The sequence below is a fragment of the Trinickia sp. genome (assembly GCF_051954495.1).
GTDB lineage: Bacteria > Pseudomonadota > Gammaproteobacteria > Burkholderiales > Burkholderiaceae > Trinickia.
Genome location: NZ_JBQCHR010000183.1, coordinates 1 through 57671 on the forward strand (window position 1 = coordinate 1; position 57671 = coordinate 57671).

The following is a 57671-nucleotide window of genomic DNA, read 5'->3' on the forward strand; positions in this document are numbered from 1 at the left end:
AGCGAGGAGTCGACCATGCGCGGTTATCAGGCGATCCAACCGGACACGCTCCGCGATCGTATCTTGCAATTGCAGTCGGAGCATAGCGAACTCGATCGCATGATCGACAAACTGGTCTCCTCGGATATTACCGATCTCGAGCTGCGGCGTTTGAAAAAGCGCAAGCTCAAGGTCAAAGACGACATTTTATTGCTGCAATTGCAGCTCGAACCGGACAGGCACGCGTAGGCGGCGAACGGGCAAGCGTTTCGCGCCGCACGCGGTGCCCACAGTAGGGAAACGCTTGCCTTGAATTCACCGCTCGATGCCACTTCCAGCGCGCCGCATACCGCGGCGCCGAACTTGCCCGAGGCGGCCCCGGAAGGCGCCGTTCAGCGGGCGTCCTCGACACGCCCAGCGAGCGCGCCACATGCACTCGCGGCGACGCTCGCCCCGCGTAGGCGGGTCGAACTCGACACCATTTTCGCGAACGACGGCCTGCTCGCGCGCGCGATCGACGGTTACAGGCCTCGGGCTTCCCAAATCGAGATGGCGTGTGCGGTAGCCGCCGCGATGGAAGCGTCGGGGCGCGCAATGCCCGAGCCCGCGATGTTCGAAGCGGCGCGCCGTCCGGCGAGGCGCTTGCGCACCGATGCCGATGTTCAGGGCGCCGTCGAGCGCTCGGCCGGCGAGACGACGCAAGAAGCCGAGGGCGCCGCGGGCGAAAACACGCTGATCGTCGAGGCCGGCACAGGTACGGGAAAGACGTATGCCTATCTTGTCCCCGCGATGCTCTGGGGCGGGAAGGTGATCGTCTCGACGGGCACCAAGCATTTGCAGGATCAGCTGTTCCAGCGTGACATCCCGACCGTGCGCGACGCGCTAGCGGTGCCCGTGTCGGTCGCGATGCTCAAAGGTCGCGCCAACTACCTCTGCCACTACTACCTGCAGCGCACGGCCGACAACGGCCGCTTGCCGTCGCGGCAAGACACGGCGTATCTGCAGGACATCGTGCGCTTCGCCAAGATCACCCGCACGGGCGATAAAGCCGAACTAGCGAGCGTGCCCGAGACGGCCGCCGTCTGGTCCATGGTGACTTCGACGCGCGAGAACTGCCTAGGGCAGGAGTGCCCGCACTACAAGGAATGCTTCGTGATGCAGGCGCGGCGCGAGGCGCAGCAAGCCGATATCGTCGTCGTCAATCACCATCTGTTTTTTGCCGACATCATGCTGCGCGATACGGGCATGGCCGAGTTGTTGCCCACCGCCAATACGATCGTCTTCGATGAAGCGCACCAACTGCCGGAAACGGCGACGCTTTTTTTCGGCGAAACGTTATCGACGACCCAACTGCTCGAGCTTGCACGCGACTCGGTGGCCGAAGGACTCGCGCATGCGCGCGATTCGGTCGAATGGGTCAAGGTGGGGGCGACGCTCGAGCGCGCGGCGCGCGACGTGAGGCTCGCTTTCAAGGACGACAGCCTGCGCGTGTCGGCCGCTCAGCTGGGTGACGACCATGCGCTCTACGGCGCGCTCGACGCGCTCGAGGAAGCGCTCGGCGCGCTTGCGACCGCACTGGCGGGACAAGCGGAGCGCGCGGAATCGCTGGGCGCTTGTCTTCGGCGCGCGCGCGAGCTGCAGGACCAACTTGCACGGTGGACTGCGTTGCCCGATGACAGTGCGCCGACTACTTCATCGGTCGCGTCGGCGTCCGCAAGCGCAAGCGCGGGTGCGTCTAGCGCCGCCCCATCGGCACAATCGGACTCCAACGAGCGCATCCGCTGGGTCGAAGTATTTTCGCACTCCGTCCAGCTGCACGAAACGCCGTTGTCGGTCGCTCCGATCTTCGCCAAGCAACGCGCGGGTGTGCCGCGAGCCTGGATTTTCACATCGGCGACCCTGTCGGTGCGAGGCGATTTCACCCATTACGCGGCGCAAATGGGTCTCGACGCACGTCGCTCGATGACACTGCCGAGCCCGTTCGACTACGGCACGCAAGCTCTGCTTTACGTGCCGCGCAATTTACCGCAGCCGTCTTCGCCGGCGTTCACCGATGCCGTGTTCGAGGCCGCGCTACCGGCGATCGAAGCTGCGGGCGGCGGCGTGTTCGTCTTATGCACGACGTTGCGCGCCGTCGACCGCATCGCGGGCAAGCTGCGCGACGTCATCGAGGCGCGCGGGTGGGCGAGGCCGTTGCTCCAGCAGGGCGACGCAAGCCGAACCGAACTGCTCGATCGCTTTCGCGCCTACGGCAATGCGATCCTCGTCGGCAGTCAAAGCTTCTGGGAGGGCGTTGACGTCCGTGGGGATGCACTCTCGCTCGTCGTTATCGATAAGCTTCCGTTTGCGCCGCCTGACGATCCCGTGCTATCCGCGCGTCTCGACGCGCTGACGAAGAAGGGGTTGAGCCCGTTTGCCGTCCATCAACTGCCGCAAGCCGTCATCACCCTGAAGCAGGGGGCTGGCCGCTTGATTCGCGCGGAAACGGATCGTGGCGTCCTGATGATCTGCGATACACGTCTTGTCGACAAACCGTACGGGCGTCGAATCTGGCAGAGCCTGCCGCCGTTCAAGCGCACGCGCGAGATCGACGTGGTCCGTGAATTTTTCGCGGGAAAGACGACGAGCGACGCGGACGGCTTGTAGCGGGAGCCGCGCGCCGGCGGGCAGGGCGCCCCAAAAAAGAAAAACCCGGCGCTGCCGGGTTTTTCTTTGGGGCGTCATGCGTGGATCGTCGAACGCCTGACGTGGGTCGTGCTTAGAACTGCCACCACGACTTTTGCGTGCCGGGGCGCGCATGACCCGTGATGTAAGGGCTGTCGGGGAACGTCCCGGCGAGCACACGGCGCGTATCGTCGGCCAGCTTCTGCTCGTTGAGCTTTGTGTACGACAACATCATGATGTGAAGCGCATCTTCGATCGCCGGCGCGTTCTTGTACTCCTTGATGGCCAGCTGCGCACGATTGATGGCGGCGACATAGGCGCCGCGGCGATAGTAGTAATCGGCCGCATGCACTTCATACGAGGCCAGTGCGTTGACGATGTAGCGCATGCGCGCGGCGGCGTCGGGCGCGTACTTGCTGTTGGGGTACTTGTCGACGACGACCTTGAACGCATCGTACGACTCGCGCAGCGACTTCGGATCGCGCTCGCTCATGTCCTGGCCGGAGAAGCGGCCGAACAGACCCAGATCGTCGTTGAAGTGAATCATCCCCTTCAGGTAGTACGCGTAGGCGATGTCGGGATGATCCGGATGCAGCTGAATGAAGCGGTCGATGGCTTGATCGGCCGCTGCCGTTTCGCTGTCCTTCCAGTTGCAATAGGCGACGTTGATTTCGGCTTGCTGGGAGAAGTGACCGAACGGATCGCGGCCCTCGAGCGCTTCGAAATATTTCGCGCATTTGCCCCAGTCGCCGCCGGTCAAGGCGTCTTGAGCCTCCGAGTATAATTTGTTGTTCGGCCAAGCGGCCGTCTCGTCGGTTTTTTGCGGCAGGCCGTGGCAGCCCGCCACGAGCACCGCGGCCGCGGCGAGGGCAAGGCCAGCCGAAGCGGATTGAACCGCACGCTTAGCAGCGCGGCTCGCCGCGCACGAAGCCGTGCGCATCAAGGTGTTGAAGGCTCGCCGCATTTCTCCATGCATCCTAGCAATCAGTCTCACTCAGTGACCCAGTTTCAATGACCCGCACACGTTCGTCCGGCAACATGCTCGGCCCTATCGATAGAAGCGACGATTATAGCCGAAGCGCCAGCCGCGCCGACGCGCATAAAAGCGAGGCGGCGGGCGACCGCGCGTTCGCGCCTGAAAGCGCGCCGACGCAGGCCCACGGCGACGCACCGCGCGTGGTGGCCGTACCCGCCGAGCTGGCCGGCGATCGGCTCGACAAAGTACTCGCGAAAGTGTTTCCCGAGTTTTCGCGCAGCCGTCTGCAAAGCTGGACGGAAGCGGGGCGTGTGCTGCTCAACGGCGCGCCCGCCAAGGTTCGGCAGGCCGTGCCGCTTGGCGCGCGCATCGAGCTTACGCCGGATTTGTTGCCCGAACAGCTTGCGTTTACCCCCGAGCCGGTGCCGCTCGAGGTCGTGTATGAAGACGAGACGCTGCTCGTCATCGACAAGCCCGCCGGTCTCGTGGTCCACCCCGCCGCGGGCAATTGGAGCGGCACGATCCTCAATGGGCTGCTGCATCGCTATCCGGATGCCGCCGGTTTGCCGCGGGCGGGAATCGTCCATCGGCTGGACAAGGAAACGTCGGGGCTCATGGTCGTCGCGCGCACGCTCGAAGCGCAGACCGACCTCGTGCGTCAGTTGCAGGCGCGCACCGTCAAGCGCCGGTATGTCGCGCTTGTATGGGGAGCCATGCCCGATGAAGGCATCATCGACGCCCCGATCGGGCGCGACCCGCGCGAACGCACACGCATGGCAGTCGTCGCCGGCTCGACGGGCAAGAGCGCGCGCACGCGTTTCCGTCTCGTCGATCAAACCACCTGGCAGCGGCAGACCGTGAGCGCGATCCATTGCGATCTCGAAACGGGGCGCACGCATCAAATCCGCGTTCACTGCGCGCACGCGGGGCATCCGTTGCTTGGCGACCCTGTTTATGGCAGCGCGCGCGGACGCCGTTCGAGCGTGCCGTTGCCCGGCGGCTTCGCGCGGCAAGCGCTGCATGCGTGGCAGCTCGGGCTCGTGCATCCGAGCACCGGCAGATCGATCCGTTGGCGCGCCGATCTGCCGGCCGACATGGAGGAACTCGTGCACGCGCTCGGCTTCGGGCAGGAAGCGGCCGCCTTTGAAGGCGAGGAATTCGATGAAGATATTTCGTATGATGATTTCGATGGCAATGAATCCGGCTACGACGACGAGACCGGCGACGATGCAGATCTCGAGTGAGGCAAAGGTCCAATGAGCGAACCCGCCTTGACGCAAGCCGATTGTCTAAACCCAGATTGGCGCGTTTCGCCGCGCGTCGGTGCGCTCGTCACGACGCGCGCGGGCGGCGTCAGCCTGCCGCCGTACGGTCGCTGGGCGCAAGGGCGCGAGGCGGCCGGCGGGCTGAATCTCGGGTTTCACACGGGTGACGATCCGGCCGACGTCGCCGAGAATCGCTCGCGTCTGCTGGCGGCAGCTGGCGTGCGGGCCGCGTGGCTCGAGCAGGTCCACGGCGATGCGGTTGTCCGCGCCGACGAAGTGCAGGAAGACGGGCCGCCCGTGCGCGCCGACGCCAGCGTGACGAGCACGCCGGGCGTCGCCTGCCTCGTCATGGTGGCCGATTGTCTCCCGGTCTTGCTTTGCGATGACGAGGGCCGCGCGGTGGGTGCGGCGCATGCAGGTTGGCGCGGCCTCGTTTCGGGCATTGTCGAAAAGACCGCGCTGCGCGTCGCAGCCCTCGCCGGGCGGCCGACCGAGACGTTGCACGCCTACCTGGGGCCGGCGATCGGCCCTAAGGCGTTCGAGGTCGGAGAGGACGTGCGCGCCGCATTCTTGGCCGCTGCCGAGCCGGACGAACGCATCGCGACGGCTCGCGCTTTCGTTGCACGCGAGCGTGCGCCGGGCAAGCATTGGGCGGATCTCTACGCGCTCGCGCGCGTGCGTCTGGCCCGGCATGGCGTCACGCGTGTGACAGGCGGCGATTTCTGCACCGCCACGGATCGGGAGCGGTTCTTTTCGTACCGGCGCGATGGGGTGACGGGGCGCATGGCGGCGCTGATCTGGTTGAATCGCTGACGCCCAAGATCGGCCGCGCCCCGCGGCGCACAAGATCGAGTGGCTTTTTTTGAGGTCGCCCCCGCGCGCGGCGCGTTGTGCGGCCTAGCGCACATGCCGACGGGACGTGGCTTGCGCGTTTTCGATCGACATCGGGAAAACGATAATAAAAAACCTATCGCGCTGCGGCAAAATCGGTCCAAAGCATTGACACACCTCCTGGCGGGGGCAAGAATGACCGCTCGCAAGGGTGAGCGCAGCGAGTGTCGCAAGGGTTCGCCCGAGCGCGCTCGATGCCCGCCTCTCAATCAGTCTTCCTAGACTCACGGCCAAAGCGGGTATGACTGCATCAAAACGTCGATCGACTTCTTCCCAATCCGAAACTTCCTCGAACCGCGAGCAGCAAGCCGAAGGCGGCAACGCGGATATGCAGCGCATGTTCGAGGCTTGGACCGGCGCCTGGCGTGCTCTCGCCGATCCGAGCAAGTGGCCGTCGGCGGCCCAGGCCGGTCCGTTCGGCGGCATGGCCGCGCAGGCGATGAACGGCCAGGCGGGCGCCGCGCCGTTTCCTTTTCCGTTCACGATGCCGCCCGGGGGCATGCCGGGCATGACGATGCCTCCGATGCCCGCGATGCCGCCGATTCCTTCGATGGCCGACGCCCAGCAAGCATTCGCGGGCATGAGGCTGCCGATCGCCTCCATTCCCCCCGAGCGTCTGCGGGAACTGCAGGCCGACTACTCGCGCGATTGCCTCTCACTCATGCAGCAGCAGGCGAGCGGGGGCGAGAAGGGCGTGCCGGAGCTGCCCGATAGGCGCTTTAGCGCCGACGCCTGGAAAGCGACGCCGGCGTTCGCCTTCATGGCGGCGTGGTATCTGCTCAATGCGCGGTATCTGCAGGCATTGGCGGACGCGCTCGACACCGATGCGAAAACGCGCGAACGGATTCGCTTCACGGTTGCCCAATGGACGGCCGCCGCTTCGCCCAGCAACTTTCTGGCGCTCAATCCCGAGGCGCAGAAGGCGCTGCTCGAGAGCCACGGCGAGAGCCTGCGCCAGGGCGTGATGAACTTCTTGGCCGATATGCGTCGAGGCAAGATCTCGCAGAGCGACGAGTCGCGTTTCGTCGTCGGGAAAAACATCGGCGCGACGGAAGGCGCGGTCATCTTCGAAAACGAGCTCATGCAGCTCATCCAATACAAGCCGCGCACGCCGAGCGTGTTCGAGCGGCCGCTGTTGATGGTTCCGCCTTGCATCAACAAGTTCTACATCCTCGATCTGCAGCCCGAGAGTTCGCTCGTCGCGCACGCGCTGGAGTGCGGCCACCAAGTCTTCATGATTTCCTGGCGCAACGTGGACGCCTCGCTCGCGAGCAAGTCTTGGGACGACTACGTGAACGAAGGCGTGCTCACGGCGATCGACGTCGTCAAGAGCGTGAGCGGGCGCGAGCAAATCAATACGTTCGGTTTTTGCATCGGCGGCACCATGATCGCGACGGCGCTCGCCGTGCTTGCCGCGCGCGGCGAGCACCCGGCGGCCTCGATGACGCTGCTTACCGCGATGCTCGATTTCTGCGATACGGGCGTGCTCGACGTGTTCGTCGACGAAGCGCATGTGCGCATGCGCGAACAAACGATCGGCGGCGCATCCGGCACGGCGCCGGGGCTCATGCGCGGCGTCGAGTTCGCGAACGCCTTCTCGTTTTTGCGGCCCAACGACCTCGTATGGAACTATGTGGTCGACAACTATCTCAAAGGCCGCACGCCAGCGCCGTTCGATTTGCTCTATTGGAACAGCGATTCGACGAACTTGCCCGGCCCGATGTACGTCTGGTATTTGCGCAACACCTATCTGGAAAACCGGCTGCGCGAGCCGGGTGCGCTCACGGTCTGCGGCGAGTCGCTCGACTTGTCGCGTATCGACGTGCCGACGTTCATCTACGGCTCGCGCGACGACCACATCGTGCCGTGGCGCACGGCGTACGCGTCGGCGCCTTTGCTGACTGGGCCAAAGCGTTTCGTGCTCGGCGCATCGGGGCATATCGCGGGCGTGATCAACCCGCCGGCGAAGGGCAAGCGCAGTTATTGGTCGCATGAGGGCAATGAGAAGGCGTTGCCGGAGAATCCGGACGATTGGTTCGAAGGCGCGCGGGAGAAGCCGGGCAGCTGGTGGCCGGAATGGATGGCCTGGCTCGACCAGTACGGGGGCAAGAAGGTAAAGATTCGCGAGACGCTCGGATCGGCCGAGTATCCGGTCATCGAGCCCGCGCCGGGGCGTTATGTGCAAGAGCGCGATTGACCGGTCGATCGATCGACGGAGACGCTCTAAGGTTTTTAACTACGATGCGCGGCCGAAGCGGCCGCCTCGTCCGCAAGGAGTCACAAATGACTGACGTAGTGATCGTATCGGCTGCTCGCACCGCGGTCGGCAAGTTCGGCGGCACGCTCGCGAAGGTAGCCGCGCCGGATCTGGGCGCGGCCGTCGTGCGCGCGGTGCTGGAGCGCGCGGGCGTCAAGCCCGAACAAGTGAGCGAAGTCATCATGGGGCAAGTGCTGACGGCCGGCTCGGGCCAAAACCCCGCGCGTCAGGCGTTGATCAAGGCGGGGCTGCCGAGCGCCGTGCCGGGCATGACGATCAATAAAGTCTGCGGATCGGGCCTGAAAGCCGTCATGCTCGCGGCGAACGCGGTGATTTCGGGCGATGCCGATATCGTCGTGGCCGGTGGCCAAGAAAACATGAGCGCGGCGCCGCACGTGCTGCCGGGCTCGCGCGACGGCTTTCGCATGGGCGACACCAAACTGGTCGACACGATGATCGTCGACGGCCTTTGGGACGTCTACAACCAGTACCACATGGGCGTCACCGCGGAAAACGTGGCCAAGGAGTACGGCATCACGCGCGAGGAGCAGGACCAGTTTGCCGCGCTGTCGCAGAACAAGGCCGAAGCCGCGCAAAAGTCGGGGCGCTTCAACGACGAGATCGTCCCGATCGACATCCCGCAGCGCAAGGGCGAACCGGTGCGTTTCGTCACCGACGAGTTCGTGCGCCACGGCGTGACAGCCGAATCGCTCGCCGGCCTGAAGCCGGCCTTCTCGAAGGAAGGCACGGTCACGGCGGCCAATGCGTCGGGCCTGAACGACGGCGCCGCAGCCGTGCTCGTGATGTCGGCCAAGAAGGCCGAAGCGCTCGGTTTGACGCCGCTTGCGCGCATCAAGGCGTACGCGAACGCCGGCGTCGATCCGAAGGTGATGGGCATGGGCCCCGTGCCGGCATCGCGCCGCTGCCTGGAGCGCGCCGGCTGGTCGGTGGGCGATCTCGACCTCATGGAAATCAATGAGGCATTCGCTGCGCAGGCCCTCGCCGTTCACAAGCAAATGGGCTGGGACACGTCGAAGATCAACGTGAATGGCGGCGCGATCGCGATCGGCCATCCGATCGGCGCGTCGGGTTGCCGGATCCTCGTGACGCTGCTGCATGAAATGCAAAAGCGCGACGCGAAGCGCGGCCTGGCATCCCTTTGCATCGGCGGCGGGATGGGTGTGGCATTGGCGGTCGAGCGCGTCTAAGCGGCGCGCAAGAGCCGCCGGCGAGGGCATTGCAAGGCGGTAAAGACGAGGGACGCCGGTAGGCGTCCCCGAAATACACAGGAATGGAGCGTGATTCATGAGTCAGCGTATTGCGTACGTAACGGGCGGGATGGGCGGCATCGGCACCGGCATCTGTCAGCGCCTGCACAAGCAAGGCTTCAAAGTGGTCGCGGGCTGCGGGCCGAACTCGCCTCGCCGCGTCACGTGGCTCGAGCAGCAAAAGGCGCTCGGCTATGATTTCGTCGCGTCGGAGGGCAACGTCGGCGATTGGGAATCGACGAAAGCCGCGTTCGACAAAGTGAAGGCGGAAGTCGGCGAAGTCGACGTGCTCGTCAACAACGCCGGCATCACGCGCGACGTCGTGTTCCGCAAGATGACGCACGAGGATTGGACGGCCGTCATCGACACGAACCTGACGAGCTTGTTCAACGTCACGAAGCAAGTCATCGACGGCATGGTGGAACGCGGCTTCGGGCGCGTCATCAATATCTCGTCCGTGAATGGTCAGAAGGGGCAGTTCGGCCAGACGAACTACTCGACGGCCAAAGCCGGCATCCACGGCTTCACGATGGCGCTGGCGCAGGAAGTCGCGACCAAGGGTGTGACCGTCAACACGGTGTCGCCGGGTTATATCGGCACGGACATGGTGAAGTCGATCCGCTCGGACGTGCTCGAGAAGATCATCGCGACGATTCCGGTGCGTCGTCTCGGCACCCCCGATGAAATTGCATCGATCGTTGCATGGCTCGCTTCCGATGAGTCGGGTTTCGCCACGGGCGCCGATTTTTCGCTGAACGGCGGTTTGCACATGGGCTGATGCGTTTTGCGTCGGCTGCGGCGCGCGTTGTCGCCGGCGCAAAACGCGTTAAAGTGTATGGGTTTCGGGGGTCCGGTCCGCCGCGGAAGACGCGGCGGGCTCGAGGGCGCCGTCATTGCGCTGCGTTGCATTCATAAAAGGCATTACATGTCGACTACAAAGAAAACAGCCGAGCGGTTCATCAAAAAGTACCCGAACCGCCGGCTCTATGACACGGAGACGAGCACGTACATCACGCTGAGCGACGTGAAGCAGCTCGTGCTCGACCAGGAGGAGTTCAAGGTCATCGACGCGAAGACCAACGAGGATTTGACGCGCAGCATTTTGCTGCAGATCATTCTCGAAGAGGAAAGCGGTGGCGTGCCGATGTTCTCGTCGTCGATGCTGTCGCAGATCATCCGTTTCTACGGACATGCGATGCAGGGAATGATGGGGACGTACCTCGAAAAGAACATCCAGGCTTTCATCGAGATTCAAAACAAGCTCGCCGAGCAGTCGAAGAATCTCTATGAGGGCAATGCGCTGAATCCGGAAGTCTGGTCGCAGTTCATGAACATGCAGGCGCCGATGATGCAGGGCATGATGACGAGCTACATCGAACAGTCGAAGAACATGTTCGTGCAAATGCAAGAGCAGATGCAGAACCAGGCTAAGACGATGTTCAGTTCGTTCACGTTCAATAAGCCGGGCGCCGGCACGGAACCCGAAAAGAAGTGACGACAGCAGGCAGGCGAAGGCGCGCGGACCGGCGCGCGACGCTTGCCCGCATACCATGCGCGGGTCAGGCCATCGGCAGGGAGCTTCCCCGCTGACTCCCTCCGTCCGCTAGCGTATTCACGCTTCGCCTATTGGTCCGCCATGCGCGGATTCGCCACGATGGCGAGCGCGCTTCGCCGGCGGAAATGGACGCCATGCGATATGCCGCGCGCGTCTTCCTCGATTCCTAGCGTGCGCTAAGCGGGGCGCGCATCACGCGGCCGGCAGGTCAGGGCATGGGCGCGGTACAATACGCGGTTCCCTCGGGCGGCCAAGGCGTCACGCCTGGCACGTAAGATTCGCTTGCCCGTAGTCGTTGTTATTTGCTGGATCACCTCATGTCGCACACCCCCACCTCCGCCGCGTCGACGCCTGTCGCGCCCACGCAAATCGCACCCAAGGTCGGCTTCGTGTCGCTTGGCTGCCCCAAGGCGCTCGTCGATTCCGAGCAGATCATCACGCAGCTGCGCGCCGAGGGCTACGAGATTTCGGGCACTTATGACGGCGCCGACCTCGTGGTCGTCAATACCTGCGGCTTCATCGACGAGGCCGTACAGGAAAGTCTCGACGCCATCGGCGAAGCGCTCACGGAAAACGGAAAGGTGATCGTCACGGGTTGCCTGGGCGCGAAGAAGAGCGCCAGCGGCTCGGGGCTCATCGAAGAGGTGCATCCGAAGGTGCTCGCCGTCACGGGCCCGCACGCGGTAGGCGAGGTCATGCAGGCCGTGCACAGTCATTTGCCGAAGCCGCACGATCCGTTCGTCGATCTCGTGCCGGCAGCGGGGATCAAGCTCACCCCGCGGCACTACGCGTACCTCAAGATTTCGGAAGGCTGCAATCACCGCTGCACGTTCTGCATCATTCCGTCGATGCGCGGCGATCTCGTGTCGCGCCCCGTCGCCGAGGTCATGCTCGAAGCCGAGAATCTGTTCAAGTCGGGCGTGAAGGAACTGCTGGTGATCTCGCAGGACACGAGCGCCTATGGCGTCGACGTGAAATATCGCACGGGCTTTTGGAACGGCCGGCCGCTCAAGACGCGCATGACGGAACTCGTCGGCGCGCTCGGCGAGTTGGCCGCCCAATACGGCGCGTGGGTGCGGCTGCACTACGTGTATCCGTACCCTCACGTCGACGAAATCATTCCGATGATGGCCGAAGGCCCGCTCAAGGGGCATGTGCTGCCTTATCTCGATGTGCCGTTCCAGCATGCCGACCCGGAAGTGCTCAAGCGCATGAAGCGTCCGGCCAACGCCGAGCGCACGCTTGAACGCGTCGCGGCGTGGCGCCGTATGTGCCCCGACCTGACGATTCGCAGCACGTTCATCGCCGGTTTTCCGGGCGAGACCGAAGCCCAATTCGAAACGCTGCTCGAATTCATCCGCGCGGCGGAACTCGATCGCGTCGGCTGCTTCGCCTACTCTCCGGTGGAAGGGGCGAGCGCGAACGAACTCGACGGGGCGCTGCCCGACGAAGTGCGCGAAGCGCGCAGGGCTCGTTTCATGGAAGTGGCGGAAGAAGTCTCCGCACGGCGGATGAAACGTAAGGTCGGCAAGACCCTCAAAGTATTGATTGACGAGGTCAACGCCGATGGCGGCATCGGTCGTACCGCGTCCGATGCGCCTGAGATCGACGGCGTCGTCTACATCGCGCCCGCGACGAAAGCGTCCAAGCGCTATAAGGCCGGCGATTTCGTCTCTGTCCGGATTACGGGTGCGGACGGACACGATCTGTGGGGCGAAGTCTGAAGCGGATTCAGCGCGCCGCCCCTAGGTCGACACGCGAACGATTCGATTCGATATCGTTGTAGGCAGCCATGTCAAACCACCTCGAGCTAAAGGAATACCACGGGTGCGATTGCGTAGAATCATCCAGCACATGATGGAAGGTGCCGCGGGCATGGAAAAGTGGAGGGCTTTGTCGGCGGTCGTCGTGTTGGCTGTGTTCGCGGCACACCCGGCTCGGGCTCAGCAAGCGACGCAACCGGCCGATGCCATCGCGCGCCAAGCCGACGACGCCGCGCTCAAGGTTGCGCAGCAGCGTGCCGCCGCGGCGAGTTGGGTCGGACAGCATGCGTCCGATGCCGCTGCGTCCGTGGCGACGCAAGCCTCGGATGCCGCCGATAGCATGGCGCAGCAATCGGCTGCCGCGGCCGATGCGGCCGTCCCGCGCACACCGGCGCCACTCGTCCCGAATCCCGAATTCGCTCATTTCCCGAGCTATCGCGGCACGCTTGGCACGCGCCGCATCATCTTGCGTCTTGGCAACAAGACCGACGATCCGACGGGCGTACACGGCGAATATCAGTTCGCCGACACCGGCGAAGTCGTGCTCGTAGCCGGCGACCGCGAAGGCGACGTGCTCGAAATCGAAGAGTCGAACGACGGCACGACGATCACGGGCAACTGGGTCGGGCGCTTTGGCGCCGACGGCTCGCTGGCCGGCGATCGCATGAACGTCGACGATTCCGATCCGCAGCCTTTCAATCTCCATCCCTTGGCAACGCTTTCATCGACACCGTGACCATGACCGATTCCGCATCCGCGCGCGCGCGCCAGACACGTATCGTCCATCCCGAAGTCGAGCTTGCACCCGGCTTCGAATCGTTTTCGACGCCCGTCGCCCGTGCGTCTACCGTCGTATTTCCCGATCTGGCCACGGTGCGCGGCGCCGATTGGCGCAACGACGCGCAATGGCGCTACGGTCTGCACGCGACGCCGACCTCCGCCGCGCTCATGCAGCGCCTGGCGCAGATCGAGGGCGGCAAGCACGCGTTGCTGCAACCGTCCGGGCTGGCGGCCATTTCGAACGTTTACTTCGGCATCGTCAAAGCCGGCGACGACGTCTTGATTCCCGACAACGTCTATTCGCCGAACCGCGAGCACGGCAATTGGCTCGCGCACGATTTCGGCCTCTCTGTGCGCTACTACGATCCCATGATCGGCGCCGGCATCGCCGATCTAATTCGCCCGAATACGCGGCTGATTTGGATCGAAGCGCCGGGCTCGGTGACGATGGAAGTTCCGGACGTACCGGCGATCGCCGCGGCGGCGCGCGCACGCAAGGTCGTCACCGCAATCGACAACACCTATTCGGCAGGCCTCGCGTTTCGGCCGCTCGAACATGGCGTCGACATCTCCGTGCAAGCCCTGACCAAGTACCAATCGGGCGGCAGCGACATCCTGATGGGGGCGACGATTACCGCCGACGATGAGCTGCATTGCGAACTCAAGCGCGCGCGCATGCGTATGGGGATCGGCGTTTCGGTCGACGATTGCTCGCTCGTCCTGCGCAGCCTGCCAAGCATGAAAGCGCGTTTCGATGCGCACGATCGCAGCGCGCTCGCGCTGGCGCATTGGCTCAAGGCGCGCCCGGAGATCGCGGCCGTGCTGCATCCGGCGCTGCCGGACTGCCCGGGGCACGCGCAATTCGTGCGCGACTTCTCGGGCGCGGGCGGGCTGTTTTCGGTGATTTTCGACGAGCGCTACAGCGCCACGCAAATCGATGCGTTCGTCGAGGCGCTCGACTTGTTCGCGATCGGCTGGAGCTGGGGCGGCGCCCATAGCTTGGCGATGCCGTACGACGTGGCGTCCATGCGCTCCGCGTCGCAGTGGCCGCACCGCGGCACCCTCGTGAGGTTCTACGTGGGGCTGGAGGACGAAGCGGACTTGCGCGCCGACGTCGAGCAAGCCATGGAGGCGACGCTGCGCTGAGCGCTGGACGGCGAGGATGTCCGAGGGGACGCACTCGCCTCAGCTATCCAGGCACAGCCGGCGTCGGCGCCGGCTGTGCCCTCAGAACAGTCGCAGCAGGCCGTCGAGGCCGACGTGATTGAACGCCACGTTCGCCGCCGCTCGAACGACGGGCTTGGCGCGAAACGCAACCGACAGGCCAACCTCGGCCATCATCTCCAGGTCATTGGAACCGTCGCCGAGCGCAATGGCTCGCGATGTGGGAATGCCCAGCTTCTCGCACGTTTCGCGTACGGTCCGCGCCTTGACGCTCGCATTCACGATCTCACCGGTCACTTTGCCCGTCAGCTTGCCGTCGACGATTTCGAGCGTATTGGCACGCGTGAAATCGAGCCCAAGCTGTGCTTTGAGCCGCTCCGTGAAGAACGTGAAGCCTCCCGAAACGAGCAGCGTGCGCAAGCCGGCCGCCTTGGCCGCCGCGAGCATCGTTTCGGCGCCGGGGGACAGTCGCAGCCGCTCGTTGAAGACATGCTCCAACGCACTGGCATCGAGACCCTTGAGCAGCGCGACGCGGGCAGTCAAGCTTTCGTTGAAATTCTTCAGTTCCCCGCGCATCGACGCCTCGGTGATGGCCGACACCTCGGCCTTCAGTCCGCAGAAATCGGCGATCTCGTCGATGCATTCGATCGTGATCAAGGTCGAGTCCATGTCCATCGCGACAAGCCCGAAGTCGCGCAACGCTTGGCCCGGCGGCATGTAGGCATAGTCGAGCGCGTGCGTTGCGCAATACGCTTCGATGTCCGGGCGTTGCGCCGGATCGGCGTCGGCAATCCGTAGAACGCGTTCATCGACGCAATGCGTTTGACCGCCGCGGGCGAGGGCGACGAGCGGTTTGACATGGGCAGCCGCGATTGGCTCGGAGCTTTGTACGACGAGATTCATGGGCGTTGCGCTAAGGAATGCCGCCGGCGCGGCGGTCGGAAAATCCGGCTATTGTAGCCGCTCGATGTGGGCGCGCTGCCGCCGTCGGCGCAGCGGCACGATGCTTGCCGATGAACCGGCGGGGGCCGAAGTCATGCCATCGCGGCGTATGCCGGGGCACAACCCGATAACGAGGCCATGCGCAAGCGGGGCAACCCCCGACCGGCAAACGCAGCCTTTCGCGCGAGTTCGGATTAGACTGACATGGCGTCGTTGACCATTCGGCCGCGCGCCGCCAAGCGCAGCACTAAGCGAAGCACCACGCGAAGCGGAGCGCTCGCCCAGCCAGGAGGTGAGCATGAGGGTTCGTCTGAAACCTGTAGCCGTTTTGGTTTGCGTCGCCGCATTCGCGGCCGGCGGTTTCGCCGTGCCGGCGCAAGCGGCGCCGCCGATCACCGTGACATCGAAGACGCCCGCCGACGGGCCGATCAAGTACACCGTCAAAGTCGTCTCGAAGACGTACGGCAACGCTCAGGAAGCGCGCATGATCCGCTCGGGCCAGACCGACGACTACACGTGGAAGTCCGCGCCGCCCGGGGGCGCCGTGACCGCCGCGGAGCGCTGTCCGAATTATGGATCGCTCTCGCTCGACGCCAACGGCGCCGTGCAGCGGCAAATGCGTATTCGCGTGGCCCCGACGGTAGCCGAAGACGGTACGGCCAACGTGCAGCTCAGCGTCCAAGCAAGCGCGCCGCATGGCAAGACGAGCGTCAAGGTGGGCGGCAAGACGCTTCAGTGCCCGGGCGTCGCGACCCTGAGTCAAATCGTGCGTTTCACGATGCCGACGAACGGCAGCGCGAAAACCGTCACGCTCAGCGATGGATCGCAAGTGACGGTGTCCGCTCAGCGATAGAGCGAGCGGCCGAGCGTTCGGGCCATCGAGCGCCGAGCGGGACGGGCCAAGACCGCTAGCGGCGAGCGGCTCGATCGACGAGCCGCGCTGCGACGAAGACATGGTCCGCGCTGAATAAGCGGCGGTAGGTCAGCAGCACGGCGCCGACCGTGCCGAGGGCCGATGCCGCGGCGATGAGGAACATGATGACGATTTGATAGCGCACGGCCTGCAGCGGCGATTGGCCCGCGAGCACTTGGCCGGTCATCATGCCCGGCAGACTGACGACGCCGACGACGGCCATTTGATTGAGCGTCGGGATCATGCCGGCGCGCGCCGCTTCACGCGCGGGACCGCGAGCCGCTTCCCAGCGCGTCGCGCCGAGCGCGAGCGCCATCTCGACGCGGTCGCGCCGTGCCGTCAGCGCCTCGGTCATGCGTTCGATCGCCAGCGAGACGCCCGTTAGCGTATTGCCCAGAACCATGCCCAGGATCGGGATCGCATACTGCGGCTCGTACCACGGGTGCACACGCATGACGGCGAAGAGCCCTACCGCCGCAACGAGCCATGCGCTCGCCCAGATCGACACGAGACTGTCCAAGCGCTGCCCCGCATAGGTATGAGCGCCGCGCGCCGCGCCGGCGAACCCAGCGATGATCGTCATCAGCATCATCAGCGACAGGACGAGATACCAACGGTCGACCGAGAAGACCCAGCCCAGCACATAGCCGACGGCGAGCAGCTGTACCACGGTGCGCACGGCCGCCAGCGCGAGCTGCCGTCCCAACCCTAGCGAAAGCGCGACGGAGATCGCGCCGTTGACGACAATCAGTGAAGTCGCGACCGCGACGTCGCCGAGCCCGAGATCGCGCAAAGCCGCGTTCATGCGTCGACCTCCCCCGAGGCGGCGAGGGCCCCCGCGCGCATGACCAGTCGGCGCTGTGCGACGCGCTCGGCCTGCTCCGGGTCGTGAGACACCCAGATGCACGCGCGAGCCGTGCGATCGGTTTCATACCAGGCGCAAACGAGCTTCTCGATCGCACGCGCGGAATCGGGATCGAGCGAGGCCGTGGGTTCGTCCAGCAGCAAGGCTTCGGGTTCGAGTTGCAGCACGCGCACGAGCGCTGTCACCTGCGCTTCGCCGCCCGAGAGATCGCTTGCTCGCTTATCGAGAAAATCGTCGCCGCGGCCGGTCGCCCGGATAAGGGAAAGCGCGCGGTCGCGATCGAAGTGTGCATGTCGGTAGACGCCGAGCGTGTAGGGGTAGCGCAAGTTGTCCTCGACGGTGCCGTCGACGAGCGAGGGTCTTTGTCGGACGTAGGCGACAGAGCGCCGATAGCGCGGGATGGTGCTACGTTCGACGCCGCGTCCATGCCAGAACAGTTGTCCGCCGTCGAGCGGATCGAGCAGCGCCAGCGCGCGCAGAAAAACGCTCTTGCCGGAACCTGACGGGCCTGTGACGACGACGCGCTCGCCCGCGGCGAGCGAGAAATCGGTCGGTCGCAGCAGTTGCGCGGCTGTGCGCGCATCGCGGCGGACGATGGCGCGCGCTTCGATCAAGGCAGAGGCGGTCATGGGGCGAGAGTAGGGTGGGGTGTCGACTAGGCGGTATTCGATAGGCAAGATAGGCGTCGCGTGACAGACGAAGCCCGTCAGCAAGATCCGAGCGCACCGAACACGGGCTTCGCCATGATAGGCGATCATCGCACGGTGCGCGGCATGGCAATTGCTCGCTCCGCCAGCAGATAAGCCAAAAAATGGACCGCGATGGAACCCGCCGCTCGGCTTGGCGCCGCGCGGCGCCCAAACCTTTCGACGAAACGACATCCAAACCGAATCGCATGGCGCATCCTTCCAACGTTGCTCGTACCGTCGGCAAAACGCTCGCCTGGATCGTCGTGGTCGTCCTAGTGCTCTGCGCGGCGATCGCGGTGTTCGTCGCGACCTTCGATTGGAACCGCGCGAGGCCTTGGGTAGACGACAAGGTTTCGCAGGCCATCGGCCGGCCGTTCGCCATCAACGGCGATTTGCGTGTGGGCTGGCAGCATAGCGCGGGCCAACACGGCTGGCGCGCGTGGGTTCCCTGGCCGCGGTTTTCCGCATACGACGTGACGATCGGCAACCCGGCGTGGGCGGCGTCGCAGACGTTCGCCAAGCTCGACCGGATCAGCTTCGACGTGGAAGTCCTGCCGCTGTTGGATCGCGTCATTTCGATTCCCTCGATCGATCTCGTCGATCCCAGCGTGGACCTCGAGCGGCTCAAGGACGGCCGCGAGAACTGGACGTTCGATCTACCGAAATCGACAGCGCCGTCGCGCTGGACGCTGCGTCTTGCCGATCTCGGTTTCGCGAAAGGACACGTCGCGCTGTCGGACGAACTCAAGCAGATCTCGCTGCAGGTCGAGCTCGATACGCTCGGCAAGCCTTTGCCGATCGGCGAAGTCATGAAGCAGCAGGAGTCGGCTTCGCACGGCGCCGCCCAAAAAGCGATCGGCAGCCGCGGCGCGCGCCAGCTGGCCTCGCAAGTCGAAGCGGCATCGTCCTCATCGTCGGCGTCCGCTGCGTCGAGCACCGCGCCGACGAGCGGCGCATCGCTGATCTACTCGCTGGCGTGGAAGGCCAAGGGCGCCTACCGCAAGACCGACGTGTCGGGCGAGGGCAAGCTCGGCAGCGTGCTGGCGCTGCGCGATGCGAGCCGGCCGTTTCCTCTCCAGGCCGACATGAAGATCGGCGATACGCGGCTTGCGCTCGTCGGTACGCTGACCGACCCTGTCCATCTCTCGGCGCTCGACTTGCGGCTCTGGCTACAGGGGGAAAGCCTGTCGCATCTTTACTCGATCCTCGGCGTGACGCTGCCGCAAACGCCGCCCTACGCGACCGACGGGCGCCTCACCGGCCATTTTCAAACCGGGGCGAGCGCGTTTACCTACAGCGGCTTTACCGGTCGAGTAGGCGGCAGCGACATCGCAGGGACGATCACCTACCAGGCTCGTCAGCCGAGGCCTTTGCTGACGGGCCACGTCTCGTCGAATCTGCTTCAATTTTCCGATCTCGCGCCGATCATCGGCGCAGATTCGAACGCCAACAAGGCGCGCCGAGGCGAGGCGGTCAAACAGCCGGCGGACCGTGCGCTGCCCGTCGAGCCGTTCCACACCGACCGCTGGAAAGCGATCGATGCCGATGTGACGTTCACCGGCAAACGCATCGTCAAGAGCCCTTCGCTGCCCATCACCGACATCGATACTCATGTCGTGATGAAAGACGGCGTGCTTTCGTTCCATCCGCTGCGTTTCGGGGTGGCTGGCGGGACGCTCGCATCGGACTTCGATCTCGACGGTTCCAAGGAGCCGCTGCGCGCGCGGATGCAGTTGTCGGCGCGGCATCTGAAACTCAAGCAATTGTTTTCCACGCAAAAGCCGATGCAATCGGCGCTGGGCGAGGTGAACGGCGACGCGCAGCTTTCGGCGACGGGCAATTCGCCCGCGGCGCTCGCCTCGACGCTCGACGGAGAGGCCAAGGCGCTCGTCACCCAAGGCAAGGTCAGCCTTTTGATCATGGAGGCGGCCGGATTGAACGTGGCCAACGTCGTCTACGAAAAGCTATTCGGTACCCGCGACATCGACATCAATTGCATGGCGGCCGACTTCGCCGCGACCAACGGCGTGCTCGATACGCGGACGTTCGCGCTCGATACGACCGACGCCGTCATCGGCATGGAGGGCAAGATCGATTTGCGCGACGAGTCGATGGACTTGACGATCCACCCTCATACGAAAGGCTTTCGTATTTTCACGCTTCGCTCGCCGCTGTATGTCAAGGGCACGTTCAAACATCCCGACGTGGGCGTGAGCAAGACCGCCATCGCCTTGCGAGCCGGCGCGGCGGTGGGGCTCGGGCTCATCAATCCGTTCGCGGCGCTCATTCCGCTCATCGCTCCAAGCCGCTCGCAGCCGACGCCATGCGCCTCGCTGATCGAGCAAATGCGTCAGGCGCCGCACGCGCCGCCGCCGGGCGCACACCCGGCACACTGACCGGCGCCGCGGTCGCGGCGGCGTGGTGCATGCATTGTACCGGCGACGCGCCGATAGCCCCGCGCTGTGGGGTCGGCGAAAGCTTGGTAAAATGTCGAGTTTTTCGCCGATCACCATTCGAAGGGACGCGCCGTGCTGTCTACCGCCAATATCACCATGCAATTCGGGCCGAAGCCCTTGTTCGAGAACATCTCGGTCAAGTTCGGCGAAGGTAACCGTTACGGTCTCATCGGCGCGAACGGCTGCGGCAAGTCGACGTTCATGAAGATTCTAGGCGGCGACTTGGAACAAAGCTCCGGCACGGTCATGCTCGAGCCCAACGTTCGCCTGGGCAAGCTGCGTCAGGATCAATTCGCCTACGAAGACATGCGCGTGCTCGACGTCGTCATGATGGGCCACACCGAGATGTGGGCCGCGATGACCGAGCGCGATGCGATTTACGCGAACCCGGAAGCCACCGACGACGACTACATGCACGCCGCCGAGCTCGAAGCGACGTTCGCGGAGTACGGCGGCTACACGGCCGAGGCGCGCGCGGGTGAGCTGCTGCTCGGCATCGGCATCGCCATCGAGGATCACAACGGCCCTATGAGCAACGTCGCGCCGGGCTGGAAGCTGCGCGTACTGCTCGCGCAGGCGCTGTTTTCGAACCCGGACGTGCTCTTGCTCGACGAGCCGACGAACAACCTCGACATCAATTCGATCCGCTGGCTGGAAGATGTGCTGAACGAGTACAACTCGACGATGATCATCATCTCCCACGATCGGCACTTTCTGAACCAGGTCTGCACGCATATGGCGGACATGGACTTCGGCACGCTGAAGATCTATCCGGGCAACTACGACGACTACATGCTCGCGTCGACGCAGGCGCGCGAGCGGCAGGCCGCGGCCAATGCGAAGGCGAAGGAGCGCGTTGCCGACTTGCAGGACTTCGTGCGGCGCTTCTCGGCGAACAAGTCGAAAGCCCGTCAGGCAACGAGCCGTTTGAAGCAAATCGACAAGATCAAGATCGAGGAATTCAAGCCCTCGTCGCGCCAGAATCCGTTCATCCGCTTCGAGTACGAGAAGAAGCTGCACAACATCGCCGTGGTGGCCGAGCGGATCACGAAGCGCTACGAGCGCACGATCTTCGAGAACTTCGATTTGAGCGTGCAGCCGGGCGAGCGCATTGCGATCATCGGTGAGAACGGGGCGGGCAAGACCACGCTGTTGCGCGCGCTATACGGCAATTTGGCGCTCGACGGCGGCTCGATCAAATGGGCCGAGAACGCGAATGTCGGCTACATGCCGCAGGACACGTACGAAGAATTCCCGAACGACGTGACGCTGACCGACTGGATCGACGCATACCGCAAGGAAGGCGATGACGATCAAATGGTGCGCGGTACGCTGGGCCGGCTGCTGTTCAACGCCGACGACATCAAGAAGTCCGTCAAGGTTCTCTCGGGCGGCGAAAAGGGGCGCATGATCTGGGGCAAGCTCATGCTCGGGCGGCACAACGTTCTGCTGATGGACGAGCCGACCAACCACATGGACATGGAGTCGATCGAGTCGCTCCAGATCGCCCTCGAGAAGTACGACGGCACGCTGATTTTCGTCTCGCACGATCGCGAATTCGTGAGCGGCTTGGCCAATCGCATCATCGAGGTGCGCACGGACGGCACGCTGTACGACTTCGGCGGGAATTACGAGGAATTCCTCACGAGCCAGGGCGTGCAGTAACAGCTTCCGCGCGCAGCCCGCGCGATTGGCGAGTGCCGGCTGAGTAAAATAGGCGAGTCGAAACCGAAAGCCGAGCACTCGCATGAAAATCTACGATCACCTTTACATCGGCGGCAAGTGGCTCAAACCGTCGGGCGCCGCCATGATCGACGTCGTCGATTCCGGAACGGAAGAGGTCATGGGCCGGATTCCGGAAGGCTCCGCAGCCGATGCCGAAGCCGCCGTCGAGGCCGCCAGGCTCGCGTTCGAAAACTGGGCCGCGACGCCGCCCGGCGAGCGCGCCGACTATCTGCAAAAGATCGCCGCGAACCTAAAGGCGCGCACGGATGAAATCGCTGCATCGATTTGCGGCGAAGTGGGCATGCCGCTCAAACTCGCACGCGCGATTCAGGTAGGCGGTCCCGTGTACAACTGGAACGCCTATGCCAAGCTCGCACGCGAATTCGAATTCGAGGCGCATGTCGGCAATTCGCGCGTCGTTCGCGAGCCCGTCGGCGTCGTCGCCGCGATCACGCCGTGGAACTACCCGCTCAATCAAATCACGCTGAAGGTGGCCGCCGCGCTCGCGGCCGGCTGCACCGTGGTGCTCAAGCCTTCCGAAGTCGCGCCGCTCAATGCGTTCATGCTTGCCGAGGCCATACATGAAGCCGGGCTGCCGGCCGGTGTATTCAATCTCGTGAGCGGCTACGGGCCCGTCGTGGGCGAGATCATCGCCAGCCATCCGTTCGTCGATATGGTCTCGTTCACGGGTTCGACACGCGCCGGCAAGCGCGTGGCCGAACTCGCGGCGGCGAGTGTCAAGCGCGTGGCGTTGGAACTCGGCGGCAAATCGGCGTCGGTCGTACTCGATGACGCCGACTTTCCCGTTGCCGTGAAAAGCACCGTTTCGGCGTGCTACCTGAATTCGGGGCAGACGTGCTCGGCGCACACGCGGCTCATCGTCCCCGAGTCGCGATACGAAGAGGTGCGCGAGCTTGCCAAGGCGGCCGCCGAAGCTTTCACGGTCGGCGATCCCCGCAACGAAACCACGCGCCTCGGGCCGCTCGCTTCAGCCGTGCAGCTCGAGCGCGTGCGCGAGTACATCGTCCGCGGCGCGGCGGAAGGCGCGGAACTCGTGACGGGCGGGGCGGATATGCCCGATGGGTTGTCTAAGGGCTTTTTCGTCAAACCGACGGTCTTCGGCCGGGTGCATCCGAAGGCCACGATCGCGCAAGAGGAAATCTTCGGGCCGGTATTGTCGATACTGACCTACAAGGATGAGGACGAGGCGATTCGCATCGCCAACGATTCGCTCTACGGTCTAGGCGGCGCCGTCTGGGCCGGCAGCGACGAGCGTGCAGTGAGCGTCGCACGACGAATCCGGACGGGACAAATCGATATCAACGGCGGCACGTGGAACATGGAAGCGCCGTTCGGCGGCTTCAAGCAGTCGGGATACGGGCGCGAAAACGGCGTCTATGGCCTCGAAGAATATCTCGAATATAAGTCGATGCAATTCAAGGTCGCCAAGCCCGCCTAGCCTGACTGACAGCCGGCTCGTTCGCTGTGCGCGCAAAGCGCACAGCAGGTTGTTTCGCCGAATGGGCGCCTCCAGTGCAGGAGGGCGCTCGTCGATCGGCGAAGTAGCGCGACCGGAGGTCGCACCCAAGTGCTTGCCCCGCCTTGACTGGGGTCAATTTCTCCGTCGATTAACCCACAAAGAATGTAGGGGTTTAGACGACCGGGGATCCCCATGCACACTATCGCTTCCACATTCATTAAGGCGTCGACCGTCGCGGCCTGCCTGCTCGCGGCGCCCGCCGCCTTCGCCGAGGACGTCGCCGCATCAGCGGCCGCGCCGGCCCTCGCTGCCCCGGACGCCGGCAGCGGCGCATTGCATGCGGGGGATTGGCTCGTGCGCCTTCGTGCAATCAGCATCGAGCCAGCGGCACGAACGACCGAGACGCTGTCGGCCCTGAACGTAGGCGTGAACAACTCCTTGGTGCCGGAACTCGATTTCACCTACATGATTCGAGATTATCTGGGTGTGGAACTGATCCTAGCGACTTCGCGCCATCAAGCGACATCGAGCCTCGGTAATCTCGGCGGCGTGGGCGTGTTGCCGCCGACTCTGCTGCTGCAGTACCACTTCAACCACCAGGGCCGGATCAGACCGTATATCGGCGCGGGCGTGAACTACACGCTGTTCTACAACAACGGCCTTCACGCGGGCGGGCAGCCGATTTCGATCGACAATCACAGCTTCGGCCCGGCGGTGCAGGCCGGTGTCGACGTGCAGATCACCAAGCGGCTTTACGTGAACGCGGATATCAAGAAAATCTGGATGAAGACGGGGGCGTCGCTGGGCGGCGCGTCCCTCGGCACGTTGCATATCGACCCGCTGGTCGTAGGCGTCGGGATCGGCATGAAGTTTTGAGCATTAGATCGTCTTGTACCGAACGCCGGCATCGTCCGGCGTTTGTCTTTTCGCGAGCCTCAGAGCTTGTCGTTCTGAAAGCGCATGGCCGTGCCTTCCTGCTCGATGCGCTCCCATACGGCGCGTTTCTCCACGTCGCTCATGAATACCCAATTCGAGACTTCGGTGGCTGTACGGCCACACCCCTTGCAGACTTCGTCGAATAGCGTCGAGCAGACGCCGATGCAGGGGCTGTCGGGGAGGGCGTGGAGATTGGAAGCCATCGAAAAACGTCTCAATTTGCAGGTGCGTCCCGTATGGTAGCCGAGTCGTGACGCGCACTCTACAACGCCCTACGCGCGGCGGGGGCGTCTTGCTTGGCGAGCGCCCGCGCGGCTGCAGGGTATCCGAAAGGCTGACACGGGTTTTATTCCGGTAGACACGGCGCTATAACCCGATAAAATTGCGCCCGATTTGCCGTTGGGTGTGAGCGCGAGACCAAAAGGGCGAGGCGAGGTTGTGCCGTTTGCGCGACATCCGGTCTGATAGGCTCGCATTTTTGTGTCACACGCCAATTTTGGTGGTAGCTTTCGGGTTTTTTAGAGGAGCCGCGCGCGTCGCGCCGCGGCATGGGCGGGGTCGAGGCCGGGCAAACCGGTCCGCATCGGAGAACGGGATGAAGAAACAGGTGATGGGCGGGTTGGCCGCACTCTTTTTGTGCGCGGCGCCGTGGGCTGCGTCGGCCAAGGATACGCAACTGAACGTTTACAACTGGTCCGACTACATCGCCAAGGACACGATCCCGAATTTCGAAAAGCAGACCGGCGTCAAGGTCAGGTACGACAACTACGACAGCGACGACACGCTGCAAGCGAAGCTCCTGACCGGCAATTCGGGCTACGACATCGTCGTGCCGACGAGCAACTATGCCGGCAAGCAAATCGCCGCGGGTATCTTCGCACCGCTCGACAAGTCGAAGCTCCCGAACCTGAAATACCTCGATCCGCAGCTGATGGCGCTCGTCGCCGGCGCCGATCCGGGCAACAAGTACGTGGTGCCTTGGGCTTGGGGCACGACGGGCCTCGGCTACAACGTCACGAAGGTCCAGCAGATCCTCGGCAAGAACGTTGCGCTCAACGATTGGGACATCCTGTTCAAGCCCGAGAATATCTCGAAGCTGAAGGCCTGCGGCGTGTCGGTGCTCGACGCGCCGGACCAGGTGTTCGCCGCCGCGCTTCACTACATCGGCAAGGATCCGATGAGCACGAACCCGGCCGATTACCAGGCCGCGCTCGCGATGATGAAGAAAATTCGCCCGTATATCACGCAGTTCAACTCGTCGGGCTACATCAACGACATGGTGGGCGGCGACATTTGCTTCGCCTACGGCTGGTCGGGCGACGTCGTGATTGCCAAGCATCGCGCCATCGAAGCGAAGAAACCCTACAAGATCGATTACCTCATCCCGAAGGGCGGTGCGCCGGTTTGGTTCGACGTGATGGCAATTCCGAAGGATGCTGCGCACAAGGAAGCCGCGCAAGAGTGGATCAACTACATCGAGACGCCGCAAGTGCACGCTGCGATCACGAACGCGGTCTACTACCCGAGCGCGAACGCCGAGGCCAAGAAGTACGTCGATCCGAAAATCGCTCAGGATCCGGCCGTCTATCCGCCGGCCGACGTGGTCAAGACGCTGTTCTTGCTGAAGCCGCTGCCGCCTGAAATTCAGCGCCTGCAGACGCGGCTTTGGACCGAGTTCAAGTCGGGCCGATAAGCTCATCGCCTAGTACGGCATGCAGTCATGAAGCCCCCGGAGCCATTGCCGGGGGCTTTGTACGTCAAACGAGTGGAGTCAAGCAGCAGATCATGAGCGACCAGTCGAGCTCGCAGCCGTTAGCCGGCGCGCGCCCCGCAGCTTCAACGTCGGCCGACGATACATCGGCCGAGAACTTTGTGCAGATCGTCGACGTCGTCAAGAAGTTCGGAGAAACGGTCGCGGTCAAGAACGTCAATCTGTCGGTGTCAAAGGGGGAACTGTTCGCGCTGCTCGGCAGCTCCGGCTGCGGCAAGTCGACGTTGCTCAGAATGCTCGCCGGGCTCGAATCGGTCACCTCGGGCAAGATCTTGATCGATGGCGAAGATCTTGCGCAGATGCCGCCGTACCGGCGCCCCGTCAACATGATGTTCCAGTCGTATGCGCTGTTCCCGCATATGACGGTCGAGTCGAACGTTGCTTTTGGGCTCAAGCAAGAGGGCGTGCAAAAGGCCGAACTCAAGGCGCGCGTGCAGGACGCGCTCGATCTCGTGCAGATGGGCCGCTTCGCCAAGCGCAAGCCGCATCAGCTCTCGGGTGGCCAGCAGCAGCGCGTCGCCCTGGCGCGGTCGCTCGTAAAGCGGCCGAAGCTGCTGCTGCTCGACGAACCGATGTCGGCGCTCGACAAGCAGATCCGGCAACGCACTCAGATCGAACTCGTCAACATCCTCGATCGTGTCGGCGTCACGTGCATCATGGTCACGCACGATCAGGAAGAGGCGATGACGATGGCGGACCGGCTGGCTGTCATGAGCGAAGGTCAGATCGTTCAGCTCGGCACGCCGCACGAGGTGTATGAATACCCGAACTCGCGTTTTTCGGCGGAGTTCATCGGGTCGACCAACTTGTTCGACGGCCATGTCGTGGAAGACGAGCCCGATCACGTGTTTGTCGAAACGACCGAGTTGCCGTGCCGGCTTTACGTCAATCACGGCATCACGGGGCCGCTCGGCATGCCGGTCACGATCTCCGTTCGACCCGAGCGGATCGCCCTGACGCGCAAGCCCCCCGAAGGCGCGTTCAACTGGGGACGCGGTACCGTATCGAATATCGCGTATATGGGGGGCTATTCGCTTTATCACGTGGAACTCGATTCGGGAAAGACGGTGGTCGCGAACGTATCGAGCCTTGCGCTGACGGAAATCGATTCGCCGACGTGGGGCGATGAAATCTACGTGCGCTGGAGCGCATCGGCCGGCGTGGTGTTGACGGCATGAAGGCGAACCTGCTCTCGTTCGCGACGTGGCCCGCGCGGCGTATGCGGCTGACGGGCGGCACGGCCGTCGTGGCCGGTCCGTTCATCTGGCTGCTGTTGTTCTTCTTCGTACCGTTCCTGCTCGTCGTCAAGATCAGCTTCGCCGAACTGCAGCTGGGGATTCCGCCCTACACGGAACTCGTCGCCGTCAAGGACGGCGTCGTTCAGATCTCGCTGAACGTCGCGCACTACGCGTTTCTCTTTACCGACAGCCTGTACTTCGCGACCTACGTCAATTCGGTGGTGGTCGCGGCCGTGACGACGCTGTTCTGCCTGCTGCTCGGTTATCCGATGGCGTACTACATCGCCCGTTCGAGTCCGAGCTCGCGCAATATCTTGATGATGGCGGTGATGCTGCCGTTCTGGACGTCGTTCCTTATTCGCGTTTATGCCTGGATCGGCATTCTTAAGAACAACGGCCTGCTGAACAACTTCCTCATGACGATCGGGCTCATTCATGCGCCCATCGAGCTGTATCGCACGAATACGGCCGTCTATATCGGGATGGTCTATTCGTATCTGCCGTTCCTCGTCATGCCGCTGTATGCGCATCTCGTAAAAATGGATTTGACGCTGCTCGAAGCGGCCTACGACCTCGGTGCGAAGCCTTGGAAGGCGTTCGTGCAGATCACGTTGCCGCTGTCGAAGAACGGCATCATCGCCGGCTGCCTGCTCGTGTTCATCCCGGCGGTGGGGGAGTACGTGATTCCCGAATTGCTGGGCGGCGCGAATACCCTGATGATCGGGCGCGTCATGTGGAACGAGTTCTTCAACAACGCCGACTGGCCGATGGCCTCCGCGGTCACGTGCGCGATGGTGTTGCTGCTGCTCGTGCCGATGGCGATGTTCCAGCACTTCCAGGCCAAACAACTCGAAGCGCGGCGATGATCAAACCGAACCGTACTCTGCAAGTGACCGCGCTCGGCGTCGGCTTCGCGTTTCTGTATATCCCGATCCTGAGCCTCATCGTCTTTTCCTTCAACGAGTCGCAGCTCGTAACCGTTTGGACGCGGTTTTCGACACGCTGGTACGCCGCGCTCGCGCAGGACGACGAACTCATCGCCGCGTTTTGGCTATCCCTGCGTATCGCGCTGCTGACCGCGTTCGCGTCGGTGTTCATCGGCACGTGGGCGGGCTTCGTGCTGGCGCGCATGGGGCGGTTTCGCGGTTTCACGCTCTTCACGGGCATGATCAACGCGCCGCTCGTGATTCCTGAAGTCATTCAGGGCATCTCGCTGCTGCTGCTGTTCATCGAGATGGGCAAGTGGCTCGGCTGGCCCGAAGGCCGCGGGCTCGTCACGATTTGGATCGGTCACGTCATGCTTTGCATGTCGTATGTCGCCATCATCGTGCAGTCGCGCGTGCGCGAATTGAATCCGTCGCTCGAAGAAGCCGCGCTCGATCTTGGTGCGACGCCGTTCAAGGTGTTTTTTTCCATCACGCTGCCTCTGATTTCGCAGGCGTTGATGGCGGGGTGGCTGCTGTCGTTCACGCTGTCGATCGACGATCTCGTGTTGTCGGCGTTCTTGTCCGGGCCGGGTTCGACGACGCTGCCGCTCGTCGTGTTCTCGCGCGTGCGTCTTGGGCTCAATCCCGAGATGAACGCGCTGGCGACGCTCTTTATCGGCATCGTGACGGTTGGCGTGATCGGCATCAACTACTTCCTGCTGCGGGCGGAGAAGAGGCGGCTGGCCGAAGCGGTGTGACGGCGTTGGCATGCCGCACTTTGTTCCTACCCAGGCGTCTGCCCCATGGCTTGAAACAACAGCGCCGTATCCGCGAGCCGCTGGCTCGTCGCACGGACGGCGGACAGCGTGGCGTTCCAGTACTGGATTTCGCTCGTGCGCACGTTCGAAGCGGGAACCGCGCCAAGACGCCCACGAGCGGCCGTTTCGTCGAACGCCTGCTTTGCCGATTGCGTTTGGCTCTCCGTAGCGTTCGCCGCTTGCGCGTCGTGTTCCAGCGCCGCCAAAACATCCGCCACATTTTGAAACGCCGACAGCACGGTCGCCTTGTATTGGTCGACCGACGCCTGATAGAAGTCGATCGCCGCCCGACGCTGCGCGAACAGTGCGCCGCCGTGAAACAGCGGCTGCGACAGCGACCCGCCGATACTCCACAGCGCGCCGGCCGCCGACAGCGCCGTCGGCCAACTGAAGCCGCCTTGTCCCATCGATGCCGTGAGAGAAAGGCTAGGGAACAACTGCGCCGTAGCCACGCCAACTTCTGCAGCCGACGCCCGCAACGCCGCTTCGGCCGCTGCGATGTCGGGCCGCGAGTGCAAGAGCGAAGACGGCACGGCGACCGGCACGTGTTCGGGCAGCGTCAGGCTGGCAAGCGTCGGAATGTCGAGCGCGGCGTCGGGCGTGCGGCCGATGAGGACCGCCAAGGCATGCCGAGCGGCCTGGCGCTGCTGAAGCAGGGGCGGCAAGCTCGCTTCGAGTTGCGACGCCGTCTGCTCGGACGCCAGCACTTGAACATGCGGCGCGGAGCCGAGCGCATAGCGCCGCGCATCCTCACGGGCGTTTTGTCGGGCCAGGGCGACCAACCGTTCTGTGGCGTCGACTTGGTCATCGAGCGCCGCCGCGTTGATCGCCGTCATGACGATGTTAGCCGCCAACGCCCGGCGCGCCGCGTCGAGTTCGAAAGCCTGAACATCCACGCGAGCATTGAGCGCGGCATTCGCGTAGCGTACGGCGCCGAACAAGTCGAACGTATAGTGCGCCTGAATCTGCCCGACGAAGACGTTGTAGCGCACGGTCGGGGGCCCTGCCTCGGGAATGCCGAGCGCGCGCTCGCGCGTCGCTTGTGCGCCCGCGTCGATCGTCGGAAGCAAGCTCGAGCCGATTTGCGCGCGCAGTTGCTCGTGGGCGCCCGCTAGCGATTTCTCGGTCGCCGCCAGCGTCGGGCTGTTTTTCAGGCCTTCTTCAACGAGCGCGTCGAGTTGCGGCGAGCGATAGAGCCGCCACCATTGCGGCGCCGGTTGCGCGCCGACATCGAAGCGCTGCGACACCCCGCCTGCCTCGGCAGTCTGATCGGGGAGCGCGTTCTGCCCGTAATGGGCGGGCGAAGGCATGGCCGGCGGCTCGCCGTTCGGCCCGAGCGAGCAGGCCGCCAGCGCGAATGCCGCGGCCGCGGCGAACGCCAATGACCGGCGTTCATGAACAATGCGTGAGACGCTCATGGTCAATTTCCCGTGTGAGCTTGGGCATCCGGTGGCGGATCGCGTTCGTCGAGCCGCACTCTGAACGATGTCGCATAGAGGGCCGGCAAATAAAACAGCGTGAGAATCGTGGCGCTTGTGATGCCGCCCATCAATGCCGTCGCCATCGGCCCGAAGAAGTTCGATCGCAGCAGCGGAATCAGGGCGAGCACCGCCGCGGCCGCGGTCAGCGTGATCGGCCTGAATCGGCGCACGGTTGCGCCTACGATCGCGTCGAAACGTTTGTGTCCCGCCGCGATGTCTTGTTCGATCTGATCGACGAGAATGACCGAGTTGCGCATGATGATGCCGAACATCGCGATCACGCCGAGCATCGCGACGAAGCCGAACGGTTTGCCGAAGACGAGCAGCGTCAGGACGACACCGATCAGCCCGAGCGGTGCGGTCAGCACCACCATCAGCACGCGTGCAAAACTTTGCAGCTGGATCATCAGCAGTGTGAACACGACGATCGCCATCAACGGCATTTGCGCGTTGATCGACGTTTGGCCCTTCGCGCTTTCCTCGACCGATCCGCCGATTTGGATGCGATAGCCGAGCGGCAGCTTGGCGCGAACCGGCGCCAGGGCGCGGTCGAGGTCGTGGGTGACGTCGATGCCTTGCGCGTTGCCGCGCACGTCGGCTTGAACGGTAATCGTCGGTTGGCGATCGCGTTCCCAGATCACCCCGTACTCGAGCGCGTTGCGCACGTGTCCGAGCGAGCCGAGCGGCACCGGGCCGTTCGGCGTCGGCATCGCCAGGCCCAGCAAACGGGCCGGGTCGACACGCTCGCGTTTGGGCGCGCGCAGCTCGACGCTGATGAGTTTGTCGCGCTCGCGAAACTGGGTGACCGTATAGCCCGAGAGCGTCATCGCCAGGAAGTTCGATACGTCCTGCGAGGTAACGCCTACCTGGCGGGCTTTGTTCTGATCAACTTCGAACGCCATCGAACGCTCGGCGGGCTCGTCCCAGTCGAATTGCACGCCACGGGTTCGCGCATCGGCGCGCATCGTCCCCGCCACCTTCTCGGAAATAGCGCGGACGGTGGCGATGTCGTCCCCGCTCACGCGGAACTGCACGGGATACCCGACAGGCGGACCGTTCTCCAGGCGAGACAGGCGGGTGCGCACCCCGGAAAAATCATTTTCGAGCTTGGTGTCGAGCCAGCGCGCAAGTTTGTCTCGGTCTTCAACTGATTTGGCCGTCACGACGAATTGCGCAAAATTCGGCTGCTGCAGTTGCTGATCGAGCGGCAAGTAGAAGCGCGGCGCGCCCGTCCCGACGAAATCGACGAAATGATCGATCTCGGGACGGCCGTCGAGCGTTTTCTCCAGGCGTTGAGCCTGCCTGAGCGTCGCATCGAACGAAGCGCCTTCGGGAAGCCGCATGTCCACGAGCAGTTCGGGACGATCCGAGCTCGGGAAAAATTGCTGCGGCACGAGCGAGAACGCGCCGAGCGAAACGACGAACAGCGCGACCGTGATGCCGAGCACGATGAAGCGGCGCTTCACGCACCACGTGATCCAGCCCGAGAGCCGTCGATAAAATCGCGTGTCGTAAATGTCGTGCTCGTGGTCGTGCGCTTCTCCGTGCGCGCGCTTGCGCTCGGGCAGCAGGTGATAGCCGAGCAGCGGAATCAACACGACCGCCGCGAACCACGATGCGATGAGCGCGATGGCCGACACTTCGAAAATCGAGCGCGTGTACTCGCCCGTGCTCGACTTGGCGAGCGCGATCGGCAAAAAACCCGACACCGTCACGAGCGTGCCCGTGAGCATCGGAAACGCCGTGCTCGTATAGGCGAACGCCGCGGCGCGCGTGCGTTTCCACCCTTGCTCGAGTTTCACGGCCATCATCTCGACGGCGATGATCGCGTCGTCGACGAGCAGCCCGAGCGCGAGCACGAGCGTGCCGAGCGAGACCTTATGCAAGCCGATGTCGAACAGGTACATGACGAGCGCGGTCACCGCCAGCACGATCGGGATCGAGATGACGACGACCATGCCGGTGCACAGCCCCAGCGAGACGAGGCTCACGACGAGCACGATCGCCACGGCCTCGCCGACGGCTTCGAGAAAATCGTCGACCGAATGCGCCACGGCCTTCGGCATGCTCGACACTTGCTCGAGCGTCAGGCCCGCCGGCAAGTGTGCGCGCAGCTGTTCGCTGGCGGCGTCGAGCGCTTTGCCGAGGCGAATGACGTCGCCGCCAGGCTGCATCGTTACGCCGATGCCAAGCACCGCATGTCCATGGTTACGCATTTGCGTGACGAGGGGATCGTCGTAGCCGCGCTTGATCGTCGCGATGTCCCCGAGCCGGACGCTGCGATGGCCGATGGCGATCAGCGTATCCGAGAGCGCGCGCACGTCGGCGAACTGTCCGCTCGGGCGCACGAATACCCGGTCGTCGGCCGTCGTGACCGTGCCCGTCGAGGCAACGTCGTTTTGCGAGGCAATCGCTTGCGCCAGCTGCTGCGGCGAGATGCCGAGCCGCGTGAGTTGCGCGTTCGAGATTTCGATGTAGATGTGCTGATCCGGATCGCCGAAGTAGTCGACTTTGGCGACGCCCGGCACGCGCAGCAACACTGTGCGCAGCTCGTCGGCATAGTCGTGAAGCTGCGCAGGTGAGAAGCCGTCGCCTTCGAGCGTGTAAACGTTCGTATAGACGTCGCCGAACTCGTCGTTGAAGAACGGGCCGACGACGCCGGGCGGCAGCGTCGCTTGAATATCGCCCACCTTCTTGCGAACTTGATACCAGGTTGGCTGGACATCCTTGACGGGCGCCGAATCCTTCATCGAGAAGAAGATCATCGATTCGCCCGGCCGCGAGTAGCTGCGCTGAAAATCGATGAACGGCGTCTCCTGCAGCTTGCGCTCGATGCGGTCGGTCACCTGCTCCTGCACTTGGCGAGCCGTCGCGCCGGGCCACAGCGTACGGATCACCATGACTCGGAAAGTAAAGGGCGGATCTTCCGATTGGGCGAGGCGCGTATAGGCCAAGATGCCCGCGAGCGTCGCCAAAGCGATCAGGAAGACGACGAGGGCCTGGTGTCTCAATGCCCAGGCCGAAAGATTGAAGCGGCCCTCTTCGTGCGCGCTCGTCGGCGCGTCGGCAGGCGCGGGGGGAAGGGCGGCTAAATCGCCGCGATCGGCGCCGCTCATGATGCGAAGTCCTCGGGATGGAGCGGCGGCACGACGCGGACATGTTCGCCCGCGCTGACGGTGTGCACCCCTTGATAGACGACGCGGTCGCCTTCCTGCAGCCCCTGCGTCACGGAGATCGTGCGCTCGTCGTAGCGCCCGACGCTCACACGTCGAAGCTCCAGCGTGTCCGAGCCCGCGCGCACGACCCAAACCGCGGGCGAAGCCCCATCGTGGAACAACGCGGTGACGGGCAACGTGAAGGGGTGTGCGCCGCTCTGGTTTTGCGTCGAGGCAAAGGCCACTTGCGCCGTCATACCCAGCCGAACTTGAGGATCGGGCGAGGCAAGCGTCAGCTTCACGCGATACGTACGGCTTTGCGGATCGGCGGCGGGCGACACTTCTCGCACGCGCGCGTCGAACCGCTTGCCGGGCAGGGCCGGCAGTGTGACTTGCGCTTTGCTGCCGACTGCCAGCGAGGCCAATGCGCTTTCGGGTGCATCGCTGACGACGTCGACATCGCCGCTCCACGCCAGTCCATACACGGGTTGGCCCGCGGTGACGTTTTGCCCGGTATCGGCTTGCTCGGCCGTGATGACGCCCGCGTGGTCGGCAACGAGGGCGGCGTAGGCGAGCTGATTGCGGGCGAGCGACAGCTGAGCCTGCGCGGCATCGCGTTGGGCGGCGGCGGAGGCGTAAGCATCTTGCGTTTGCTCGAGCTGGGCGGGGGCGATCAGGTTCTCCTTCGCTTGGGCGCTGTCGCGCTCGAGCTGCTGCTTCGCAAAGGTGAATCGATGCTGCGCCGCATCGAGCTGAGCCTGCGCGTTTGCCAGGCTCTTTTGCAAATCGGTCGGGTCGAGTCGAGCGACGACTTGACCGGCTTTCACGGTGTCGCCGAGCCGAACGTCGCGTTCGATGATCTTTCCGCCCACCCGGAACGAAAGCGGGGTGCTGTAGCGCGCCTCCACGTCGCCCGGCAGGCTCACCTCGGGCGGGATGCCGTCGGGATGGATTGCGACGGCCACGACAGGCCGTGGCGTTGCCGCGACGGGGGCGCGCTCATGGCAGGCGGTGAGCAGAAACGCCCCGCAGAGCGCCGCAACGGCGCCGCAGCGGCGCGCCGCGGCGTGGGCAAGAGAAGAGGCGTAGCCATCGAACTGCGCGCGCGCCGTGTTCGGTGCGCCAGGACCCGGACGAATCACAATGACTCCAACCAGAAGAAAGGCAGCTAAACAGAGCAAGCACGAAGCGCTTGCGGTGCGAGGGCTGCGAGCGTCGAAGACGGACGCGGCGCGCCTCATTTGAAGTTACAGGGGCGAATTCTAATACAGGTCTGTATTTGAATGCAAAGTCGGATGAAATTGAACGACAGTGCTAAACTTCAGGCTATGAAACGCAAACGCTTGACCCGCGAAGAGAGCAAGGAGCAGACGCGCCTGCGCCTGCTCGATGCCGCGCAGACGATTTTCATGAAGAAGGGCTACGTATCCGCGAGCGTCGAGGACATCGCGGAGGCGGCCGGCTACACGCGCGGGGCGTTCTATTCGAACTTCCGCGGCAAGTCCGAAATTTTGATGGAGCTGTTGCTGCGCGACCACGAGCGCATGCAGGCCGATTTGGCGTCGATCATCGATGACGACGCCTCGCGCGAGGAAATGGAGGCGCGCGCGCTGACGCTCTACAGCCGGTTCTTTCGGGAGGACGACTGCTTTCTCTTATGGGCGGAAGCAAAACTGCTCGCTGCGCGCGATGCAAAGTTCCGGTCACGATTCAACGCGTTCTCGCATGAAAAGCGAGAATTCCTGACTGGGTACATCCGCATGTTTTCCGAGCACGTGGGGACGCCTTTGCCACTGCCCGCGGAAGTCCTGGCGCTTGGCCTCATCGGTCTATGCGAGGGCGTGCATGCGTTTCGCGTGTGCGATCCGCAACACGTGACCGACGATCTCACCGAGGCGGTGCTCGCGGGTTTTTTTGCCAAAGTCATGTTCGGGAGCGCAGGCGGGCCCGGGACCGCCTAGTCGGGCAGGCGGGCCGGCGGGCCGCGGTGTGCGGATCGCTGGGCAGGACGATCGCTGCGAGCCGGCGCGGCGCGTTGGGTGCGCTAGAGCCCTAAGCCGGGACCATAGTTGCTGCTGATGTGCCGCGTCACCGAGTCGATGTCGGCATAGTCCTGCTCGGGCAGGCCGTCGAGGATGGCAAGCAGCTCATTGCTCGCACCGGCATCGCGCGCGGCGTCGACGATATGGTCTTTGTTGGCCGGATAGCGCACCGCGTGCAGCACGTCCGCGATCTGCAAATCGATCGATTCCATGGGCACCGAAGACACGTTCGGCGCCGCCTGCCCGTTCGCCTTAGCGGTACGGGCAGCGTCGGCGCCCGGTTCCTGCTTTTCGCGCGCGCTCATGTGCGAGACCTCCGTTCATGCGCCGCGAAGTGATTAGCCAATTCGTGCGGCTTGGGCAAGGTGATCCGCGTCCAATGGCCGCGCGCCGACGAAGTGTCGGTTTTAACCTCAGGCGCCGGCGGCGCGACGGGGGCCGCGTTTGCGCGGGCGGCCGCCAACGCGGCGCGGGCGGTGATGCTGTCGAGGGCGGCGGTATGAATGGGCGCCGCGAAGCACGAAGCCGAAAGCAATGCCATGGTGGTCAGTGTCGAGGCTTTCATCGCTCGACCTCCTTCTCGATAGGGCCTATCGCCGATCATCTCGGGTCAGTCGGTCCGATCCAACGTTTTATGCTGATTCTCGGTGAAGCAGGGCGCGTGCCCGGGCCGCTTCGACGAAGCGTACCCGGCGTCAACGCAGCACCTCGAAACGCGTCCAAGGCCACGAGGGCCGGTCGCGCATATAACCGTTGAGCCAATTCCATTGCGGGTGGCGCTTCATGAACGCTTGCGCGTCGAAGGGCTTGCCGCAAGGGTGGCCCCAACGCGCCCAAAACGCCAGGTCGCGCGCCATTTCGCTATCGACGACCTTCCCGTCGTTCGCCCCCCAGGGATTGAATGGGCCGTGATCGGATGCGCCGAAGCGTGCGTCGTCGAGTTCCAGATGTCCGCAGATCGTGCGCGAGCACGGATTGTCGTCGCGATCCAAGTAGACGTCGTAATGATCCGCGATCATTTGCTTGGCAAGCTCGATATCGATCTTGCCGTGGTGCAGTTCGGCAAGCTGCATGAACCGAAGCCGACGCGCCCCGTTCTTGCGCACGTCGGTATAGTCCTCGCCCTCGCCGACGCATTCCTGGTTGCGGATCTTCAGGTCGGTCGCGGTGTTATAGCCGCTGTAAAAGCCGTCCTTCGTGCTTTCAAAGCCGGAATAGTGCAGGCCGAGCTCGTAGCGCGCGATTTCGCCGGTTTTCGTGTCGCCGAGCAGCCAGCTGTTCGCGTAGCCGCCGTTGTTCGACATGGCAAACATCTCGCACCAGTCGCCGATGCTGTTCGCGTACTGCGTGGCGCGGCGGGACCGATAGAACTCGGGCGCGCCCGCGCTGTTGTAGCCGGCGAAGTTCGAAATCGTCGTCTCGGTGATCATCAATCCGGCGGACGTCAGCCAAAAATCGGTCAGGCTCGAAATGCAGCCCGGCAGGCCCTGCATCAAGATCCGGTGGCCGGAATCGGGCACGATGTCGAAGACGACGTTGAACGCATCGCCCGCGGCATAACGATCCCAGGAGTTGTGCGCCATGACGATGCGTCCGTCGCGTGTGGCGCTGCCCGTGGCGACGAATGCGCTGCAATGATGCCCGCGCCGGCCGCGCCATGGCTTGACGCCTACTTGCGGGTCGCGCGCGGCGACTTGCGCCGGCCACCAGCTCTGAAGCAGGTCCATGTAGCCGTTCCAGGCCAGCACGTCGTCGAACGGGAGTTTCGCACCGTCGGCGATGCCTTGAATTTCGTCGGCGAACTCCCGGTCGAGCTTCGATTCGAACTGCGAGCGGGCCGCCTTCGTGAACGTTTCGAAATCCTCGCCCGTATCCCAGCGCGCCAGGTACTTCGCGGTGCGGATAGCGTTCTGGATTTCCGCGGCGAGCAATTGCCCGTGCTGTTCGCCACGATCGTAGGGTTCGCCTTCGATATGCACGAATATCCAGCCAGCGTGGTCACGACGCACGGCATCGAGGGACGGTTCGCTCATCTTCGCTCCGGATCGATTCATCGATCGAAAGGGCTGCGCTCGGCGCGCCTCGGGGCGGCGCGCGGCGGGCTCGGCGGCCTGCTTTTCATTGTAGAAAATATGCGGCGCTTTGCCATTGGCGCGAGCACGGGCCGTGCGGCCCCCCGCCAAGCATCAAATAGAGGGATTCATCCGACGGTAGGCGTCGAGCAAGGAAGTTTTATAGACGGCGCCGACGAGCGTCGGCTCCGCGGCGCTTGCCACGCCGGGTAGGCGCTCACCCTGGAACGCCAGGAAGCGCTGCAGCGCAACGCCGATCGGCATATCGGGGGTCAGCACGGCGAATTCGGGCTGGAGATAGTCGGCCGCCGTGCGCTCGGAGGTATCGCGCTTTTCGAGCAAATCGGACGTGATGTCCTTTAGCGCGACGACGCCGCGAAAATGACCGGCATCGTCGGTGACGTACAGGTACTTCACCGGGTATTCGAGGAAGACGCGCGTCATGTCGTGCACGCTGGCGCCCAACCGCACGACCGTATCGGCCGGCTTGACGAGCTCGCGCACTTGCGCCGAGCGAAGCCGTGTGCGTTCTTGTTCGTCGGCGTGCCGCCGCAGCGTGATTTCGTACATCGACGTCTTGTTGATGGCGCGCGCGACAAAATAGGCGACGACGCACGAGAGCATCAGCGGCAGCACCACCTGATAGCTGAGCGTCATCTCGAAGATCATGAGGATCGCCATCAGCGGCGCCTGCGTCGCGCCGGCCAGGAACGCACCCATGCCCACCATCGCATAGGCGAATGCGGCCGACGTGCCGTGCGGCCACCAGCCGTGAACGAGCAGGCCGAACAGCGACCCCAACGTCGCGCCGACGAACAAAGTGGGCGTGAACACGCCGCCGACGGCGCCCGAGCCGACGGTAGCCGCCGTTGCGACGATCTTGCACGTCAGGACCACCACCAGCGCCGTCCAAGTCCACGGCGAGTGCAGGATCGAGTTCACGACGCTGTAGCCGTTGCCCCAGACTTCGGGCGTCCAGACCGAGATGACGCCGACGACGAGGCCGCCGAGCGCCAGCCGCGCGGGCAAGGGCAGGGGGAGATGCTTGAAGCGCGAGCGCGACGCCTCGATCAGGTGCAGGAACTGGGGTGCGACGGCGCCGCATAGGAAACCCAGCGCAACGAACAGCAGCACTTCGGGGCCGGCGACCGCGGGAAACTCCGGCATTTCATACGGCGGCTTATACCCGGAGAACTCGCGCATCACGATGTTGGCCACCACCGACGAGACGACGACGGGCCCGAAGTTTTCCATCGCGATCGAGCCGAGCACGATCTCGGTGACGAAGAACGCGCCGGCGATCGGCGCGCTATAGGCCGAGGTGATCCCGGCCGCGGCGCCGCAGGCGACGAGCAGGCGCAAACGCGGCGGATCGAAGTGCACCCAGCGGCCCACGACGGAACCGGCCAGCGCCGCGAGTTGAACCATCGGGCCTTCGCGGCCGATCGAGCCGCCGCAACCGATCGTGAACAGCGACGAGACGCTGCGCCAGAGGCTCGGCCAGAAGGGCACGACACCGTCGCCGATCGAAATCGCCTCCATGTAATCGGAGTTGGCGTGCTTGTCCGCGCTGCGGCGCGCGATGATGAGGAAAGCGCCGGCGATGATTCCGCCGGCGGCCGGCAGCCAGATTCGAATCGTCCACGGCAGGGCGCGCGCCATCGCGACGAAACTGCCCGTGTGGCGCGTGAACGTCCATTGAAATGCATCGATGGCATGCCGGAAGGCCACTGTCGCGAATGCGCCGAGCACGCCGACGATGACGGCCCAGACGAGCATCGTATGGGCCTCGGACAGGCGAAACAGCGATTGTGCGCGCGTGCGCAGGCGTAGCAGAAATGAAAGCACGGAGAAAGCGGCGGCCCACGGCTCTGGGGATTGCGACGAGCGCAAGCATAGCATCGGCTCAGGCTCGTCGGACCTATCGGTCGCACCGATATCGGCGCGCTCCGTGTGGGGTTGGGGAGTGTCGGCGCGCTTCAATGGGCGGGAGCGATGTCGAGTTCCGGGTAGTGCCGGAAAATGCCGGTTTCGTTGAACGGCAGGCGGCGCTCCGAAGCCAGATACGCGGCGATATTCGGTCGCGCCGCTACCGCCTTGCGCAGGGCCGCCAGGCGCGGGTAGCGCGAGGCGAAACGCGCGGTGGCGCGCGGGAAGGCGTAATGGAGCCCTTCGATGAGCTGAAACATCGAGAGATCGACGTAGGTCAGCGCGCGGCCTACGAGATGCCCGTCGCCATCCGGATTCTGCGCGAGCACCCGCTCGAAATAGCGCATGAACTTGGGCAGGCGGTGGGCGAGGAAGTCGCTCGCACGCGCTTTGGCCTCGCGCTTTTGCTCCTCGTAATACTGCCCGGTCGCAATCGGGTGGTGCGTGTCGTGCACCTCGGTCACCATGTCGGCGATCGTCAACTGCAACCCGTGCACGACGTAGCGCAGATCGCCTTCCGGCGCGAGGTGGAGCTTGGGTCCGAGGTAAAGCAGGATGTTGGCCGTCTGCGAGACGATGAGGTCGCCGTCCTTCAGGAACGGCGGTGCGAACGGGATGAGCGGCTCGGTCTTGCTGTTCAAGATGGCCATCATGGCCGATTCGCCCAGTTCATCGTCTTCGCTGCCGCGCACCACGTCGACGTAAGCGGCTCGAGCTTCCTCGAGCGCGAGGCGGACGAATTCCCCGCGGCCTTGCAATCCGTCCCAGTAGTAGAGTTCGTAAGGCATAAGGTGTCCTCTAGAAAAGCGGCTGCGCGCCGCACGTTCCGGAAACGCGCAGCACGCCGCTTGCCTACCGTATGCGCTTAACCGAGCAGACGCTCGACGCCCCATGTAATGCCGAGACCGCCGACGATGAGCCAGACGTAGAGGATCAAGCCCGTCGCCAGGGCACGGGGGCCCGCCTTGCGCACTTGAGCGATGCGCGTTTCGACACCGAGCGCGGTCATGGCCATCGTCAGCGCAAACGTGTCGAGTGCGTTGACCGATTGCGTCGCGGCCGGCGGCAGCACATGCAGCGAGTTCACGAGCACACAAGCGAGGAAGCCCAACGCGAACCAGGGCACGGCAAGCTTGCGCGGTGCGTGATCGTGCGTATGCCGACCCGCTGCGGGCGATGCCGCGACATCGTCTCGAGACCGGCGAGCGAGCCACACGCCGAGCACGAGCAGGACCGGCACCAGCAGCATCACACGGGTCATCTTGACGATCGTCGCGACGTGCGTCGCCTCCGCGCCGACGTTGCTGGCCGCGCCCACCACTTGCGCTACCTCGTGAATGGTACCCCCGAAGAACAGGCCGACGCCGAGCGTGTCGAGATGAAGCCAGCCGGCGCGATACATGAGCGGATAGAGGAACATCGACAGCGTGCCGAACAGCACCACGCTGCCCACGGCGACCGCGCTTTTTTCCGGCTTCGATTGCAGCGTCGATTCGAACGCGAGCACCGCGGCCGCGCCGCAGATCGCACTGCCGGCGGCGGTGAGGATAGCCGTGTCCCGGTCGAGCTTCATCAGCTTTACGCCGAGCCAGGTTCCCAAGACCAACGTGCTGACGACGACGAGGATGGAGACGGTCAACCCGGGTAGCCCGACTTGCGCGATCTCTTGCAAGCTCACGCGCAGGCCGAAGAAGGCGACGGCGATGCGCAGCAGTTTGCGCGCTGAAAAATTCACGCCGGCAGCCCAGTGCGCGGGCATACCGGCCCGCAACGTGTTGCCGTACAGGGCGCCGGCGACGATACCGACGATGAGGGGGCTGATTCCGAGACCGGCGATCGCCGGCATGGCGGCGAGCCGCGTGACCGCCGCCGCGAACAAACCGACGAACAGAATTCCGTTGAGCTGACCGTGCGATGCGGCGCCCGATGGCGCGGATAGCGTATGAGTCGTGGACATCTTGGGTGCCTTTGAGGCAGGTTTCGATGGGCTAATCCTAAATGGCTTATAAGCTTATGAAAAATCGTCATTTGTGACGTAATATATTGGCTCAGCCGATATTTTTTTGAAATGACAGCCGATCAACTGATAACGTTCGCCGCCGTCGCCGAGCACTTGAACATCAGTCGCGCGGCGGTTGCCATGCATCTGTCGCAGCCGGCCGTCTCGGGGCAGTTGCGGCAACTGCAAGACGAATTCGGCGAACCGCTTTATCGGCGCGAAGGCCGCGGCGTGCGGCTGACGCCGAGCGGCGCCCAGCTTGCCGAGTACGCGTTGCGCCTGCGCGAGACGTTTCGGCAGGCCCACGCGTATCGGGATGCGTTGCGCGGCGTCGCGCAGGGCACGCTGCGAATCGGCGCGAGTACGACGATCGCGAGCTACCTGCTGCCTTACCTGATCGCCGAGTTTCAGCGCCGTTTTCCGGCGGTCGAAGTGCAGACGGCAGGCGGCAATACCGGCGACATCGTGGCATCGCTCGGTTCCCTCGATGTCGCGATGATCGAAGGGCCGGTGGGCGCCGATCTTCCCGACGGCACGGGGGTTCGCGTCTGGCGCGAAGACGAGATCGTCGCGATCGTCCCGCGCGATCACGAACTGGCCGAGCCGGCGCGGCGGCGCGCGGGTGGTCCGACCTTGGCCGAAGTCGGCGCGTATCCGCTCGTCATGCGGGAAGAAGGGTCGGGTGTGCGTCAGTTCGTCGAACAGTCCTTCGAGGCCGCCGGCGTGGCGCCTCGGGTCGCGCTGGCCGTTGCCGGCGTGGAAGGGGTGAAGGAGGCCGTGCGGGCCGGCATGGGCGTCGGCTTCATATCGGCGATGGCGATGCGGCACGAGGACGGCGCGCTGGTGCAGCTATCGCTCGCACCCGAGCCCTTGTTGCGGCATTTTTCGATTCTCGTGCCGCACGAAGGAGCGCCGTCGCGCGTAGCGGCCGGTTTCCTTCAACTGTGCGAGACCGAGGGCGACGGAGTCATGTGACCGACATCGCGCATGCCGCATCACGCCGTCCCGCCGGCCGCCGAGTAGGGATTACCAGGATGGCGCGGCTCCCGGCGCAGCGCGCATGATCGCAGTCATCGAGCGCTCGCTCGTTTTTTTGTAATTGAAATGGAACCGGTTCCATTTGAATGGAAAGGATCTGAAACGATGCGGCCCTCAACCGAAACCGAAACCGAAACCGAAATCGCGATCGTGGCTAGCGCGTTCGGCGTGGACGCCGTGCGTCGGAGTGGCCATGCTGCGTGGCTTCGCATCGTCGCGGAGTCGGGCGCGGCCGCGTTCGAAGTTCGGCGAGAACTTTTCTCGCACGAGGCCGACGCATCGCTGGAAGCGCTGCGCGCGCTCGGCGCCGCCTTGGCTGCGCACGGCCTATGGGCCGTCTATTCGACGCCGACCGAGCTCTATCTCAACGATGGCGCGTTGAACAGCGCGGGAATCGCCGCCGCTTTCACGGAAGCCGATGCGCTCGGCGCGCGTTGGGTGAAGGTGCAACTGGGCCTGTTCTCGGGACGAGCCGATGCGGCGATGATCGAACGCTTGAGCGCCGGGCGGCGCGCGCGGCTCTTGGTCGAGAACGGCCAGCGCGTGCAGGACGGCACGATCGGCCCGTTTCTGTCGCTATTCTCCGCGCTCGCGCGCGAGGGTGCGCCGACGGCGCTCGGCATGACGTTCGACATCGGCAATTGGCAATGGCCGGGCGAGGCGCCGATCGTGGCGGCCCAATCGCTCGCGCGGCATGTCGAGTACGTGCATTGCAAGTCGTCGGAAGGAGAGGGCGCGCGACGGTTTGCGGTTGCGCCTTCACCGGCCGATCCGCTCGTGAAGGCCGTGTTGGACATCCTGCCGCGCCACGCCCCGCGCGGCATTGAGTTTCCGCTTGACGCGGCCGCGCCGTCCGACGATGCGCATCGCGCCGTCAAGTGGCTGGCGACGGCGTGAAACTTGGTCTATACGATTGTTATGAAGAAAACGGCGCTGCGCGTCGTTGAATGCGAAGAAGGAGTTTTCGATGTCTACCCCGCTCGACGTGTTGACGTACGGTGAAGCGATGGCGCTATTCGTCGCCGACGAAACCGGGCCGCTCGAGGCAGTCGGCCATTTCACGAAACGTATCGCGGGCGCCGATCTGAACGTCGCGATCGGCCTTGCGCGGCTCGGGTTCCACGTGGGCTACGTGAGCCGCGTCGGCGCCGATAGCTTCGGGCGCTACGTGCTCGACACGCTCGCGCGCGAGGGCATCGACGCGAGCCGCGTCGCCGTGGACACGCGCTACCCGACCGGCTTTCAGCTCAAAGGAAAGCAGACCGACGGGAGCGATCCGATGGTCGAATACTTTCGCAAGGGGTCCGCGGCGAGCCACCTCTCGCTCGACGACTACGATGCGCAGTATGTGGGCGCCGCACGCCATCTTCATCTGACCGGCGTGGCGCCGGCCATTTCGGCCACCTCGCGCGACCTGGCTTTCCGCTTGGCCGAATCGATGCGGGCGGCCGGCAAGACGATTTCGTTCGATCCGAATCTGCGCCCGACGCTGTGGCCGTCGCGCGAGGCGATGGTCGCGTCGCTCAACGCGTTGGCCGCGCTGTCGGACTGGGTGTTGCCCGGGCTCGGTGAAGGGCTCGTGCTCACCGGCTTCGAAACGCCGGAGGACATCGCTCAGTTCTATCTCGATTCGGGTGCGCGCGGCGTCATCGTCAAGCTCGGTGCGCAGGGCGCCTATTTTCGAGCGGCCGATCAGTCGGGCTATGTCGATGCGCAACCGGTCGCGAGCGTGGTCGATACGGTAGGCGCGGGCGACGGATTCGCCGTCGGCGTCGTCAGCGGCTTGCTCGAAGGACTTGACTTGCCGACGGCCGTGGCCCGCGGCAATCGGATCGGCGCCCTCGCGATCCAAGTGATCGGCGATTCGGAAGGGTTGCCGACGCGAGCCGAACTCGACCGGCTCGAACACTCCGCCACACCCGTTTAACGCCTCGCACGTCCCATTCAAACCTGGCATAGGAGGAGACACCATGCCCACGACAATCGCGCCTCGCCGCTGGTGGATGATCATGCCGATCGTCTTCATCACGTACAGCCTTGCGTATCTCGACCGCGCCAATTTCGGCTTCGCGTCGGCCGCCGGCATCAACAAAGACCTCGGCATCAGTCCGGGGTTGTCGTCGCTGATCGGCGCGCTGTTCTTTCTCGGCTATTTCTTCTTCCAGATTCCGGGCGCCGTCTATGCGGAACGTCGTAGCGTGCGCCGGCTCGTGTTTGTGAGCCTGATTCTATGGGGCGGCTGCGCGGCGCTGACCGGCATCGTCAGCAATGTCTCCTCGCTGATCGCCATCCGTTTCCTGCTCGGCGTGGTCGAAGCCGCCGTCATGCCGGCCATGCTGATCTTCATCAGCAATTGGTTCACGAAGAGCGAACGCTCGCGCGCCAACACGTTCCTCATTCTCGGCAATCCCGTGACGGTGCTATGGATGTCGGTCGTTTCAGGCTATCTCGTGCATTCGTTCGGATGGCGCGAGATGTTTATTGCGGAAGGCGTGCCGGCGATCGTTTGGGCGTTTTGCTGGTGGTTCGCCGCGCGCGACAAACCGACCGAGGTCGAGTGGCTCGACGCCGACGAAAAGCGTTCGCTGGCCGCCACCCTGGCCGCCGAGCAAGCTGCCCTGAAACCCGTGCGCAACTATGCGGAAGCGTTCCGCTCGCCGGCTGTCGTCAAGTTGTGCGCGCAGTACTTCTGCTGGAGCATCGGTGTCTACGGATTCGTCTTGTGGCTTCCGTCGATTCTGAAGAACGGCTCCTCGCTCGGCATGGTCGCAACCGGCTGGCTCTCCGCGCTGCCGTACCTGATGGCGACGATCGTCATGCTGGCGGCGTCCTGGGCATCGGACAAGCTCGATGCGCGCAAGGCGTTCGTCTGGCCGTTCCTGCTCGTGGGCGCGGTGGCATTCGCGTTGTCTTATGCGGTCGGATCGACGCACTTCTGGTGGTCGTACGCGCTGCTGGTCGTGGCTGGCGCCGCGATGTACGCGCCGTACGGGCCGTTCTTTGCCATCGTGCCCGAACTGCTGCCGAAGAACGTCGCCGGCGGTGCGATGGCGCTGATCAACAGCATGGGCGCGCTCGGGTCGTTCGTGGGCTCGTACTTCGTCGGCTACCTGAACGGAACGACGGGCTCGCCTGCCGCGTCGTATGCGTTCATGAGCGCCGCGCTGGTCGCCGCGGTCGTGCTGACGCTGTCCGTCAAGGCGCAGCCTGCCGGCGCGGCGTTGCCCCGCGGCGCGCAAGCTCACGCACATGGGAAATGAATGTCCATGCTTCCTAAGATCGTCGTCTATAAGGCCGTGCCCCCGGATGTGCTCGACTATTTGCGCGAGCACGCGCGGATAGTCGTAGTCGAACCGGCGCCCGGCCAATCGCAGGCCTCGCTGTCGGGGGCGCTCGGCGAGGCGCTGGTCGATGCGGAAGGCGCCATCGGCGCCAGCATCAAGGTGACGCCGGCGATGGTCGCTCGCGCGCGGCGGCTCAAGGCGATTTCGACGATCTCGGTGGGCACCGACAACTTCGATTTGGACGACCTGACGCGCCGCGGGATCGTGCTGGCCCATACGCCCGACGTCCTGACGGAGTCGACCGCCGATACCGTGTTTGCGCTCGTCTTGTCCACGGCGCGCCGCGTGGTCGATCTCGCGCAATGGGTCAAGGACGGGCAGTGGCACGGCAGCATCGGCCCTGCCCAGTACGGCGTCGACGTGCACGGCAAGACGATCGGCATCGTCGGGCTGGGGCGCATTGGGGGCGCCTTGGCCAAACGCGCCGCGCTCGGTTTCGATATGCGCGTGCTCTATGCGAACCGTCATCCGAACGAAGCGGCCGAACGCGCCTACGGCGCGCGTCGCGTCGAATTGGGCGAATTGCTCGCGCAGTCGGACTTCGTTTGCCTGCAAACGCCGCTTACGCCGCAGACCCGGCATCTGATCGGGGCGGCCGAACTACGCGCCATGAAACGCAGCGCGATCCTCATCAACGCGTCGCGCGGCGCCATCGTCGACGAAGCCGCCCTCATCGCGGCGCTCGCCGACGGCACGATCGCGGGCGCGGGGCTCGACGTGTTCGAGCACGAGCCGCTCGCGGCCGATTCGTCGCTGCTCGCGATGCGCAATGTCGTCGCACTGCCTCACGTGGGCTCGGCCACGCATGAAACGCGCCATGCGATGGCGCGCTGCGCCGCCGAGAATTTGATCGCCGCGCTGGCGGGAACCCTCTCGCGCAACATCGCTAACCCGGAGGTGCTCGCCCGTTGAGTCGGCGCATCCACGTCTACTAGAATTCGTCGAAGATGCATCCTGCGCACTTGCACGAGTGGTGCGCCAAGTCGCCGTGCGCTATGATGCCGCCACTGCAAGAATCGCAAAGCGCGCCTCGGCGCGCTTTTGTCTATGCGCAACGGTGGCGGGGCGGCTGACCGCTTGCCTTCGACAAGGAGACTTTCGTTGGATCGAGCTTCACACGAGACGCGCGCGCCCCGCGCCGCCGGGCAATGAGCGTGGGGCCCATGGGCATGACGCGCCGCGCGACGATCAGCGACGTCGCGCGCGAGGCCGGAACCGGCAAGACTAGCGTTTCACGCTATTTGAATGGCGAAACGAACGTTCTCTCGTCGGATTTGCGCTCGCGCATCGAAGCGGCGATCAAACGGCTAGACTACCGGCCGAACCAAATGGCGCGCGGCTTGAAGCGCGGGCGTAATCGGCTCGTGGGCTTGCTCGTCGCCGACATCACGAACCCTTATACCGTCGGCGTCCTGCGCGGCGTCGAGGCGGCGTGCCACGAACTTGGGCTGATGCCGCTCGTCTGCAATGCGGCCAACGAAGTCGAAATGGAGCGGCGCTACCTGCAGCTGATGACGACCTATCGCGTGGAAGGCGTGATCGTCAATGCGCTCGGCGTACAGGAAGAGACGCTGCGCCCGGTGGGCGAGGGCGGTACCCCGGCGGTGCTCGTCGATCGGTCGATCGACGGGCTGTCGACGGATATGGTCGGGCTCGACAACGCGCACGCGGTCACCCTCGGCATGCGTCATTTGCTCGAGCAGGGGTTCGACGATATTCGCTTCGTCGTGCAGCCCTATGAGCACGTCAGTTCGCGCCGGTTGCGCGAGGCGGCCTTTCGGGCGGCGCTGGACGAAGCGAGGGCCACGCGCTCCGCGGATTCGCCGCCGCTGCAAGGCCAAACGATCGTGCTCGACTTGGGCGACGAGGACGCGGCAGCCGGCGTGCACGAAACGCTCGACCGCCACTTGGACGAAGCGTCGAACGCCGCAGGCAGGCGGGTGGCGTATTTCGCGGCCAACGGCCCCGTTGCGCTTTCATTGGCGCTGCATTTGCATGCTCGCTATGGCTCGCGTTGGCAGGAGCGTGTGGCCTTGATGTCGATCGACGATTCGGAATGGGCCGAACTCATCGGCGTGACGACGGTGCGCCAGCCGACCTATGCGATCGGCTATCGTGCGGTGGAGTTCTTGCACGAACGCATCGAAGGCGGCGTGGACCCCGCTCGAGAAGCGATTCTGCCCGGCGAGCTCGTCATACGCCGCTCGACCGTCTGGCGCGGCGAAGACTGACGATGCTCGGCTAGCGCGCCCCGCGGCGGAGCATCGAACCCGCCGTGCCGCGCAACCCGTACGACTTGAGCATTGACCCCACGATGGAAATTTACCGATTCGAATGCCAGAGCGCCGATATCGAGGCGCTTGCCCAGGTCGTCAGCGACCTTTTCCCCGAACAGACTGTTTTCTCGGAGCGGGTGGGGGACGACGGTACACCGACGCTCGCCGTGCAGTGGGTGGCGATGCGGTTCGGCTCGACCGCACGGCGCATGACCTTGACGGTTCGCTTCGCCGCCCCGGCTTTTGCGCGGTATCGCGCGTTGCCGCCGCGTGCGCGGGCACGGAGCTACGCTGTCCTGCGCGCCTATGTGGAAGCGGCGCTAGGCTCGCTGGAGGAGCAGTATGCCGCGGGCGAAGCGGTGCCGCGCGAAGTGGAGATCGATCTGAGCGACGAATTCGCTTAGTCCTCGCGGCCCGGCTCGGCTGACCGATAAACCTGGGCGAAGCGATCGGCGCGCACGACGCCGTAATCGCCCGGGGCGTACTGCAGAACCCAATCGCCGGCGGTACCGGTGAGGACATCGCCCGCCGCCCGGCGCGCGAGCGAAAACGGCCCATCCATGCGCTTGGCTAGGACGACTGCCGGCCGGTTTCGATAGCGGCCCGGATAGCCATGGGCGAGGCCCGGATCGGCGGGAACGTATTTGTCGTCGAACCGCACGCGCTCGACGACCCAGCGCGCGCCGCCGGTGCCGGTGATCAAGGCATCGCCGGGCTCGTAGCGGTTGGGACCCTCGAGACTCATCAGCGCGCCGTTCGCGTGCGCGAATTCGACGGCGACCACCTCGTCCTTCACGTACTGCCCCGCGGCTGGATCGCCGCGCAGGTCGATGTCTTTCAATTCGATCATGGGAAACAAGCCAAACGTCGAGAAGGCGTGAGCGTAGCGGTAAATCACGCGACGCGCACGCCTTTCGTTCGGCCTAGGACAAGACGCCGCGAGGCGGGCTACGTCGGCCGGTCAGGGCTTGGCGGGCGCGCCCGATTTCGGTCCGCCTTGGCGGCCGCGTGCGTGCTCGCGTCGGTTTTCGCGAAACGTCGTATCGGCCAGCTTCTTCTGCTCGGGCGACATGCTGTTGTAAAGCGGCTCGAACGCATCGACGAGTTGCTTCATGTCGTCCGCATGCGCCTGGGCGAGTTCAGCGTACTGCTTCATGTTGTCGAGGGCCGATTGCGTCTGCTCGGCCTGCGTGCGTTGGCGGTAGAGCCGGCCCATGTTTTGGCCGTTTGCACGCATGACGTCCGCAAACGCTTTCCATTGCGTCTCTTGCGCGGGCGTGATTTTCAATTGCGTGTGCAGATAGGTGATCCGCTCTTCGACGCGTGCTTCATGCTTGGCGGCGCGAGCGTCCGCCGGGGCGCTGGCCGCAGCGGGCGCCACTGCGCTCGACGGCGCGCCGGGCGCGGAAGCTTGTGCGAATGCGCCGCTCGTGGCGAGCGCACCGCCGGTTGCGAGCGCGCACGCGAGAATAACGATTGTCCGTTTCATGGAAGCTCCTCCAGTCGTGTGGACGATACCAAAGCCGGCAACAGTGCGCCGGCTCGTTGGACCCGCATGCTTGCCGCATGTTCGTCGGTCCGGCGCTAGTTTTACCACCATGCGGACCGTTTGAACGGTATGTGAGACATACGCTTACATCTGAAACGGATCTGAAGGGTGGCGCTGCCGCCCGGACGCCGCCACGACTCGCCGTCGCATTTTTGCCGTTTGCATTACAGTGAGCGGTCGCATGCGTGATGCTTAACTGAACTCAAGGAGCGATGATGCGTATTTTGGTCGTGGGCGCCGGCGCGGTCGGCGGGTATTTCGGTGGGCGGATGGCGTTGGCCGGACAGGACGTGACGTTTCTCGTGCGCGAAGCGCGAGCCAATGAATTGGCTGAGAACGGCCTAGTCATCAAGAGCCCCAAGGGCGAAGCGAGACTATCGAACGTAAAGACCGTACTCAGCGCTCGAATCGACGGCCCGTACGACCTCGTTCTGCTCAGTTGCAAGGCTTACGACCTTGAGGCCGCGATGGACTCGTTCGCGCCGGCTGTCGGGCCCGCGACGACGATCCTGCCGATGCTCAACGGCATGAGGCATCTCGATGTGCTGGGCGAGCGCTTCGGGAAAGAAAACATCCTTGGCGGCGTCTGCCTGATCGCCGCCACGCTCGACGCGTCGAAGGCGATCGTTCAAATGACCGATATGCATGCGATCGTCTTCGGCGAACTGGACGGCGCGGCGCGCCCGCGTGGGGATGCCATTGCGGCGGCGCTGCGCACCGGCGGTTTCGACGTGGACGTGACCGACGCCATCGTGCAGCAGATGTGGGAAAAGTGGGTGTTTCTCGCCACCTTGGCGGGCAGTACGTGCCTGTTTCGCGCAAGCGTCGGCGCCATCTTGGGCGCCCCCGGCGGCGAGGCGGCGATGCGGGCGTTGTTCGACGAGTGCGCGGCCGTAGCCGCTTCGCACGGTCATGCCATGCGCGCGCCGTTCGAGCAGCGTTCGCGAACGATGCTCTTTGCCCCAGGCTCCGCGCTGACGGCTTCGATGCTGCGCGACATCGAGAACGGCTTGCGCACGGAAGGCGACCACGTGCTGGGCGATCTGCTTGCCAGGCGCAAGCAGGATCGCGCCGCGGGCGCGACGCCTTCCATGCTCGAACTCGCCTATACCCACGTGAAAGCCTACGAAGCTCGGCATGCGCGATAATCCAAGGCTTCTTGCCACCGCATTCGCCGCGAACCGATGAGACCTCCGCGCCTGGATCAGCTCGACGAGCTCGACCGCAACCTCCTTACGCTACTGCAGGCGAATGCGCGAGAAAGCGTCGCCAACTTGGCGCGCCAACTAGGCGTGGCGCGCACGACGGTGCTTGCGCGGATCGAACGGCTCGAGCGGACTCAGGTCATCGCCGGCTACGGCGTGCGGCTCGGGCAAGATGTCCTCGATGCGAGCCTCAATGCTTATGTCGGCATCATCCTCGCGCCCAAGTTCGGCCCGAGCACGCTCAAGCGGCTGGAAAAGATGCCCGAAGTGCAGTGGCTGTGCGCCGTGAGCGGCGAATACGACTATGTGGCGTGGCTGCGCGCCGCGTCGCCCGATCGACTCAATGAATTGCTCGATCAGATCGGCGCGCTCGAGGGCGTCGAGCGTACGACGACGTCGATCATCCTTGCACGCAAGATCGACCGGGGCTCTTTCGGCGGCTGATTTGCGGGTGACCTGAGTTCGCTTGGACCATTTTGCGGCCGAGCCGCGCTGCATTTCGGCGGATCTCGACAAAATGAATGATAGATTCGTCATTTCGTCGAAAACTTACGTCGAAACGCAGCACTTTGCGTCTATTTTCCGTTTTCGCGCGTCTCTACACTGTTTCGAACCCGGCGCGGCGCCACTCGGCCCCGTCACGAGAACTCGAAACACAAAACAAAGGAGAAGCGCATGAAAGTAGCCATCGTCGGTGCAGGGCTGATCGGCCACACCATCGCCCATATGCTGCGTGAGACCGGCGACTACGAAGTCGTGGCGTTCGATCGCGATACCCATGCGCTCGAAAAGCTGGCCCGAGAGGGCATTGCCACCGAACGCGTCGACTCGGCCGATTCGAACGCGATTCGCGCGGCCGTTCAAGGTTTCGACGCGCTGGTCAATGCGTTGCCGTACTACCTGGCGGTCAATGTGGCGGCTGCCGCGAAAGCCGCGGGCGTGCATTACTTCGATTTGACGGAAGACGTGCGCGCGACGCATGCGATCCGCTCGCTTGCCGAGGGGGCATCGCAAGCCTTCATGCCGCAATGCGGCTTGGCTCCGGGCTTCATCGGAATTGCCGCTCACGAGTTGGCCAATCGCTTCTCCGAAATCCGCGAAGTGAAAATGCGCGTGGGCGCACTGCCGGAGTTTCCGACGAATGCGCTCAAGTACAACCTGACTTGGAGCGTCGACGGGCTCATCAACGAATACTGCCAGCCGTGCGAAGCCATTCGCGATACCCGCACGCAATGGGTTCAACCGCTCGAAGGGCTCGAGCACTTCTCGCTGGACGGCACCGAGTACGAAGCATTCAACACGTCGGGTGGGCTCGGTACGCTCTGCGAAACGTTGTCGGGCCGCGTGGAATCGCTCGACTACAAGTCGGTGCGCTACCCGGGCCACCGCGACCTCGTCAAATTCCTGCTCGAAGACTTGCGCCTGTCCAGCGATCGCGACACGCTCAAGACGATCATGCGCCGCGCCGTGCCGTCCACGTCGCAAGACGTCGTTCTGATTTTCGTGACGGTGACGGGCATGCGCGACGGGCAACTCGTCCAAGACGTCTTTACGCGCAAGATCTTCGCGAAGACGGTTTGCGGCATGCCGATGAGCGCTATCCAGATCACGACGGCGGGCGCGATGTGCGCGGTGCTCGATCTGTTCCGCGAAGGCAAGCTGCCGCAAAACGGGTTCGTGCGGCAGGAACAGGTGTCGCTGCGGGATTTCCTCGCTAACCGCTTCGGGCGACTGTACGAAGGCGCGACGCTCGACGCGATGGCGACCGTCTGACCGCCCACCGGCGCAATGCCGGGTCAAGGGCAGCCTGAGAGAAGCGGCGTCGCATGGCGCGCCGTTGAAAAGCGGCACGGAGCAGGGCCTCGAGAAAGCCGCGCAAGAAGAGGGCAGCCACGCATGCGGACGAAGCATGCGTGGCGAACCTCCCGCCTGCGTCATTCCCTTGATTTTTCCGCCGTATCCTTCTGCAAAATGCTGTTCAGCAACCCATCGAACTCGGCGGTCGTCGGGGCGGTGTTGTCGAACATGATGAGCCCCTCGCGCGCCGCGCCGCTGGGCACGAAGCGGCGTTGCCGATACTCGTCCCAGTGTGCGAGTTTGTAGGCGTCGTTGGGGTTGTGACGCGCAATGATGCGCGCATGCGCCGTTTCCTCCGACGTGTAAACCCAGACGATGCGGATCGTCACGTTGCCGCCGATGCCGAGCCATTGGTGATCGAACAGCTTTCGCTCGCGCACCTCGCGTGAAAGCGGACCCACGACGATCACGCTCACCCCGAGCTCTAGATTTTCGCGCGCCGTATCGATGAGCCCCTGATATTCGGGCTCGCGCAGATGTTGCAGGTAGAGCGGACTGTCACGGTCGTTCGGGTCGCCCGTGAGCGCGCCCATCGCCGCCGCGCTATAGCGACCATACAGCGTGTCCTTGTCGAGCACGCAAAAGGCTTCACCGGTTTCCCGCATGAGCGGACCGACGAGGCGCTTGGCAATCGTGGTTTTACCCGTGCCGGCATGGCCGCAGAAGAAAACGAGGTGAGTCACGAACCGATTCCTTGATGTTGAGACGGTAGCGAGGGCGCTTGTAAGGGCATCTTAGCAGCGATGCCGTGGGAGACGGGGAAACGCCGGATGCTCGAGTAGGCATGCGTCATGCTCAGGCGCTGGCAACGCGCCGCCGATTCGCGCTTGCGGTGCGCTTGACCCTTGACCCTTGACTTTTCGGGGAGCCTGATCGATGCGCATCGCACAAGTCGCTCCGCTATACGAATCCGTGCCCCCATATGGATACGGCGCGACGGAGCGGATCGTTCATTATTTGACCGAAGCGCTCGTCGGGCTGGGGCATCAGGTGACCCTATTCGCGACGGCCGATTCGACGACGTCCGCCGAACTCGTGCCGATTTGCGAGCGCGGTTTGTGGCGCGATGAGGCAGTGTGGGATACGTTGACTCACCACGTTCGCGAAGTCGAGGCCGTCATACAGCGCGCGCGCGATTTCGACATCGTGCATTTCCACATCGATCCGCTGTATTTTCCGACGGCCCGCCGCTTGCCGTGCGCGCATGTCACCACCATGCATGGCCGGATTCTGCCGCACGACCATGGCCCGCTCTTTCGGGAATTTTCGGAGGCGCCGCTCGTTTCGATCTCCGATAGCCAACGTGAACCGCTTGCTTGGGCCAATTGGAAGGCCACCGTCCATCACGGGCTGCCCACGGATATCTTTCAACTCTGCGAAAATTGTGAGGACTACTTATTATTCATCGGCAGAATGATGCCGGAAAAGCGTCCCGATCTCGCGATCGACATCGCGCGCCGCGCGGGGTTGAAATTGAAGATGGCCGCAAAGATTCATCTGGGCGAAAAGCAGTACTTCAGCGAAAACATTGCACCGCTCGTCGAAGCCAATCGCGATTTCGTCGAATATCTGGGAGAAGTCGGAGGTGCGGCGCGCATCGATTTGCTGTCGCGCGCGCGCGCGTTGGTCTTTCCGATTCAATGGCCGGAACCGTTCGGAATGGTCATGATCGAGGCCATGGCCTGCGGTACGCCCACGATTGCATTTCGAAACGGCGCGGTGAGCGAAGTCATCGAAGACGGGGTAAGCGGCTACATCGTCGATGGCGTGGACGCAGCCGTCCATGCTGTCGCGCGCCTTGGCGACATCGACCGGCGTCGATGCAGAGCCGCGTTTGAGCGGCGTTTCACGAGCGAGCGGATGGCTCGCGGCTATGTGGCCGTGTACGACGCCCTCCTGCGTAAGCAGTGACGAGGCCTCTCTCTATAGACGCTAGGACGGTGCAAGCACTAAGCGGTGGACGGGCGGACCCGGAAGCAGAGCAGTCGCTTTGCCGAGAACCCAGGCGCGGTGTTCGTCCAAAAACGACGAACTCATGGGATGCCCGCTTTGCCCGCCGGGCATATTGAAAATCCCTCTTTCCTCGTGGCCCGGGGATATGACCATTCGCTCCGATTGCCCGAACGTCGGGGTGGCGACGCGCGGCATGTTGCCGTCGCCCGGCAGTCGATCCGGCGGCGCCGCCAGCCAATGCGAAAGAAAAGGAAAACCGGCAACGAAAGGGTGCGCGATGCGGGCCGTGTTTCTTTGGCCCCAGGCGGCGTCCTTCAGTGCGATCGAGCGCCGCGTCAAGTCGGCAATCGTGTCGTCGACCGCGGCCAGTTGCACATCTCGCCAGTTCTTCCGATTGCCGGGCAGCCAAGCGGGAGGCTGCTGATCGACGAGCCGCGCGAGCACGACGGGCCAACGCGAACTCGCCTGGGCGACGCTCGCGGAGGGGTCGAGCTTTTGCATGTCCTGATCCGCTTGGCTAAACAGCTCGCCATATAGGCTGAATAGAAAGTCCCGAGTCAAACGATACGACACCGAATCCACGCAAGCACATCCGTTCCAGCCGTCCCGCAGCAGCCGCCGGAATTCGCCGCGCTGCGGACGCCCGGCCACGGCTTGGTCGTCCAATACGCGCAGCGCGCGATCCCGCCAGGTGGACATGAACAACGCACGATCGTCGAGGCTCGGGGCATAGGCACTTTTTTCATCGAACATCGGCCGCCCCGCAAGGTCGTCCCGAATCTGACGGGCCCGCGCGCCCAAGTCCGCGCCGCCATCGCCGATGAGGTCATTGCCCGACCCCGCCAATTGCCGTGCGTTAGCCGACCACAGCTGGCCCGATGCCGAATCGAGTAGGGTCGGGTGCGCATCGGCCGCAAGCAGCGAATGTGAGGGTTGGACCATAGCGTCGGAACGTTGAGGAAACGTGTCGTCCCAGCTGGGGTGTCGATTCGGCATGGCGCCCGCGATTGTCCATCCGATATGCCCAGCGGCGTCTCCCGCGATGAGATTTTGCGCCGGAATCCCAGTGGATCGTGCGATCGTCAGGGCTTGCTCGACATTGGCAGCCGTCTCCATGTGAAGGAGATCGAGATTCACGGCGCCCTCGTCCCTTGCGACCCAACGGACGGCGTAGCGCCTGGCCCCGACGTCCCACACGGGCCCGAAGTCCGTATCCCCCACGCGGACCGTTTCGGCGGCGCCACCGTTGACTTGTAGCCGCTCATTGTGAAAGCGAATCGGCAGCCAGCCGTGGGACGTTCGATATTGGCCGGGGTGATTGGCGTCAGAGCGCAGTTCCACGAGATCGAGATAGTCGCCGTAGCTATTCGTTAGGCCCCAGGCCACCGAGCCGTTACTACCGGCGACGACGGCGGGCGTGCCTGGCAGGGTGACGCCGACGATACGCCGCATACCAGCAGAGGGAGACGGATACTCGAGCGCCACGCGATACCAGATATTCGGCAGACGCAGGTTCAAATGCATGTCGTTCGAGACGATCGCGCTGCCGTCGGAGGTGCGTGTTCCGGCAAGCGCCCATGCGTTGCTGCCTACAGCGGTTCCGAACGGCAACTGCGCGAGCGTTTGCGACGATGCCTTGCCGAGCCAATCGGGCGCCGAGGCGCGCAGCGGCTCGTCATCGCAGGCGACCGACCGCGCATCGAGTGGCGCGTCCCATTCGCTGCATTCTGGGAGCAGCGCCTTTAGTGCCGATGAATCCGTATGCTCGCGCAGCCATCCTCGAGCAAATTCGCGGTGCAGCACATTCCCTTGAAGCTCGAAATACATCGACCAGATCACGAGCAAGCTGTCTTGCGCGCGCCAGGCGACAGGCCGCGCGCGCAGCACGAGATACTCGAACGGACGCACGCGTAGCGCCGCGAGGCCCGCGTTGACGCCGGCCGTGTAGCGATCGAGGAGCGCTCTATCGGCCAAAGATAGATGTGCAAGGGCGTTGTCAGCGAGTGCTTGGAATCCGAAGATGCGGCGCTGACGGTCGACGGGAAGGGCCACCGACCCGACCAGCGCCGCGAGCGTGCCCGCCGCGGAACGCCGGAGCAAGTCCATTTGGAAGAAGCGTTCCTGCGCATGGACGAAGCCGGTTGCGTAGGCGACGTCTTCGCGCGTCGCGCCGGAAAGCGTCGCCACGCCGTGTGCATCCCGCGCAATTTCGACGCTTGCTCGCAACCCTGTACCGCGCTGCGCACCGTCGAGGGCCGGCATGCTGAGCGCGAGCGCCGAGAGTCCAGCGATCAACGCAAGGACGCTAAGCGTGAGAACCGAGATGGCGCATAGGGCCAAGAGGCGGAGACGGCGGCGGCGTCGAGGGCGTGCTTTCATCCGGTGAGCTCCGGTGCGGTCCAGCCGGCTCGAGCTGCTTCGGTGTGGGCGTGCCGACGAATGACATCTGC

The 57671-nt window shown here is 64.1% G+C and carries 49 protein-coding genes and 1 pseudogene; 32 read left to right on the forward strand and 18 right to left on the reverse strand.

What is annotated here, in order from left to right; genetic code table 11:
• Positions 1–15: 15 nt before the first annotated feature.
• Both ACTHNR_RS25915 and ACTHNR_RS25920 read left to right on the forward strand, forming a co-directional pair.
• Positions 16–228, forward strand: a complete 213-nt coding sequence (locus tag ACTHNR_RS25915) for a DUF465 domain-containing protein (protein WP_440551664.1) — start codon at positions 16–18, stop codon at positions 226–228.
• Positions 229–288: 60 nt separating this feature from the next.
• Positions 289–2625 (forward strand): ATP-dependent DNA helicase, encoded by a 2337-nt coding sequence (locus ACTHNR_RS25920; RefSeq protein ID WP_440551563.1) that lies wholly within the window; start codon positions 289–291, stop codon positions 2623–2625.
• Positions 2626–2737: 112 nt separating this feature from the next.
• Here ACTHNR_RS25920 and ACTHNR_RS25925 read toward each other — a convergent pair whose 3' ends face one another.
• Positions 2738–3583: an outer membrane protein assembly factor BamD gene (locus tag ACTHNR_RS25925; protein ID WP_440551666.1), complete on the reverse strand. Its 846-nt coding sequence runs from the start codon at positions 3581–3583 to the stop codon at positions 2738–2740.
• Between the two features lie 71 nt (positions 3584–3654).
• Between ACTHNR_RS25925 and ACTHNR_RS25930 the strand changes: the two genes are divergently transcribed.
• The 9 genes and pseudogenes from ACTHNR_RS25930 (at position 3655) to ACTHNR_RS25970 (ending at position 14544) form a co-directional block, all read left to right on the forward strand.
• The gene (locus tag ACTHNR_RS25930) at positions 3655–4863 is read left to right on the forward strand and encodes an RluA family pseudouridine synthase (RefSeq protein ID WP_440551565.1); all 1209 of its coding nucleotides are present in this window, start codon (positions 3655–3657) and stop codon (positions 4861–4863) included.
• A gap of 12 nt (positions 4864–4875) precedes the next feature.
• A complete protein-coding gene (pgeF, locus tag ACTHNR_RS25935) occupies positions 4876–5697 on the forward strand; it encodes a peptidoglycan editing factor PgeF (RefSeq protein ID WP_440551567.1) in 822 nt (273 codons plus the stop codon).
• 319 nt (positions 5698–6016) lie between these two features.
• Entirely contained in the window at positions 6017–7972 is a 1956-nt protein-coding gene (gene phaC, locus ACTHNR_RS25940; RefSeq protein ID WP_440551569.1) for a class I poly(R)-hydroxyalkanoic acid synthase, read from the forward strand.
• Positions 7973–8058: 86 nt separating this feature from the next.
• Complete coding sequence (locus ACTHNR_RS25945) at positions 8059–9240, forward strand: acetyl-CoA C-acetyltransferase (RefSeq protein WP_440551571.1); 1182 nt, start codon at positions 8059–8061, stop codon at positions 9238–9240.
• A 97-nt stretch (positions 9241–9337) separates the two neighbouring features.
• Positions 9338–10078, forward strand: a complete 741-nt coding sequence (locus ACTHNR_RS25950; protein ID WP_440551574.1) for a 3-ketoacyl-ACP reductase — start codon at positions 9338–9340, stop codon at positions 10076–10078.
• Between the two features lie 147 nt (positions 10079–10225).
• Positions 10226–10795 (forward strand): polyhydroxyalkanoate synthesis repressor PhaR, encoded by a 570-nt coding sequence (gene phaR / locus ACTHNR_RS25955; RefSeq protein WP_440551576.1) that lies wholly within the window; start codon positions 10226–10228, stop codon positions 10793–10795.
• Positions 10796–11172: 377 nt separating this feature from the next.
• Positions 11173–12579 (forward strand): 30S ribosomal protein S12 methylthiotransferase RimO, encoded by a 1407-nt coding sequence (gene rimO / locus ACTHNR_RS25960; RefSeq protein ID WP_440551578.1) that lies wholly within the window; start codon positions 11173–11175, stop codon positions 12577–12579.
• 346 nt (positions 12580–12925) lie between these two features.
• Positions 12926–13351: pseudogene (locus ACTHNR_RS25965) on the forward strand (hypothetical protein); the annotation flags it as partial.
• A 5-nt stretch (positions 13352–13356) separates the two neighbouring features.
• Complete coding sequence (locus ACTHNR_RS25970) at positions 13357–14544, forward strand: cystathionine beta-lyase (protein ID WP_440551580.1); 1188 nt, start codon at positions 13357–13359, stop codon at positions 14542–14544.
• Between the two features lie 81 nt (positions 14545–14625).
• Here ACTHNR_RS25970 and serB read toward each other — a convergent pair whose 3' ends face one another.
• On the reverse strand, positions 14626–15465 hold the full coding sequence (gene serB, locus ACTHNR_RS25975; protein WP_440551582.1) for a phosphoserine phosphatase SerB: 840 nt from the start codon (positions 15463–15465) through the stop codon (positions 14626–14628).
• Between the two features lie 337 nt (positions 15466–15802).
• Here serB and ACTHNR_RS25980 point away from each other — a divergent pair, with 337 nt between their 5' ends.
• A complete protein-coding gene (locus ACTHNR_RS25980) occupies positions 15803–16357 on the forward strand; it encodes a DUF6013 family protein (protein WP_440551585.1) in 555 nt (184 codons plus the stop codon).
• 55 nt (positions 16358–16412) lie between these two features.
• On the opposite strand, the gene ACTHNR_RS25985 is transcribed toward ACTHNR_RS25980, so the two are convergent.
• Positions 16413–17222, reverse strand: coding sequence for an ABC transporter permease (locus ACTHNR_RS25985; RefSeq protein WP_440551587.1), 810 nt, complete (start codon positions 17220–17222; stop codon positions 16413–16415).
• A complete protein-coding gene (locus ACTHNR_RS25990; protein WP_440551590.1) occupies positions 17219–17911 on the reverse strand; it encodes an ABC transporter ATP-binding protein in 693 nt (230 codons plus the stop codon). The genes ACTHNR_RS25985 and ACTHNR_RS25990 overlap by 4 nt, the downstream gene beginning before the upstream one ends.
• A 266-nt stretch (positions 17912–18177) precedes the next feature.
• Here ACTHNR_RS25990 and ACTHNR_RS25995 point away from each other — a divergent pair, with 266 nt between their 5' ends.
• From ACTHNR_RS25995 to ACTHNR_RS26010, 4 genes are all read left to right on the forward strand, one after another.
• Complete coding sequence (locus ACTHNR_RS25995; protein WP_440551593.1) at positions 18178–20367, forward strand: AsmA family protein; 2190 nt, start codon at positions 18178–18180, stop codon at positions 20365–20367.
• A gap of 132 nt (positions 20368–20499) precedes the next feature.
• Positions 20500–22092: an ABC-F family ATPase gene (locus ACTHNR_RS26000; protein ID WP_440551594.1), complete on the forward strand. Its 1593-nt coding sequence runs from the start codon at positions 20500–20502 to the stop codon at positions 22090–22092.
• Between the two features lie 82 nt (positions 22093–22174).
• Complete coding sequence (locus ACTHNR_RS26005) at positions 22175–23611, forward strand: aldehyde dehydrogenase family protein (protein ID WP_440551595.1); 1437 nt, start codon at positions 22175–22177, stop codon at positions 23609–23611.
• A 213-nt stretch (positions 23612–23824) separates the two neighbouring features.
• Positions 23825–24508, forward strand: a complete 684-nt coding sequence (locus ACTHNR_RS26010) for an OmpW/AlkL family protein (RefSeq protein WP_440551597.1) — start codon at positions 23825–23827, stop codon at positions 24506–24508.
• Positions 24509–24567: 59 nt separating this feature from the next.
• On the opposite strand, the gene ACTHNR_RS26015 is transcribed toward ACTHNR_RS26010, so the two are convergent.
• Positions 24568–24771, reverse strand: a complete 204-nt coding sequence (locus ACTHNR_RS26015) for a DUF1289 domain-containing protein (protein WP_440551599.1) — start codon at positions 24769–24771, stop codon at positions 24568–24570.
• Between the two features lie 392 nt (positions 24772–25163).
• On the opposite strand from ACTHNR_RS26015, the gene ACTHNR_RS26020 reads away from it, so the two are divergent.
• From ACTHNR_RS26020 to ACTHNR_RS26035, 4 genes are all read left to right on the forward strand, one after another.
• Positions 25164–26261 carry a polyamine ABC transporter substrate-binding protein gene (locus tag ACTHNR_RS26020; protein WP_440551602.1) on the forward strand — a complete coding sequence of 366 codons (1098 nt, stop codon included), beginning with the start codon at positions 25164–25166 and terminating at the stop codon, positions 26259–26261.
• Between the two features lie 92 nt (positions 26262–26353).
• The gene (locus tag ACTHNR_RS26025) at positions 26354–27517 is read left to right on the forward strand and encodes an ABC transporter ATP-binding protein (protein ID WP_440551605.1); all 1164 of its coding nucleotides are present in this window, start codon (positions 26354–26356) and stop codon (positions 27515–27517) included.
• A complete protein-coding gene (locus tag ACTHNR_RS26030; RefSeq protein ID WP_440551608.1) occupies positions 27514–28443 on the forward strand; it encodes an ABC transporter permease subunit in 930 nt (309 codons plus the stop codon). Before ACTHNR_RS26025 ends, ACTHNR_RS26030 begins: the two co-directional genes overlap by 4 nt.
• Positions 28443–29261 carry an ABC transporter permease subunit gene (locus tag ACTHNR_RS26035; protein ID WP_440551669.1) on the forward strand — a complete coding sequence of 273 codons (819 nt, stop codon included), beginning with the start codon at positions 28443–28445 and terminating at the stop codon, positions 29259–29261. The genes ACTHNR_RS26030 and ACTHNR_RS26035 overlap by 1 nt, the downstream gene beginning before the upstream one ends.
• 26 nt (positions 29262–29287) lie before the next feature.
• Here the strand turns inward: ACTHNR_RS26035 and ACTHNR_RS26040 are convergent, their stop codons facing one another.
• Genes ACTHNR_RS26040 through ACTHNR_RS26050 form a run of 3 tightly spaced genes read right to left on the reverse strand, consistent with a single transcriptional unit; the run spans position 29288 to position 34976 of the window.
• On the reverse strand, positions 29288–30739 hold the full coding sequence (locus tag ACTHNR_RS26040) for an efflux transporter outer membrane subunit (protein WP_440551611.1): 1452 nt from the start codon (positions 30737–30739) through the stop codon (positions 29288–29290).
• A 2-nt stretch (positions 30740–30741) separates the two neighbouring features.
• A complete protein-coding gene (locus ACTHNR_RS26045; RefSeq protein WP_440551613.1) occupies positions 30742–33918 on the reverse strand; it encodes an efflux RND transporter permease subunit in 3177 nt (1058 codons plus the stop codon).
• Positions 33915–34976, reverse strand: a complete 1062-nt coding sequence (locus tag ACTHNR_RS26050) for an efflux RND transporter periplasmic adaptor subunit (protein ID WP_440551671.1) — start codon at positions 34974–34976, stop codon at positions 33915–33917. Before ACTHNR_RS26050 ends, ACTHNR_RS26045 begins: the two co-directional genes overlap by 4 nt.
• A 309-nt stretch (positions 34977–35285) precedes the next feature.
• Between ACTHNR_RS26050 and ACTHNR_RS26055 the strand changes: the two genes are divergently transcribed.
• Positions 35286–35918, forward strand: a complete 633-nt coding sequence (locus ACTHNR_RS26055; RefSeq protein ID WP_440551615.1) for a TetR/AcrR family transcriptional regulator — start codon at positions 35286–35288, stop codon at positions 35916–35918.
• An 83-nt stretch (positions 35919–36001) separates the two neighbouring features.
• On the opposite strand, the gene ACTHNR_RS26060 is transcribed toward ACTHNR_RS26055, so the two are convergent.
• The 6 genes from ACTHNR_RS26060 to ACTHNR_RS26085 all read right to left on the reverse strand — a co-directional run bounded on the left by ACTHNR_RS26060 (position 36002) and on the right by ACTHNR_RS26085 (position 41957).
• Complete coding sequence (locus ACTHNR_RS26060; protein ID WP_440551673.1) at positions 36002–36211, reverse strand: DUF2795 domain-containing protein; 210 nt, start codon at positions 36209–36211, stop codon at positions 36002–36004.
• 89 nt (positions 36212–36300) lie between these two features.
• On the reverse strand, positions 36301–36564 hold the full coding sequence (locus ACTHNR_RS26065) for a hypothetical protein (RefSeq protein WP_440551617.1): 264 nt from the start codon (positions 36562–36564) through the stop codon (positions 36301–36303).
• Between the two features lie 130 nt (positions 36565–36694).
• Positions 36695–38032, reverse strand: a complete 1338-nt coding sequence (locus ACTHNR_RS26070) for a C45 family autoproteolytic acyltransferase/hydolase (protein ID WP_440551619.1) — start codon at positions 38030–38032, stop codon at positions 36695–36697.
• Positions 38033–38185: 153 nt separating this feature from the next.
• On the reverse strand, positions 38186–39919 hold the full coding sequence (locus ACTHNR_RS26075; RefSeq protein WP_440551621.1) for a ClcB-like voltage-gated chloride channel protein: 1734 nt from the start codon (positions 39917–39919) through the stop codon (positions 38186–38188).
• Positions 39920–40050: 131 nt separating this feature from the next.
• On the reverse strand, positions 40051–40788 hold the full coding sequence (locus tag ACTHNR_RS26080; RefSeq protein ID WP_440551623.1) for a glutathione S-transferase: 738 nt from the start codon (positions 40786–40788) through the stop codon (positions 40051–40053).
• Positions 40789–40865: 77 nt separating this feature from the next.
• A complete protein-coding gene (locus tag ACTHNR_RS26085) occupies positions 40866–41957 on the reverse strand; it encodes a YeiH family protein (RefSeq protein WP_440551625.1) in 1092 nt (363 codons plus the stop codon).
• Between the two features lie 111 nt (positions 41958–42068).
• On the opposite strand from ACTHNR_RS26085, the gene ACTHNR_RS26090 reads away from it, so the two are divergent.
• From ACTHNR_RS26090 to ACTHNR_RS26120, 7 genes are all read left to right on the forward strand, one after another.
• The gene (locus tag ACTHNR_RS26090) at positions 42069–42974 is read left to right on the forward strand and encodes a LysR substrate-binding domain-containing protein (RefSeq protein ID WP_440551628.1); all 906 of its coding nucleotides are present in this window, start codon (positions 42069–42071) and stop codon (positions 42972–42974) included.
• 168 nt (positions 42975–43142) lie between these two features.
• Positions 43143–43934 (forward strand): sugar phosphate isomerase/epimerase, encoded by a 792-nt coding sequence (locus ACTHNR_RS26095; RefSeq protein ID WP_440551631.1) that lies wholly within the window; start codon positions 43143–43145, stop codon positions 43932–43934.
• Between the two features lie 70 nt (positions 43935–44004).
• A complete protein-coding gene (locus ACTHNR_RS26100; protein ID WP_440551633.1) occupies positions 44005–44964 on the forward strand; it encodes a sugar kinase in 960 nt (319 codons plus the stop codon).
• A 43-nt stretch (positions 44965–45007) separates the two neighbouring features.
• Positions 45008–46297 carry an MFS transporter gene (locus ACTHNR_RS26105; protein ID WP_440551635.1) on the forward strand — a complete coding sequence of 430 codons (1290 nt, stop codon included), beginning with the start codon at positions 45008–45010 and terminating at the stop codon, positions 46295–46297.
• A 6-nt stretch (positions 46298–46303) separates the two neighbouring features.
• A complete protein-coding gene (locus ACTHNR_RS26110; protein ID WP_440551675.1) occupies positions 46304–47293 on the forward strand; it encodes a 2-hydroxyacid dehydrogenase in 990 nt (329 codons plus the stop codon).
• A gap of 236 nt (positions 47294–47529) precedes the next feature.
• Positions 47530–48612 carry a LacI family DNA-binding transcriptional regulator gene (locus tag ACTHNR_RS26115; RefSeq protein WP_440551637.1) on the forward strand — a complete coding sequence of 361 codons (1083 nt, stop codon included), beginning with the start codon at positions 47530–47532 and terminating at the stop codon, positions 48610–48612.
• A gap of 83 nt (positions 48613–48695) precedes the next feature.
• Entirely contained in the window at positions 48696–49061 is a 366-nt protein-coding gene (locus ACTHNR_RS26120) for a DUF3022 domain-containing protein (protein ID WP_440551640.1), read from the forward strand.
• On the opposite strand, the gene ACTHNR_RS26125 is transcribed toward ACTHNR_RS26120, so the two are convergent.
• Positions 49058–49507, reverse strand: coding sequence for a PGDYG domain-containing protein (locus tag ACTHNR_RS26125; protein WP_440551643.1), 450 nt, complete (start codon positions 49505–49507; stop codon positions 49058–49060). The genes ACTHNR_RS26120 and ACTHNR_RS26125 overlap by 4 nt on opposite strands.
• A 111-nt stretch (positions 49508–49618) precedes the next feature.
• Complete coding sequence (locus ACTHNR_RS26130) at positions 49619–50146, reverse strand: Spy/CpxP family protein refolding chaperone (RefSeq protein ID WP_440551645.1); 528 nt, start codon at positions 50144–50146, stop codon at positions 49619–49621.
• A gap of 275 nt (positions 50147–50421) precedes the next feature.
• Here ACTHNR_RS26130 and panE point away from each other — a divergent pair, with 275 nt between their 5' ends.
• The 3 genes from panE (at position 50422) to ACTHNR_RS26145 (ending at position 53184) form a co-directional block, all read left to right on the forward strand.
• Positions 50422–51354: a 2-dehydropantoate 2-reductase gene (gene panE, locus ACTHNR_RS26135; protein WP_440551676.1), complete on the forward strand. Its 933-nt coding sequence runs from the start codon at positions 50422–50424 to the stop codon at positions 51352–51354.
• A 36-nt stretch (positions 51355–51390) separates the two neighbouring features.
• Positions 51391–51855 (forward strand): Lrp/AsnC family transcriptional regulator, encoded by a 465-nt coding sequence (locus ACTHNR_RS26140; RefSeq protein WP_440551647.1) that lies wholly within the window; start codon positions 51391–51393, stop codon positions 51853–51855.
• A gap of 231 nt (positions 51856–52086) precedes the next feature.
• On the forward strand, positions 52087–53184 hold the full coding sequence (locus ACTHNR_RS26145; RefSeq protein WP_440551649.1) for a saccharopine dehydrogenase C-terminal domain-containing protein: 1098 nt from the start codon (positions 52087–52089) through the stop codon (positions 53182–53184).
• A gap of 161 nt (positions 53185–53345) precedes the next feature.
• Here ACTHNR_RS26145 and ACTHNR_RS26150 read toward each other — a convergent pair whose 3' ends face one another.
• Positions 53346–53951, reverse strand: a complete 606-nt coding sequence (locus tag ACTHNR_RS26150) for an AAA family ATPase (protein ID WP_440551650.1) — start codon at positions 53949–53951, stop codon at positions 53346–53348.
• A gap of 193 nt (positions 53952–54144) precedes the next feature.
• Here ACTHNR_RS26150 and ACTHNR_RS26155 point away from each other — a divergent pair, with 193 nt between their 5' ends.
• Positions 54145–55179, forward strand: coding sequence for a glycosyltransferase family 4 protein (locus ACTHNR_RS26155; RefSeq protein ID WP_440551653.1), 1035 nt, complete (start codon positions 54145–54147; stop codon positions 55177–55179).
• 21 nt (positions 55180–55200) lie between these two features.
• On the opposite strand, the gene ACTHNR_RS26160 is transcribed toward ACTHNR_RS26155, so the two are convergent.
• Positions 55201–57600: a penicillin acylase family protein gene (locus tag ACTHNR_RS26160; RefSeq protein ID WP_440551656.1), complete on the reverse strand. Its 2400-nt coding sequence runs from the start codon at positions 57598–57600 to the stop codon at positions 55201–55203.
• Between the last annotated feature and the right edge of the window lie 71 nt (positions 57601–57671).

Bases quoted from the DNA above. Each gene is read 5' to 3' on its own strand.
- ACTHNR_RS25915 (WP_440551664.1), top strand. From the start codon at position 16: ATGCGCGGTTATCAGGCGATCCAACCGGACACGCTCCGCGATCGTATC.
- ACTHNR_RS25925 (WP_440551666.1), bottom strand. From the start codon at position 3,583: ATGCGCACGGCTTCGTGCGCGGCGAGCCGCGCTGCTAAGCGTGCGGTT.
- ACTHNR_RS25930 (WP_440551565.1), top strand. From the start codon at position 3,655: ATGACCCGCACACGTTCGTCCGGCAACATGCTCGGCCCTATCGATAGA.
- pgeF (WP_440551567.1), top strand. From the start codon at position 4,876: ATGAGCGAACCCGCCTTGACGCAAGCCGATTGTCTAAACCCAGATTGG.
- phaC (WP_440551569.1), top strand. From the start codon at position 6,017: ATGACTGCATCAAAACGTCGATCGACTTCTTCCCAATCCGAAACTTCC.
- ACTHNR_RS25945 (WP_440551571.1), top strand. From the start codon at position 8,059: ATGACTGACGTAGTGATCGTATCGGCTGCTCGCACCGCGGTCGGCAAG.
- ACTHNR_RS25950 (WP_440551574.1), top strand. From the start codon at position 9,338: ATGAGTCAGCGTATTGCGTACGTAACGGGCGGGATGGGCGGCATCGGC.
- phaR (WP_440551576.1), top strand. From the start codon at position 10,226: ATGTCGACTACAAAGAAAACAGCCGAGCGGTTCATCAAAAAGTACCCG.
- rimO (WP_440551578.1), top strand. From the start codon at position 11,173: ATGTCGCACACCCCCACCTCCGCCGCGTCGACGCCTGTCGCGCCCACG.
- ACTHNR_RS25970 (WP_440551580.1), top strand. From the start codon at position 13,357: ATGACCGATTCCGCATCCGCGCGCGCGCGCCAGACACGTATCGTCCAT.
- serB (WP_440551582.1), bottom strand. From the start codon at position 15,465: ATGAATCTCGTCGTACAAAGCTCCGAGCCAATCGCGGCTGCCCATGTC.
- ACTHNR_RS25980 (WP_440551585.1), top strand. From the start codon at position 15,803: ATGAGGGTTCGTCTGAAACCTGTAGCCGTTTTGGTTTGCGTCGCCGCA.
- ACTHNR_RS25985 (WP_440551587.1), bottom strand. From the start codon at position 17,222: ATGAACGCGGCTTTGCGCGATCTCGGGCTCGGCGACGTCGCGGTCGCG.
- ACTHNR_RS25990 (WP_440551590.1), bottom strand. From the start codon at position 17,911: ATGACCGCCTCTGCCTTGATCGAAGCGCGCGCCATCGTCCGCCGCGAT.
- ACTHNR_RS25995 (WP_440551593.1), top strand. From the start codon at position 18,178: ATGGCGCATCCTTCCAACGTTGCTCGTACCGTCGGCAAAACGCTCGCC.
- ACTHNR_RS26005 (WP_440551595.1), top strand. From the start codon at position 22,175: ATGAAAATCTACGATCACCTTTACATCGGCGGCAAGTGGCTCAAACCG.
- ACTHNR_RS26010 (WP_440551597.1), top strand. From the start codon at position 23,825: ATGCACACTATCGCTTCCACATTCATTAAGGCGTCGACCGTCGCGGCC.
- ACTHNR_RS26015 (WP_440551599.1), bottom strand. From the start codon at position 24,771: ATGGCTTCCAATCTCCACGCCCTCCCCGACAGCCCCTGCATCGGCGTC.
- ACTHNR_RS26020 (WP_440551602.1), top strand. From the start codon at position 25,164: ATGAAGAAACAGGTGATGGGCGGGTTGGCCGCACTCTTTTTGTGCGCG.
- ACTHNR_RS26025 (WP_440551605.1), top strand. From the start codon at position 26,354: ATGAGCGACCAGTCGAGCTCGCAGCCGTTAGCCGGCGCGCGCCCCGCA.
- ACTHNR_RS26030 (WP_440551608.1), top strand. From the start codon at position 27,514: ATGAAGGCGAACCTGCTCTCGTTCGCGACGTGGCCCGCGCGGCGTATG.
- ACTHNR_RS26040 (WP_440551611.1), bottom strand. From the start codon at position 30,739: ATGAGCGTCTCACGCATTGTTCATGAACGCCGGTCATTGGCGTTCGCC.
- ACTHNR_RS26045 (WP_440551613.1), bottom strand. From the start codon at position 33,918: ATGAGCGGCGCCGATCGCGGCGATTTAGCCGCCCTTCCCCCCGCGCCT.
- ACTHNR_RS26055 (WP_440551615.1), top strand. From the start codon at position 35,286: ATGAAACGCAAACGCTTGACCCGCGAAGAGAGCAAGGAGCAGACGCGC.
- ACTHNR_RS26060 (WP_440551673.1), bottom strand. From the start codon at position 36,211: ATGGAATCGATCGATTTGCAGATCGCGGACGTGCTGCACGCGGTGCGC.
- ACTHNR_RS26065 (WP_440551617.1), bottom strand. From the start codon at position 36,564: ATGAAAGCCTCGACACTGACCACCATGGCATTGCTTTCGGCTTCGTGC.
- ACTHNR_RS26070 (WP_440551619.1), bottom strand. From the start codon at position 38,032: ATGAGCGAACCGTCCCTCGATGCCGTGCGTCGTGACCACGCTGGCTGG.
- ACTHNR_RS26080 (WP_440551623.1), bottom strand. From the start codon at position 40,788: ATGCCTTACGAACTCTACTACTGGGACGGATTGCAAGGCCGCGGGGAA.
- ACTHNR_RS26085 (WP_440551625.1), bottom strand. From the start codon at position 41,957: ATGTCCACGACTCATACGCTATCCGCGCCATCGGGCGCCGCATCGCAC.
- ACTHNR_RS26090 (WP_440551628.1), top strand. From the start codon at position 42,069: ATGACAGCCGATCAACTGATAACGTTCGCCGCCGTCGCCGAGCACTTG.
- ACTHNR_RS26095 (WP_440551631.1), top strand. From the start codon at position 43,143: ATGCGGCCCTCAACCGAAACCGAAACCGAAACCGAAATCGCGATCGTG.
- ACTHNR_RS26100 (WP_440551633.1), top strand. From the start codon at position 44,005: ATGTCTACCCCGCTCGACGTGTTGACGTACGGTGAAGCGATGGCGCTA.
- ACTHNR_RS26105 (WP_440551635.1), top strand. From the start codon at position 45,008: ATGCCCACGACAATCGCGCCTCGCCGCTGGTGGATGATCATGCCGATC.
- ACTHNR_RS26110 (WP_440551675.1), top strand. From the start codon at position 46,304: ATGCTTCCTAAGATCGTCGTCTATAAGGCCGTGCCCCCGGATGTGCTC.
- ACTHNR_RS26115 (WP_440551637.1), top strand. From the start codon at position 47,530: ATGAGCGTGGGGCCCATGGGCATGACGCGCCGCGCGACGATCAGCGAC.
- ACTHNR_RS26120 (WP_440551640.1), top strand. From the start codon at position 48,696: ATGGAAATTTACCGATTCGAATGCCAGAGCGCCGATATCGAGGCGCTT.
- ACTHNR_RS26125 (WP_440551643.1), bottom strand. From the start codon at position 49,507: ATGATCGAATTGAAAGACATCGACCTGCGCGGCGATCCAGCCGCGGGG.
- ACTHNR_RS26130 (WP_440551645.1), bottom strand. From the start codon at position 50,146: ATGAAACGGACAATCGTTATTCTCGCGTGCGCGCTCGCAACCGGCGGT.
- panE (WP_440551676.1), top strand. From the start codon at position 50,422: ATGCGTATTTTGGTCGTGGGCGCCGGCGCGGTCGGCGGGTATTTCGGT.
- ACTHNR_RS26140 (WP_440551647.1), top strand. From the start codon at position 51,391: ATGAGACCTCCGCGCCTGGATCAGCTCGACGAGCTCGACCGCAACCTC.
- ACTHNR_RS26145 (WP_440551649.1), top strand. From the start codon at position 52,087: ATGAAAGTAGCCATCGTCGGTGCAGGGCTGATCGGCCACACCATCGCC.
- ACTHNR_RS26155 (WP_440551653.1), top strand. From the start codon at position 54,145: ATGCGCATCGCACAAGTCGCTCCGCTATACGAATCCGTGCCCCCATAT.
- ACTHNR_RS26160 (WP_440551656.1), bottom strand. From the start codon at position 57,600: ATGAAAGCACGCCCTCGACGCCGCCGCCGTCTCCGCCTCTTGGCCCTA.